The sequence below is a fragment of the Corynebacterium sp. CCM 9204 genome (genome assembly GCF_041357695.1).
GTDB lineage: Bacteria > Actinomycetota > Actinomycetes > Mycobacteriales > Mycobacteriaceae > Corynebacterium.
Genome location: NZ_JAUERX010000002.1, coordinates 346,029 through 403,699, shown reverse-complemented (window position 1 = coordinate 403,699; position 57,671 = coordinate 346,029). Strand labels below are relative to the sequence as shown.

At 61.3% G+C, this 57,671-nt stretch carries 50 protein-coding genes (2 of these 50 cut by a window edge); 13 read left to right on the top strand and 37 right to left on the bottom strand.

What is annotated here, in order from left to right; all coding sequences use genetic code 11:
* The 7 genes from QWU43_RS05930 to QWU43_RS05900 form a co-directional block, all read right to left on the bottom strand.
* Positions 1 to 1,770: the 5' portion of a DUF262 domain-containing protein gene (locus tag QWU43_RS05930; RefSeq protein ID WP_370915025.1), read on the bottom strand. It extends 126 nt beyond the left edge of the window; the window shows 1,770 of its 1,896 coding nt (coding positions 1-1,770); it begins with the start codon at positions 1,768 to 1,770; its stop codon lies beyond the left edge, outside the window.
* A 102-nt stretch (positions 1,771 to 1,872) separates the two neighbouring features.
* Positions 1,873 to 2,862, bottom strand: coding sequence for a cation diffusion facilitator family transporter (locus QWU43_RS05925; RefSeq protein WP_370915026.1), 990 nt, complete (start codon positions 2,860 to 2,862; stop codon positions 1,873 to 1,875).
* Between the two features lie 335 nt (positions 2,863 to 3,197).
* Positions 3,198 to 4,031, bottom strand: a complete 834-nt coding sequence (locus tag QWU43_RS05920) for a phosphosulfolactate synthase (RefSeq protein WP_370915027.1) — start codon at positions 4,029 to 4,031, stop codon at positions 3,198 to 3,200.
* Between the two features lie 29 nt (positions 4,032 to 4,060).
* A complete protein-coding gene (locus QWU43_RS05915) occupies positions 4,061 to 5,455 on the bottom strand; it encodes an MmgE/PrpD family protein (protein WP_370915028.1) in 1,395 nt (464 codons plus the stop codon).
* Positions 5,456 to 6,091: 636 nt separating this feature from the next.
* Positions 6,092 to 7,105, bottom strand: a complete 1,014-nt coding sequence (gene ilvC, locus QWU43_RS05910) for a ketol-acid reductoisomerase (protein WP_370915029.1) — start codon at positions 7,103 to 7,105, stop codon at positions 6,092 to 6,094.
* Positions 7,106 to 7,307: 202 nt separating this feature from the next.
* A complete protein-coding gene (gene ilvN, locus QWU43_RS05905) occupies positions 7,308 to 7,832 on the bottom strand; it encodes an acetolactate synthase small subunit (RefSeq protein WP_370915030.1) in 525 nt (174 codons plus the stop codon).
* Positions 7,832 to 9,718 carry an acetolactate synthase large subunit gene (locus QWU43_RS05900; protein ID WP_370915031.1) on the bottom strand — a complete coding sequence of 629 codons (1,887 nt, stop codon included), beginning with the start codon at positions 9,716 to 9,718 and terminating at the stop codon, positions 7,832 to 7,834. The genes ilvN and QWU43_RS05900 overlap by 1 nt, the downstream gene beginning before the upstream one ends.
* A 487-nt stretch (positions 9,719 to 10,205) precedes the next feature.
* Between QWU43_RS05900 and QWU43_RS05895 the strand changes: the two genes are divergently transcribed.
* The 3 genes from QWU43_RS05895 to ilvD all read left to right on the top strand — a co-directional run bounded on the left by QWU43_RS05895 (position 10,206) and on the right by ilvD (position 14,496).
* Positions 10,206 to 11,834 (top strand): mechanosensitive ion channel family protein, encoded by a 1,629-nt coding sequence (locus tag QWU43_RS05895; protein ID WP_370915032.1) that lies wholly within the window; start codon positions 10,206 to 10,208, stop codon positions 11,832 to 11,834.
* Positions 11,835 to 11,879: 45 nt separating this feature from the next.
* A complete protein-coding gene (locus tag QWU43_RS05890) occupies positions 11,880 to 12,584 on the top strand; it encodes a PH domain-containing protein (protein WP_370917366.1) in 705 nt (234 codons plus the stop codon).
* Between the two features lie 70 nt (positions 12,585 to 12,654).
* A complete protein-coding gene (gene ilvD, locus QWU43_RS05885; protein ID WP_370917365.1) occupies positions 12,655 to 14,496 on the top strand; it encodes a dihydroxy-acid dehydratase in 1,842 nt (613 codons plus the stop codon).
* Between the two features lie 173 nt (positions 14,497 to 14,669).
* Here ilvD and QWU43_RS05880 read toward each other — a convergent pair whose 3' ends face one another.
* The 3 genes from QWU43_RS05880 to QWU43_RS05870 all read right to left on the bottom strand — a co-directional run bounded on the left by QWU43_RS05880 (position 14,670) and on the right by QWU43_RS05870 (position 17,408).
* Complete coding sequence (locus QWU43_RS05880; protein WP_370915035.1) at positions 14,670 to 15,617, bottom strand: DoxX family protein; 948 nt, start codon at positions 15,615 to 15,617, stop codon at positions 14,670 to 14,672.
* A gap of 120 nt (positions 15,618 to 15,737) precedes the next feature.
* On the bottom strand, positions 15,738 to 16,490 hold the full coding sequence (locus QWU43_RS05875; RefSeq protein WP_370915036.1) for an HNH endonuclease family protein: 753 nt from the start codon (positions 16,488 to 16,490) through the stop codon (positions 15,738 to 15,740).
* Positions 16,491 to 16,529: 39 nt separating this feature from the next.
* On the bottom strand, positions 16,530 to 17,408 hold the full coding sequence (locus QWU43_RS05870) for a LysR family transcriptional regulator ArgP (protein WP_370915037.1): 879 nt from the start codon (positions 17,406 to 17,408) through the stop codon (positions 16,530 to 16,532).
* 70 nt (positions 17,409 to 17,478) lie between these two features.
* On the opposite strand from QWU43_RS05870, the gene QWU43_RS05865 reads away from it, so the two are divergent.
* A complete protein-coding gene (locus tag QWU43_RS05865; RefSeq protein WP_370917364.1) occupies positions 17,479 to 18,198 on the top strand; it encodes a LysE/ArgO family amino acid transporter in 720 nt (239 codons plus the stop codon).
* A gap of 114 nt (positions 18,199 to 18,312) precedes the next feature.
* On the opposite strand, the gene mgrA is transcribed toward QWU43_RS05865, so the two are convergent.
* Positions 18,313 to 19,413 (bottom strand): L-glyceraldehyde 3-phosphate reductase, encoded by a 1,101-nt coding sequence (gene mgrA, locus QWU43_RS05860; RefSeq protein WP_370917363.1) that lies wholly within the window; start codon positions 19,411 to 19,413, stop codon positions 18,313 to 18,315.
* Between the two features lie 390 nt (positions 19,414 to 19,803).
* On the opposite strand from mgrA, the gene QWU43_RS05855 reads away from it, so the two are divergent.
* A complete protein-coding gene (locus tag QWU43_RS05855) occupies positions 19,804 to 22,263 on the top strand; it encodes a polysaccharide lyase family 8 super-sandwich domain-containing protein (RefSeq protein ID WP_370917362.1) in 2,460 nt (819 codons plus the stop codon).
* Between the two features lie 88 nt (positions 22,264 to 22,351).
* On the opposite strand, the gene QWU43_RS05850 is transcribed toward QWU43_RS05855, so the two are convergent.
* The 8 genes from QWU43_RS05850 to QWU43_RS05815 form a co-directional block, all read right to left on the bottom strand.
* On the bottom strand, positions 22,352 to 23,647 hold the full coding sequence (locus QWU43_RS05850; RefSeq protein ID WP_370915041.1) for a hypothetical protein: 1,296 nt from the start codon (positions 23,645 to 23,647) through the stop codon (positions 22,352 to 22,354).
* 332 nt (positions 23,648 to 23,979) lie between these two features.
* Positions 23,980 to 25,485: an Asp-tRNA(Asn)/Glu-tRNA(Gln) amidotransferase subunit GatB gene (gene gatB / locus QWU43_RS05845; RefSeq protein ID WP_370915042.1), complete on the bottom strand. Its 1,506-nt coding sequence runs from the start codon at positions 25,483 to 25,485 to the stop codon at positions 23,980 to 23,982.
* Positions 25,486 to 25,796: 311 nt separating this feature from the next.
* Entirely contained in the window at positions 25,797 to 26,828 is a 1,032-nt protein-coding gene (locus QWU43_RS05840) for a 6-phosphofructokinase (RefSeq protein ID WP_370915043.1), read from the bottom strand.
* 10 nt (positions 26,829 to 26,838) lie between these two features.
* Positions 26,839 to 28,266: a DHA2 family efflux MFS transporter permease subunit gene (locus QWU43_RS05835; RefSeq protein ID WP_370915044.1), complete on the bottom strand. Its 1,428-nt coding sequence runs from the start codon at positions 28,264 to 28,266 to the stop codon at positions 26,839 to 26,841.
* A gap of 7 nt (positions 28,267 to 28,273) precedes the next feature.
* Positions 28,274 to 29,566, bottom strand: a complete 1,293-nt coding sequence (locus QWU43_RS05830; protein ID WP_370917361.1) for an MFS transporter — start codon at positions 29,564 to 29,566, stop codon at positions 28,274 to 28,276.
* Positions 29,563 to 30,165: a MerR family DNA-binding transcriptional regulator gene (locus QWU43_RS05825; RefSeq protein ID WP_370917360.1), complete on the bottom strand. Its 603-nt coding sequence runs from the start codon at positions 30,163 to 30,165 to the stop codon at positions 29,563 to 29,565. The genes QWU43_RS05830 and QWU43_RS05825 overlap by 4 nt, the downstream gene beginning before the upstream one ends.
* Before the next feature lie 81 nt (positions 30,166 to 30,246).
* On the bottom strand, positions 30,247 to 31,005 hold the full coding sequence (locus QWU43_RS05820; protein WP_370917359.1) for a MerR family transcriptional regulator: 759 nt from the start codon (positions 31,003 to 31,005) through the stop codon (positions 30,247 to 30,249).
* Positions 31,006 to 31,313: 308 nt separating this feature from the next.
* Positions 31,314 to 31,508, bottom strand: a complete 195-nt coding sequence (locus QWU43_RS05815; RefSeq protein ID WP_370917358.1) for an ATP-binding cassette domain-containing protein — start codon at positions 31,506 to 31,508, stop codon at positions 31,314 to 31,316.
* A 90-nt stretch (positions 31,509 to 31,598) separates the two neighbouring features.
* Here QWU43_RS05815 and QWU43_RS05810 point away from each other — a divergent pair, with 90 nt between their 5' ends.
* Entirely contained in the window at positions 31,599 to 31,919 is a 321-nt protein-coding gene (locus QWU43_RS05810; RefSeq protein WP_370915049.1) for a hypothetical protein, read from the top strand.
* An 84-nt stretch (positions 31,920 to 32,003) separates the two neighbouring features.
* Here the strand turns inward: QWU43_RS05810 and gatA are convergent, their stop codons facing one another.
* The 3 genes from gatA to QWU43_RS05795 form a co-directional block, all read right to left on the bottom strand.
* On the bottom strand, positions 32,004 to 33,497 hold the full coding sequence (gatA, locus tag QWU43_RS05805; RefSeq protein WP_370915050.1) for an Asp-tRNA(Asn)/Glu-tRNA(Gln) amidotransferase subunit GatA: 1,494 nt from the start codon (positions 33,495 to 33,497) through the stop codon (positions 32,004 to 32,006).
* Positions 33,498 to 33,797, bottom strand: a complete 300-nt coding sequence (gene gatC / locus QWU43_RS05800) for an Asp-tRNA(Asn)/Glu-tRNA(Gln) amidotransferase subunit GatC (RefSeq protein ID WP_370917357.1) — start codon at positions 33,795 to 33,797, stop codon at positions 33,498 to 33,500.
* Positions 33,798 to 33,984: 187 nt separating this feature from the next.
* Entirely contained in the window at positions 33,985 to 34,908 is a 924-nt protein-coding gene (locus tag QWU43_RS05795) for a LysR family transcriptional regulator (RefSeq protein WP_370917356.1), read from the bottom strand.
* A gap of 109 nt (positions 34,909 to 35,017) precedes the next feature.
* On the opposite strand from QWU43_RS05795, the gene QWU43_RS05790 reads away from it, so the two are divergent.
* Positions 35,018 to 35,965, top strand: a complete 948-nt coding sequence (locus QWU43_RS05790) for a threonine/serine dehydratase (protein WP_370917355.1) — start codon at positions 35,018 to 35,020, stop codon at positions 35,963 to 35,965.
* Positions 35,966 to 36,142: 177 nt separating this feature from the next.
* On the top strand, positions 36,143 to 36,802 hold the full coding sequence (locus tag QWU43_RS05785) for an amino acid-binding ACT domain protein (RefSeq protein WP_370915053.1): 660 nt from the start codon (positions 36,143 to 36,145) through the stop codon (positions 36,800 to 36,802).
* A gap of 15 nt (positions 36,803 to 36,817) precedes the next feature.
* On the opposite strand, the gene ligA is transcribed toward QWU43_RS05785, so the two are convergent.
* Complete coding sequence (gene ligA / locus QWU43_RS05780) at positions 36,818 to 38,923, bottom strand: NAD-dependent DNA ligase LigA (protein ID WP_370917354.1); 2,106 nt, start codon at positions 38,921 to 38,923, stop codon at positions 36,818 to 36,820.
* A gap of 82 nt (positions 38,924 to 39,005) precedes the next feature.
* Between ligA and QWU43_RS05775 the strand changes: the two genes are divergently transcribed.
* Complete coding sequence (locus QWU43_RS05775; protein ID WP_370915055.1) at positions 39,006 to 39,677, top strand: 3'-5' exonuclease; 672 nt, start codon at positions 39,006 to 39,008, stop codon at positions 39,675 to 39,677.
* A gap of 326 nt (positions 39,678 to 40,003) precedes the next feature.
* Positions 40,004 to 40,267: a helix-turn-helix transcriptional regulator gene (locus tag QWU43_RS05770; protein WP_370915056.1), complete on the top strand. Its 264-nt coding sequence runs from the start codon at positions 40,004 to 40,006 to the stop codon at positions 40,265 to 40,267.
* On the opposite strand, the gene QWU43_RS05765 is transcribed toward QWU43_RS05770, so the two are convergent.
* The 8 genes from QWU43_RS05765 to QWU43_RS05730 all read right to left on the bottom strand — a co-directional run bounded on the left by QWU43_RS05765 (position 40,264) and on the right by QWU43_RS05730 (position 48,990).
* Complete coding sequence (locus QWU43_RS05765) at positions 40,264 to 41,298, bottom strand: hypothetical protein (protein ID WP_370917353.1); 1,035 nt, start codon at positions 41,296 to 41,298, stop codon at positions 40,264 to 40,266. The two genes, QWU43_RS05770 and QWU43_RS05765, sit on opposite strands and share 4 nt — an antisense overlap.
* Entirely contained in the window at positions 41,295 to 42,398 is a 1,104-nt protein-coding gene (gene mnmA, locus QWU43_RS05760) for a tRNA 2-thiouridine(34) synthase MnmA (RefSeq protein ID WP_370915358.1), read from the bottom strand. Before mnmA ends, QWU43_RS05765 begins: the two co-directional genes overlap by 4 nt.
* Positions 42,399 to 42,523: 125 nt before the next feature.
* A complete protein-coding gene (locus QWU43_RS05755; protein WP_370917352.1) occupies positions 42,524 to 43,711 on the bottom strand; it encodes a hypothetical protein in 1,188 nt (395 codons plus the stop codon).
* Positions 43,712 to 43,844: 133 nt separating this feature from the next.
* The gene (locus QWU43_RS05750; RefSeq protein WP_370915059.1) at positions 43,845 to 44,981 is read right to left on the bottom strand and encodes a cysteine desulfurase family protein; all 1,137 of its coding nucleotides are present in this window, start codon (positions 44,979 to 44,981) and stop codon (positions 43,845 to 43,847) included.
* A gap of 3 nt (positions 44,982 to 44,984) precedes the next feature.
* Complete coding sequence (locus tag QWU43_RS05745; RefSeq protein WP_370915060.1) at positions 44,985 to 45,944, bottom strand: electron transfer flavoprotein subunit alpha/FixB family protein; 960 nt, start codon at positions 45,942 to 45,944, stop codon at positions 44,985 to 44,987.
* A 50-nt stretch (positions 45,945 to 45,994) separates the two neighbouring features.
* Complete coding sequence (locus QWU43_RS05740; RefSeq protein ID WP_370915061.1) at positions 45,995 to 46,810, bottom strand: electron transfer flavoprotein subunit beta; 816 nt, start codon at positions 46,808 to 46,810, stop codon at positions 45,995 to 45,997.
* A 152-nt stretch (positions 46,811 to 46,962) separates the two neighbouring features.
* Positions 46,963 to 48,150 carry an SAM-dependent methyltransferase gene (locus tag QWU43_RS05735; RefSeq protein WP_370917351.1) on the bottom strand — a complete coding sequence of 396 codons (1,188 nt, stop codon included), beginning with the start codon at positions 48,148 to 48,150 and terminating at the stop codon, positions 46,963 to 46,965.
* Positions 48,151 to 48,990, bottom strand: a complete 840-nt coding sequence (locus tag QWU43_RS05730) for an ABC transporter ATP-binding protein (protein ID WP_370915063.1) — start codon at positions 48,988 to 48,990, stop codon at positions 48,151 to 48,153.
* Between the two features lie 384 nt (positions 48,991 to 49,374).
* Here QWU43_RS05730 and QWU43_RS05725 point away from each other — a divergent pair, with 384 nt between their 5' ends.
* Together QWU43_RS05725 and glgB are read left to right on the top strand one after the other, a co-directional pair.
* Positions 49,375 to 51,408 carry a maltotransferase domain-containing protein gene (locus QWU43_RS05725; RefSeq protein WP_370917350.1) on the top strand — a complete coding sequence of 678 codons (2,034 nt, stop codon included), beginning with the start codon at positions 49,375 to 49,377 and terminating at the stop codon, positions 51,406 to 51,408.
* Positions 51,409 to 51,502: 94 nt separating this feature from the next.
* Entirely contained in the window at positions 51,503 to 53,704 is a 2,202-nt protein-coding gene (gene glgB / locus QWU43_RS05720; RefSeq protein WP_370915065.1) for a 1,4-alpha-glucan branching protein GlgB, read from the top strand.
* A gap of 92 nt (positions 53,705 to 53,796) precedes the next feature.
* Here glgB and QWU43_RS05715 read toward each other — a convergent pair whose 3' ends face one another.
* The gene (locus QWU43_RS05715; RefSeq protein ID WP_370917349.1) at positions 53,797 to 54,723 is read right to left on the bottom strand and encodes a tetratricopeptide repeat protein; all 927 of its coding nucleotides are present in this window, start codon (positions 54,721 to 54,723) and stop codon (positions 53,797 to 53,799) included.
* Between the two features lie 17 nt (positions 54,724 to 54,740).
* Complete coding sequence (locus QWU43_RS05710) at positions 54,741 to 55,046, bottom strand: MTH1187 family thiamine-binding protein (RefSeq protein WP_370915067.1); 306 nt, start codon at positions 55,044 to 55,046, stop codon at positions 54,741 to 54,743.
* A gap of 80 nt (positions 55,047 to 55,126) precedes the next feature.
* Here QWU43_RS05710 and mce point away from each other — a divergent pair, with 80 nt between their 5' ends.
* The gene (mce, locus tag QWU43_RS05705; protein ID WP_370917348.1) at positions 55,127 to 55,579 is read left to right on the top strand and encodes a methylmalonyl-CoA epimerase; all 453 of its coding nucleotides are present in this window, start codon (positions 55,127 to 55,129) and stop codon (positions 55,577 to 55,579) included.
* Here mce and QWU43_RS05700 read toward each other — a convergent pair.
* The 4 genes from QWU43_RS05700 to QWU43_RS05685 form a co-directional block, all read right to left on the bottom strand.
* On the bottom strand, positions 55,576 to 55,887 hold the full coding sequence (locus tag QWU43_RS05700) for a hypothetical protein (RefSeq protein ID WP_370915069.1): 312 nt from the start codon (positions 55,885 to 55,887) through the stop codon (positions 55,576 to 55,578). The genes mce and QWU43_RS05700 overlap by 4 nt on opposite strands.
* A complete protein-coding gene (gene nucS / locus QWU43_RS05695; RefSeq protein ID WP_370915070.1) occupies positions 55,887 to 56,582 on the bottom strand; it encodes an endonuclease NucS in 696 nt (231 codons plus the stop codon). The genes QWU43_RS05700 and nucS overlap by 1 nt, the downstream gene beginning before the upstream one ends.
* 50 nt (positions 56,583 to 56,632) lie before the next feature.
* Complete coding sequence (locus QWU43_RS05690) at positions 56,633 to 57,067, bottom strand: DUF2550 domain-containing protein (RefSeq protein WP_370915071.1); 435 nt, start codon at positions 57,065 to 57,067, stop codon at positions 56,633 to 56,635.
* Between the two features lie 315 nt (positions 57,068 to 57,382).
* A protein-coding gene (locus QWU43_RS05685) for a F0F1 ATP synthase subunit epsilon (protein WP_370915072.1) crosses the window boundary here: on the bottom strand, positions 57,383 to 57,671 show its 3' portion. It continues 83 nt past the right edge of the window; the window shows 289 of its 372 coding nt (coding positions 84-372); its start codon lies off the right edge, out of view — the gene reads right to left on this strand; its stop codon occupies positions 57,383 to 57,385.

The following is a 57,671-nucleotide window of genomic DNA, read 5'->3' as shown; positions in this document are numbered from 1 at the left end:
GAGATTCTCCTCATCGACGTCACGGATGACGGGTTTACCCATCGCTTCCTCGATCATGCCGATGAACCGGGTTCGCCGGTCGGCGAAGAAGGCAGCCGAGTCACTGTTCCGGAGGGTCTCGGGGTCAAGCAGGTGGCTGGCCAGAACCGCATCGAAAGCATCGTCTTCCATGAGCGACTTCGACTGCACCCGCGTGAGGTATCGGGCGGGTTCTGAGCCGTCGATGAACACTTCGGTCCGGAGGCTCAACGGTGTCCGGTTCAGCACACTGTCCGCGAGGGTCTGATTGACTCCGGTACGGCGGCAATACTGCGGCGGGAAGATCGGGTGGAAAACCTCCTCGCCCTCGACGAGATTCTTCGCGTCAAAGCGGTCACCGGAGCGCCAGTCCCGGGCCCCCCGCCCCATGAGCAGTGCGTGGATGCCCTTCCAGACTCCGGATTCGGCACCGACACTGAGCATCCGTGACTCCACGAAGCGGGCGCCGGAGATCGAGGTCGGCTCAGGGGAGGTGTCGCTCCCCTCTTGTGCGGCGCGAATCCAGGGGGTTACCTGTTCGACGTCCCGCCCGGTCCGGACGATAACGGAGGCCGATCCATAGAGTTCACCGAATACTCCCGACCAGAACCATCGGTTGAGGCGGTCCATCGCCTGTGCGCACTCGAATATCTCAGGCGTCTCACCCAGTAGGGAGAGGATCACCGCAAGCGGCGTGATCTGTGCGGCATACGGTATACGGGAGGAATCTGTGATGCACCGTTCCTCCAGGAACCGAGCGGCCGCGACAAAGGCATCAAGGGTGCGCTGTTCCGCAGGCCGGTATTCCGCGAGAGTGAGTCGGAGGATATCTTCGCGGTGGCCGCTGGCGCTTCCTTTTCCCGCAGTTATCAGCAGTGTGGCCGCCGTGAAGAAGGCGGTACGGTCAATGTCATCGAGAACGGGGTGTGCGCGCAACGCCTCCTCGATGGCGGTCCATTCGTCAGAGAGTCTGAAGTCCGGGTCTTCGCTCGCGAAAACAGCGGTCAGCAGATCGACGACGTCCATCTGCAGACCTGCCGAGTTCGCCTGGGAGAAGATCGACCCCACGCCGCCCTGCGCCGTCTCCCGGTCCAGTCGAATGATCGGAACGGAATAGCGGACGAGCGGTTTGGCGACGGTGTTATTGAAACGCTTCACCCGTTCCCGGGTCACCGGATCAGCGCCCTCAATGAAGTCGAAGAGCATGTCGGTGCCCTCATCCTCGAGCAGCGCGGAAACGGGGACGAGGCCGTGAGCACGAGCCGCCGCGCGATCGGGGAGGCCTCCCGGAATCTTCGGAGCGTAGTGGGATTTGATCTCACCGTTCGCGTCGGCGGACAGCACCGCTTCGTCGGGCATGATGTCCTCTGACACGGCTTTCTCCACGTCGACGTAGAAACGCCGCCTGATGCGCATCGAACGAAAGTCGACGGTGTCGACCAGCCCGTTTCCGCGCAGGCAGTGGTAGAGGGTGGTGAGGCGCTGCTGCCCGTCGAGAATGAGCATTCCCGGGTTCCGCCCGGTGTCGGGTGCCCCGGCAAGCGGACGAGGACGGAAGCGCATCGGCTCGTTGCGGGTATCCAGCGCCATGAGGCAGCCGATCGGATAACCGCGCAGCACAGTAACAATCAGGGAGCGGATACGGTCAACATTCCAACTGTAATCCCGTTGGAAATCAGGAAGTTGGACGTCGCCGCGGTCAATGCGGGCGAAGAGGTCGGTGAGGTCATAGCTCGGTGTGGTGAAACCCATGACGATGACTCTATCCCGGTTTATCAACATCTGCGCTACATCCGTAAGAAACCCCGGTGCCGACTGCCTGTCCACCACCGGGGCCGGGAACTGACACGTAGGTCAGTCGTGGACACTCGGTTCGTGTTCAGCGTGGTCGGAGGTCTCGATCTGGATCGTCGCATGGGATACCCCGGCCTTCTCCAAGCGCTGGTTCGCGACGTCGAGGATATTGCACCCGCGATCGGCCCGCGCGGGGTCAACGACGAGGTGGCAGGTGGCGATAAGTTCATTTCCGTCCATCGTCCACACATGGAGATCATGCACGGCCTCTACCCCAGGGATATCCACCAGAGTACGGCGCATCTCCTCGATATCAACATGCCCGGGAACCCGTTCCATGAGCACACGAGTGGCGTCGAGAAGCAGACGCATGGAGCGCGGAAGGATGATCGCGGCGATGACGACGGAAGCGATGGTGTCGGCGAGGATGAAGCCGGTTGCCCGGACGATGAGACCCGCAACGATGACGGCGACTGAACCGAGCATGTCCGACAGCACATGGAGATAGGCACCGCGCATATTCATACTGTCATGCTGGCGGCGGACGAGCAGAAGCGCAGAACCGCCATTGGCGATGAAACCGATGACCGCGACAATGAGCATCATCGTCGTGTCGATGTGCCCCTCCCCGCCGAGTCTCTTGATCGCCTCAACGACGATCCAGATGGAGATCAGCCCGACGGAAAGAGCGTTGACTGCGGCCGCGATCACCTCGATGCGACGGTATCCGTACGTGGCGGACGCTGTTGCCGCACGACGCCCGATGAGAATGGCGACGAGCGCAATCACAAGTCCCGCGGAATCGGAGAGCATGTGGGCCGCATCGGCGAGCAACGCCAGTGATCCGGAGAGTAGACCGAAGATGACCTCCGCGAGGAAGATCGTGGTGGTCAGGACGATGACGCCGATGAGCGCCTTGAGGGATTTAGGTGCATGGGCGTGAGCATGCCCACCGGAACCGTGGCGATGGTCATGATCAGCATGATCGTGACCATCGCCAGACGTGTGGTCATGGTCGTGGTGGTGCCCGGATTTCATGCTCTCGCTCATGAGATGAACCTTAACCCAACGAAGCCCTTATTGAAACCTTATTGAAAACGTGTTGGCCTTAAGCTGCGGAAACATGGGAAACCCCCGCCACTTCCAAAAGTGTGGAGCGCCGTAAAACCCCTCTCCACATGGGCAAAGAACTAAGTACACACTTACCTGAAACGAATGCCGGTTCCATTAGCTTCTCCTCCATATTCACCCCTTCACATCACCCCCGCGACAAACGGAGAACCGCACAGTCAGCAATACATGACAGAGATCCCCGCCATCCACCGCGATTGAACATGTCGCGGCGGATGACGGGGATCTGTGATCATCCGTCAGAAACCAGGAGATCAGTGGGGGTTGATCACACGGCCCCAGGTGGACTTGTTGCCCCAGATGTTCTGGCGAAGACCCTCGAGCTGCAGGACCTGTGAATGGTCGACGAACAGGTTGCACTCATTGCCGTAGTTCTTGACGTACCACTCGAAGACCGGGCCGTCAGCGGCCTCGAACATGACGTTCTCGAGACCGAGACCATTGATGATGGACGCCGCGGCGCCGGTGTTCCATTCCTTGACATTCTCTGTGATGCCTTCGGACTCGATCATGATGATCGAGGCGCCGGCATCGAGCGCCCGCTTGCCGCGGTCGATCAGGTCGCCGATGTCCTTGGCGGACTCAGCGGCAAGCTCAGCCTCAGAGGAGTCGCCGCCGGAGCCGATCTGGATGCCGAGTTCCGGCTTCGCCTTCAGTCCCGCCTTGACGACCTTCTCCACGAGGCGTTCAAGACCAGAAGTCGGGAGCATGATGAACCCGGTCGAGATCTCGATGACATCGAAGCCGACTTCCTTGGCTTCCTTCAGGTAGTGATCGACCGCGTCGTCACCGTAGCGCAGGACCGTCTCAATCCAGCCACCGGAGGAGACATAGGCGTCGTTCTCGTGAGCGATGTCGGAGAATTTGCGGACCTGCTCAGCGGGGCACAGCGCGAATGAACCGCCCGCCCACTTGATTCCATCGACCCACTGGCCCGCCATGTCGAACACATCCTGGAGGTGACGGGTACCGAAGGTGTCGTAGTAGGGCGCGCGAACCTCGGTCATGCCGTAGGTGCGCGGCTTAGCGGGGCGCTTGGCGCGGGGAACGAAGTTGAAGGAGACGTCGAAGTCAATAGCGTTGGACATGGTGATGCCTTTCTTTCGGTGATGCGGTGTCAGGAGCGAGTCGTGGAGACTCGGGCAAGCAGGTCGGTCAGTTCGGAAATATGGGCGACTTCCTCGAGCCGGTGGACAATGTCGCAGATCTCGGTGCGCAGTGCCTCATCGGCGAAGGGCTCAGCCAGTGCGGTGAACTTCGCCACCGCACCATCCCAGTCAAGCGGCTGGGAATGGAAGCCGTCGTAGGCGGATTCCACGGCGTGGTACTCAGTGCCATCGTTCATGACGATGACAAGGTCGGCGGGCATCTCGTTCGGGAATCGGTCGGAGAACTCGTCCGACGGGGTGATGGTGACCTTGCCCATGAGGGTCTGCACATCATCGGCGACAATGCGCTCCGCCTCGTACTGTGCGGGGTTGAGCTCCCCGTCAAGGATCGTCACGGCGAGCATCCACGGCAGGGAGTGGTCGGCCTCCTCCTTGGTACGGATCGAACGCTTGTCCCCTTCCTCGCCACCGCCGATGATGGAGTAGGCGACGTCGAAGGTGGTCAGACGTACTTCCTTGATCTCGGCGGGATCGAAGTCGTGCTTTCCCTTGAGCTCGAGAGCTGCCTCGAGTGCAGACTGTGAGTGGATCTCGGCATTGTACTTTTTGATGATGGTTCGGGTTACGGACTCCAGGTCCTCCTTGGACCAGTCGAGCTCGTAATCGCCGGCGAGTGCCTTGAACCCCTTGTTACCCTCGAAGACGGCCTCCGGGCCGGTGATGCCCTTCCCCGCGAGGAGAGCGTAGAACATGCCCTCCTTGGAGGTGTGCGGATAAGCCAGCCCCTTCCAGTGGGACAGATTGCCGGTCCGGGTGACGCGCAGCGCGACGTTCGCGGTGGCTGTCATCGCGGCGGCGTTGGCAATGGCGTCGGCATCGAGTCCGAGGGCGAGTGCGGCGGAGGCGCCGGCAGCGAAGGCGCCCTGAGTGGTGTGGTCGAAGCCGAGCGCACGCACGGGTGCAACATCAGACAATCGGGTGTGAATCTGGTAGGCGACGGCGAAGGCGGTGAGGAAATCGCGCCCGGACGCGCCGGCAACCTCGGCGGCGGCGAGGACCGCACCCATGTTGTCCGAGGGGTGGTTGGTCTCCCCCTTGGCGAGGTAGGCATCCATGAAGTCGAGGTAGCGAGATGCTGCGGAGTTGTGGAATGCCGCGAGGTCGGCAGCGGTCTTTCCACCACCAATGAGAGTGGCCTGGCCGTTGCCACCGAGATCATCATTGAGCGATCGGATGGCGACGAGAACGTCGGAGTCCAGTGCTCCGACTGCGACTCCGAGAGTGTCGAGGACGCGGATCTTCAACTGCTCCAGCGCTTCCGGCGACATCTGTTCGAGAGTGGCGTTTGCGGCGAAATCCGCCATCTGCTGAACTTCGGTGCGAGTCGTGGTCACGAGGTACATACCTTTCTGGTGGGGCAGCCTCGGGTGGCCCGGGTCTCCGGCCCACACCCCACACTGTTAGCGAAGGCTGGCCTTACAGTACGAGCGTTATGTTTTGGGTGTCAACGGGTTCCGGCCCCCACCTACAAAACCTCTTCCGGATGCCTCATTCCGAGACGTCATCTCCCGCACGGGGGCGATATAGCCACCATCAATCCCCCAGACAACCCCATTCAACACCCACGTCAGGCACCTTGACCACAGAACAGCCCCCTCACCACGCAGACAATCAGACCTGCACATGCCACCGCACCCCAGCATTCTTCGACACATCCCAATGTCGTCTGGCGCCCGAATAATTCTCGGATCGCCACAAAACGAGACCACGCGCCACACGCCATCCAAAATCCCCCACACACCCCCACAGTCACCCATATACCAGCACTAACCAGCCCTCAAAATCAGCACCCAAATTCACCCCCGAAATTAGCCCCGCAATACCCATGAGGCCACCGTGCGGCACCAACTTCCGTTCACCCGGAACCACCTACCGCGCCACGGGATCACATACGAAAATCCGCCCACGCTCCGTCAGACGGGTCGTGGGCGGATTTTCAGTCCGCGCGAAACCGGTTCCGCGGCTTCGCCGTGTGCGCTTTAGGCCGTGGCGTCGAGCGGGTTCTTGACCCAGCTCATCAGGTCACGCAGCTTGACACCGGTCTTCTCGATCGGGTGCTCGGCAATCTCAGCACGCATTCCTTCGAGCTCCTTGTTGCCCCCCTCTACGTTGGCGAGGAGACGCTTGACGAAGCTGCCATCCTGGATGTCCGAGAGGACCTCCTTCATGCGCTCCTTGGTACCTGCATCAATGATGCGGGGGCCCGCGACGTAACCACCAAACTCGGCGGTGTCGGAGATGGAGTAGTTCATGTTGGCGAGGCCACCTTCCCAGATGAGGTCAACGATGAGCTTCATCTCGTGGAGGACCTCGAAGTAGGCCATCTCGGGGGCATATCCGGCCTCGGTCAGCACCTCAAAGCCCTGCATCATCAGGGACTCGAGACCACCGCACAGCACGACCTGTTCGCCGAAGAGATCCGTCTCGGTCTCTTCGCGGAAGGTGGTCGGGATGACGCCGGCCCGGGCACCGCCGATGGCTGCAGCATAGGACAGTGCCAGGTCCCGCCCCTCCCCCTTGGGATCCTGGTCAACGGCGATCAGGCAGGGAACACCCTTGCCGTCGACGAACTGACGACGCACCAGGTGGCCGGGCCCCTTCGGGGCGACCATCGCGACGGTGATGTCGTCGGCCGGCTCGATGAGGTCGAAGTGGATGTTCAGTCCGTGGCCGAAGAAAAGGGCATTGCCGTCCACGAGGTTGGGCTGGATGTCCTCGGTGAAGATCTGTGCCTGGGAGGTGTCGGGGGCGAGCAGCATGATCACGTCAGCCCACTTGGAGGCTTCGGCGTTTGACTTGACCTCGAAACCGGCTTCACGAGCCTTCACCGCGGACTTGGAGCCGTCACGGAGGCCGATGCAGACCTCGACACCTGAGTCCCGCAGACACTGGGCGTGGGCATGCCCCTGGGAACCGTAACCGATGATCGCGACCTTGCGGTTCTGGATGATCGACAGGTCGGCGTCGTCATCGTAGAGAACTTCAATTGCCATGGTACTGTGTGTTCCTTTTCCTCGAATTGAGATGTATCGGTCGAAAAACGCATCTGGTGCGATGTGTTCTAGCTTAGATGTTCAGTCTCCGTGCGTAGCGGTGGGTGTGCCGCATGGGGAGGTCAGGCGCAGCGCCTCGTGGGCGATGGAGGTGGTGTGTGGGGGCATCCAGACGGGGTTGGTGTCGGTCACCCCAGCAGAATCAACGTCCGTTGGCCGGGGCCATGGTCTTGGGACCGCGGCAGAGGGCGATCTCACCGGACTGGATCATCTCCCGGATGCCGAACGGGGCGAGTACTTCGAGAAGCGCTTCGAGCTTGCCCGGAGTACCGGTCGCCTCGATGACCACAGCGTCGGGAGAAACGTCGATGACCCGAGCCCGGAAGATGTTCGCGGCATCGACGATCTGTGGCCGGTTACTGGCATCCGCGGAAACCTTAACCATCATCAGTGCACGGGCAACGGTGCTCTCCTCCGGGAGGCGGACGACCTTGAGCACGGGGATGAGCTTGTTGAGCTGTTTGGTGATCTGCTCGATGGTGTGCTCGTCTCCCAATTCCCCGTCAATCACGATGGTGATGCGGTTGATTCCGTCGACGTCCGTGATCGCAGAGACGATGGATGCGATCGGGTAGCCACGACGGGTGAACAGTCCCGCGATCCGCGAGACGATTCCGTCGACGTCCTCGACGAGAACGGACAGGATGTGGCGGTTCTTCGGGAACATCAGTTCTTCTCCTCGGTGTGCTTGGCGGCGTCGTGTGCGTTGCCTTCGATGGCTTTCTCAACGTCAGACAGGGCCGTCGCCGCCGAGTCCTCGTCGAACAGTGGGCGCAGATCCTTGGCATATTGGATGTCGGTATTGGAGTGACCGGCGGCAACCATCGGCCAGACCTGCGCGTCCTCTCCGACGATGAAGTCGATGACGACGGGACGGTCGTTGATCTCACGGGCACGTCGGATGGCCGGGATCACGTCCTCCTCACGGGTGACACGGATCGCCTCGCAGCCGAGGGCTTCGGCGAGCTTGACGAAGTCGGGCACGTACTCCCCCTGGTTCCGCAAACGGGTGTTGGAGTAGCGGCCCCCGTAGAATAGGGTCTGCCACTGACGGACCATGCCCAGGTTTCCGTTGTTGATCAGCGCGACCTTGATGGGGAATCCTTCGACAGCACAGGTGACGAGCTCCTGGTTGGTCATCTGGAAGCAACCGTCTCCGTCGATCGCCCAGACCTCCTTGTCCGGCATGCCGGCCTTCGCACCCATCGCTGCGGGTACGGCGTAGCCCATCGTGCCGAGGCCACCCGAATTGAGCCAGGTACGGGGGTTCTCGTAGTCGATGAACTGGGCCGACCACATCTGGTGCTGGCCGACGCCGGCGCAGTAGATGGCATCCGGTCCGACCTCCCTGGACAGTGTGTTAATAACGTACTGGGGGGAAATCGCGCCGTCGTCGTTGCCCGTCCAGCCACGCGGGAACCTGTCACGGAGACCATTCAGGTAGGAGACCCAACGGTCGATGGCGGGCGGAGCCAACTCAAGCTTGCGGTACATGGTCAGCAGAGCATCCAGCACCTCCCGGGCGTCTCCGACGATCGGGACGTCGGCGTGACGGATCTTCGAGATCTCGGCGGGGTCGATGTCAGCGTGGATCACCTTGGCATCTGGGGCGAAGCTGTTGAGGTCGCCAGTCACCCGATCATCGAAGCGGGCACCGATGGTGATGAGCAGATCGGACCGCTGCATGGTGGCAACGGCAGAAACACTGCCGTGCATACCGGGCATCCCCATATGCTGTGGGTGACTGTCCGGGAAGGATCCGAGTCCCATTAGCGTGGTCACCACGGGGATACCGGTGTACTCCGCGAAAGCCAGGAGTTCCGCATGCGCGTCGGCCTTGATGACGCCACCGCCAATGTAGAGACACGGACGCTCGGCCGCAGAGATCATCCGGACGGCTTCCTCTATGCGACGGTGATGTGGCGTAGTGACGGGTTTATAGCCCGTAAGCGTTACTTTAGGGGGCCAGACGAAATCGCACATCGCGTTCTGGACGTCCTTCGGAACGTCGATCAGGACGGGCCCGGGCCTACCGGTAGAGGCGAGATGGAAGGCGGCGGCGACCGCAGCAGGGATACGGTCCGGGTCCGTGACCATGTAGTTGTGCTTGGTCACCGGCATCGTGATGCCCCGGATGTCCGCTTCCTGGAAAGCATCGGTACCCAGTAGCGTATGGCCGACCTGCCCGGTGATGGCGACCACCGGAACGGAATCCAGGTGTGCGTCAGCCAACGGGGTGACCAGGTTGGTGGCTCCCGGCCCGGAAGTGGCGATACACACCCCGACCCGGCCAGATGCCTGGGCGTATCCTTCAGCGGCATGTCCCGCCCCCTGTTCATGGCGAACGAGGACATGACGAACTTTCTCGGAGGAGTACAGCGGGTCGTACAGCGGAAGAATCGCACCGCCGGGAATACCGAATACGACGTCGACCCCGAGTTCCTCAAGCGAGCGGACGATTGCCTGCGCTCCGGTCATGCGCTCGGGGGCGGATGGTTTCGCGTCCTTCGCCAGCATGGCGGGACTGGGGTGTTTACGAGCTGCCACGTTCACGACGTCGGGCTCCTTTGGGGATGGTCTCGGTGAATAACGATCAGTCGGGAGTTGGTATCACTCTTTCGTCATTTCCTCTCCCGGAGTACCGGAGGAGAGGCTTTCACGAAGCGGGCGAACACCAGGTCGAGAAAGAACAAAACCCCCGTCCACTCACCGTTTCTACGGTGGTGTCGAGGGCGTTTGACTTCACGACTTGTACGGCCGCTACGGCAAACGCCGGCTGCTTACGAGTACAAGTCGAATGTTGGTCATGTCACGAAATGTTACACAGACAACCGGGTATCCCGGCAACTTTCGCCACCCCATCCCATACCCCCGTCCACAGGACGGGACACCCGGGTTGCACCTGAAGGCCCCATCCACCAGTGGGCTGGGTCACTGACGGTGAGAATGCTTCGGTGGATCACCCCACCGCGCGGGGGTAATCCATCAACTTCGCCATCCGAGGTGAAGGCCCGCACAGAACCGCGTTAGTCTATTCCGCATGCTCCACACCCAGATGTCCTTCATTCCCTCGACATGGTTGAAATGGCTCCTCGATCAAGGGATCGAACTCGCCATCATCATCGTCGTCGCTTTCTTGGTACCCAGGATCGGGCGCCTCTCAGTCCGACTGATCACCCGACATCTCGACCCGACCGAGCAGGAATCCAAGCAACGCCTGGCCATCGTGGGCACTGCCGTCTATCTGGTCCAGTTAATCGCCTACTTCTTCCTCTCGATCGCGGCTCTCAAGGAACTCGGTATCCCCCTCGCGGGAGCCGCGATCCCCGCGACAGTAGTCTCCGCTGCCGTGGGCCTCGGCGCCCAATCGATCATCGCGGACTTCCTCGCCGGGTTCTTCATCATCTCGGAGAAACAATTCGGCGTCGGCGACTGGGTCCGGTTCGAAGGCTCAGGCATCGACATCGAAGGTGACGTCATCCAGATCACGATGCGGGCCACCCGGGTCCGTACCCTCGCAGGCGAAACCGTGACCATCCCGAACTCCACGGCCAGGGTCTGCATCAACCATTCCAACTATTGGGCCCGGGCGGTCGTCACCATGCCAATCCCGCTCCTCGGGTCAGATTCAATCGACCACGCCGTACAGCGCTCCACCGATGCCACGCTCCGTGCTCTCGAACAACCCGAGATCGCCGGAGATGTCACCGGAGAACTCGATGTGCACCCGTCAGTTGGAGTAGAGGGGCCACAGACCGTCGGTATGCCGTGGATGGTGGACATGCGTTTTATCGTTCAGGTCCACCCCGCTCGCCAGTGGGCCGTGGAACGTGCCATCCGAACCAGGATCATCGAGGAGTTCTGGGCGGAGTACGGTTCCGCAACAACAATCTCGGGTGCGGTCCGAGAAACACTCGAGGCTGACGCCCCACAAATCGAACGCGCCTTCACCCGAACTCCACTCATCGACGTCAATGACGATCCTTCCGTCAGCACTCGAAACGACATGCAGGAGACCCCTGAAAACCAGGACACCGAAACCACCGGAGAATCCAACTCCCCCGCCCAGGTATCCGGAGTAGCGGCGACTGCAGCAGGAGCAGGAGCCGCAACCGTAGCCATGAACACTGCCCTAGGCGATGGACCCCGCGGCACCCAACGCCCACCAACACAGGACAAGAACCGCTCACGCTCCGACATCTCCACCAACGACCCCACCGACCCCTCAAACGGGAGCTCCCCGGATCACTCGGCCGACCCACACCTGGCAGCTCTACTGCGGAGGACGGTCGACACGACGGGGTGGCGCCGCTTCTTCACTTTCGGCGGTCGGGTCAGACCCTCAACCACCGGCCTCTGCGTTGCACTGCTGGGGCTCATCATCCTCAAAGGATACGCACTGGAGCAGAGCGCGGAATGGAACCTAGAGACGCCTCCGATCGACGTACCCGCAGTCACGTCCGCCCCGGTCACTACCCAGGAATCCGTCACCTCCACCAACCCACAATCCTCCCCGGCGCAGCCACCTTCCACCAAACCGACCATAACCGATGAAAAGATCCCGGCGACCACGCCGGCAACAGGTTTTCCCTCCGCTTCTCCGACCGCTGACTCCCCGGGGACGCCAGCGGCAGGTGACAGCGGAGACACCAACACCGGGAACCCCTGACCCCGAAGTGACTCGGGTACCGGCGATTCAATAGAATCAGCAGGTATGTCCTCCACAAGCCCCGACGCTGATCCTGATTCCGGCAACGGTGCCGTCGGTGCAAGCCCCGTCACCGAAACCGTGTTCCGGCCAGAACGTACCCACCTTCTGGGGGCTGGTCTGATGCTGCTGACCAGTCTGCTCACGGTAGGAGCAGCACCCAAGTATCTGTTCTGGCTCCTGGCGCTTCCCTTCTTCTACGCCTATTGGACACTAAAATCGCGTACCACCGTCCACTCCGACGGCATCACCGCAAGCTACGCGCTATCCCGGAGCCGCAGCGTTACATGGGAGGACTTCGCCGGAATCCGCTTCGGAGCGGGAAGCTCACACGCCCGGTCGCATGATGGGCGTGAGTTCACGCTCCCAGGTATCTCCTTCAACAGCGTGCCTGATCTCGCAGCGGCATCCGGTGGCCGGATTCCTGACGTGATCGCGGCCGGTCGCGCAGCCGCTGATGACAAGGTCGTCGTGATGCGCAGGGACGGTCACCAGGTGGTCAAGACACGCGAGGAGGCAGCCCGCGAGATCCTGGCCGCCCAGGAAGAGATCGAGCGGGTGAAGAAGGAACGTGCCGCCGCGAAACGTCACGGAGGCATGGAGCCCGGCGGCTGGTACAGAACAGATGCCGAAGGACATCCCATCATTGAGGAACAGGGCGATCCCCGTTCCGGTGATGGAAGCAGGAACACCAGACCCGACGTGTCCTGAACAACATCCCACATATCCCCTTTATCCGGGGATCCCTTGACCCGCCCTTACAAGCAGAAGACAGCCCTCCATGATCCCCTTACGCTCGAGAGTCACCACTGTCGGACGCAACGCGTCCGGCGCCCGCGCCTTGTGGCGCGCCACCGGAATGAAGGATAACGACTTCGGTAAGCCGATCGTCGCCATCGCGAATTCCTACACCCAATTCGTGCCCGGTCACGTTCACCTGAAAAATGTCGGTGACATCGTCGCCGAAGCCATCACTGCGGCAGGTGGGGTTCCCAAGGAGTTCAACACCATCGCCGTCGATGACGGCATCGCGATGGGGCACGGTGGCATGCTCTATTCATTGCCCAGCCGCGAGATCATCGCGGACGCCGTCGAATACATGGTCAATGCCCATACCGCTGATGCCCTGGTGTGTATCTCTAACTGTGACAAGATCACGCCGGGTATGCTCAACACCGCCCTACGCCTGAACATCCCAACAGTCTTCGTCTCCGGAGGACCGATGGAAGCCGGCAAGGCTGTCGTCGTCGACGGCATCGCCCATGCCCCGACGGACCTCGTCACCGCCATCTCCGCATCCGCCAACGAAGGCGTCGATGCTCCGGGACTTTCCCGGATCGAGGCTTCAGCATGTCCCACCTGCGGCTCGTGTTCGGGCATGTTCACTGCCAACTCGATGAACTGCCTCACCGAGGCACTCGGGCTGTCTCTTCCCGGCAACGGATCAACTCTGGCCACGCACAAGGCTCGCCGGAATCTGTTCACCCGAGCCGGAGAAACGATCGTCGAACTGTGCCGCCGTTACTACGGTGAAGAGGACACCTCCGTGTTACCCCGGTCCATCGCGACGAAGCACGCCTTCGACAACGCCATGGCACTCGACATGGCGATGGGTGGGTCCACGAACACGGTTCTCCACATCCTTGCCGCGGCACAGGAAGGTGAGGTCGATTTCGACCTCGATGACATCGACAACCTCTCCCGGCAGGTCGGTTGCCTGTCCAAGGTCTCCCCGAACTCCAATTACCATATGGAGGATGTGCATCGCGCCGGCGGTATCCCCGCCATCCTCGGTGAACTGCACCGTGGCGGTCTCCTCCACGACGACGTACACTCCGTGCACTCCCCCGATCTGCAGTCCTGGCTCGATGCCTGGGACATCCGCGGCGGGAAAGCAACGGATGAAGCAATCGAGCTGTTCCACGCTGCGCCAGGTGGTGTGCGAACAACGGAACCATTCTCAACAGAAAACCGCTGGGACACTCTCGACACGGATGCCGTCAACGGATGCATCCACGACGTCGAGCACGCCTACACAGTCGACGGTGGGCTAGCTGTTCTGCGAGGCAACATCGCACCGGACGGTGCGATCATCAAAGCCGCGGGTATCGATGAAGAATTGTGGCACTTCTCGGGTCCCGCCCGGGTTGTGGAATCACAGGAGGAAGCGGTCTCCGTCATCCTGAAGCGGGTCATCCAACCAGGTGAAGTCCTCATCGTCCGCTATGAGGGGCCCTCCGGCGGCCCCGGAATGCAGGAAATGCTGCACCCCACAGCGTTCCTCAAGGGCGCGGGACTGGGCAAGAAGTGTGCGCTGATCACAGACGGCCGCTTCTCCGGAGGATCATCCGGACTGTCGGTGGGACATGTCTCCCCTGAAGCCGCACATGGCGGCGTCATCGGTCTCATCCGGGACGGTGACACCGTCACCGTCGACATCCACGAACGCCTCCTCCAGTTGGAGATCGACGACGCTGAGATCGAACGTCGTCGCAATGAGATGAACGCCTCCGACAGGCCCTGGCAGCCCGTCAACCGTCAGCGTACGGTGAGTAAGGCGCTGCGTGCATACGCAAAGATGGCGACTTCCGCGGACAAGGGAGCGGTTCGCCAGGTCGACTGACCTTTCCCAACACAGGGAGGGCCAGCCCGTAGGGCTGGCCCTCCCTGTGTTTCCGGGAACGCGTATCAGTATCCGATCGTCACTATCCCGGACAGATGTCCCATGCGCTGATCCCGAGCCGGCCACACACCAGTGGCCGGCTTCTCGGATCTGCCGTGTACAGACTGCTCAGATCACCTACTGAACGGATATGCGCCACCGGTGACCAGCCACCAGAGCCCGACCGCACAGCCGATGCCGATCAGAATGAAGATGATGGAGCTCCACAGCGGGCGGCGGGCCCAACTGCGGCTGAAGTCCAGGGAAATACGTCCCGGACCGGTGAGCTGGAGTCCTACAGCAACGACGGTCATCAGAACTGCAAAGCGAACTCCGTCACCCCATTGGAACGGATTGACCGGGGTGTCTGCGATGTTGATCTGGTGGAGCGCAAGGAAAGCTGTGGACACGGTCGCGAGGGCCGCAGCGAGCGGGGTAACCAACCCGAGCACTAGGAGGATACCTGCAGCAAGCTCAACACCGGGGACCGCGATCGAGAGCACACCCGCCATCTCGTATCCCGCGAACTGCTCCTCAAGAGCAGTGATTCCGCCACCGTTACCGAGCCGGAAGAACACTGACACCGAGTGCAGGATCAGCAGCGCTCCAAAGAACAAGCGGATCAAGAAGAGACCCAGGTCAATCGTACCGCGCTTTGCCTCCGGTTCATCTTCCTCGAAAGACTCATCCGTGTGGTCTGATTCGGTGGGCTGAGCCTGCTGTTGAACAGGTTGCTCCTGTACCTGTGCCGGAGCACCTGTCATGATAGGCATCGTCGTCGTGGGTTGATCGGTGGCGAAATCTGCGTCGGTATACCCGGACGCCACAGAGTCGGTTTCCCTGAACTGTTGAGCCCGGTACTGATCCTGGGTCGGGAACGCCGCAGTGGCTGGCTCTCCGGCGCCGACCCCCACGGACTGCGGGGCAGCACGGCCTGCACGGTCATACACGGACTCATGGGAAGTTTCGGTAGCGGGAGTTTCGTCCGCATCTCTCAGGGGCGCGTAGCTGGTGGGGATGTCGAAATCGTCAAAATCCTCGGGTTCGGCACGATCAGGGCGGGAACTATTGTTGTCGTTCATACAATGCAGGGTAGGTGAACTGCAGAGGTTTTGCCCGCACCGGTGCCGGGCGAGTCGACATATTGACTCGAAATCGTTACGCATCGGTCATACTGTCCGAGCAGAGTCAACGGCAACGGGTCAGGAGCAGGAAGCCAGTTGCGAGGCCAGTGCATCATGTTCCGCGGGAGTCACCCACAGGTGATAACGGTGTTTGACTGTGATCTGACGTTTGACGTACTCGCATCTAAAGTTGCTGTTCGGGGGAAGCCAGGTCGCAGCATCGGAAGCCCCTTTCTCCTGGTTCATCGGCCCCGAAACCGCCAGGAGGTTGTCGGGGTCATTCGCGAATGCCCTACGTACCTCCGGGTCCAGATCCTGGGCACCTTTCATCCAGGCATCAGCAAGAGCAACGACATGGTCTATCTGCACGGCGCTGCTCGTACCGGCTCCACGGAGAAAGTCGATCTGGGTACCCGTGTAGTAGTCGTTGAGCACGCCTGACTCGACAACGCAATCATGGGTACCGGGCCGAAAGCGGACCCTGATCAGATCTCGGGCGAGAATGTCATTACGGGTGTCACAGCCGTTGTGCCCGAAGGGGACTTCCACGTCATCACTCCACCGTTGACCGAAAGCCTCACGGGCGTAACCCGTCAGCGGGGCTCTCTCCCGGATTGTCAACTCGTCAAGCATGTCCCTATAGAGCCGTGGACCGCGCCGGTCCCCCGTCTCCGGCATGGGGGTGCTGTCTGCCGTGGTTTCACCACTACCCTGCGCATCCTGTACCGCGCCGAGAAGCACAGACACCAGAGTCACGGCTCCCGTTATCAGGAGAACAATGGCGATGGAGGCGAAGGCATAACCACGTCGTCGTGACCCGGAGTTGCTCACAAACCGATACCGTAGCACCGTGGCGGTGACTACGTGAGGTTAGGACACCGGTTCGAGACTCTCCGCCGCCGCAGCCACCACGGAATCTGTGAGTTTCTGCAGCAGCGGAGATTCCAGCCGCCAGTGCTGCCAGAACAACGGGACGATGGAGACACGTTCGTCGAGAAGCACGAGTTCCCCGGAATCGAGGAATGACGCAGCCTGAATCTCAGGAACTAGCCCCCATCCGAGTCCCGCTCGGGCGGCCTCGACAAAACCCTCCGACGAGGGAATCTGGGAGATGCGGCGATGCCGAGGCAATCGATCGACCCGCCCAGTCAAGTCTGAATCCTGGATCTTGTCATTCGGCCCGTAACGCAGTGCTGGCATAGCAGCCCAGTCGAGCCTCCCGTTAACCGTATACACATCCCGGAGTTCCGGGGCTGCCACCGCGCGATAACGCATGATGCCGAGAGGACTGACCGTGCATCCTGAAACCGGCGAGTGTTCCCTGGTGACAGCCCCAAGACAATCACCACGGCGGAGCAGCTTCAGGGAATGCGACTCGTCTTCAACCCGGAGTTGAAGGGTCGCGGAGTCCCAGGAGGCGACATCCGAGAACACAGGGGTGAACCAGGTGGCGAGAGAGTCCGCATTGATCGCCACACTGAGGGGAACACGCGCGAGGCGACCCCGGAGCTGGGCATCTGTCTCAGCCTGCAGAAGAGCCATCCTGCGGGCGGCCTGGGCAAGCACCTCCCCCGCAGCAGTGGCAGTGGTCGGACTGGTACGACGGATCAAAACCCTTCCCGCCTGGGATTCAAGCGCTTTGATCCGTTGACTCACTGCGGATGGCGTGAGCGAGAGAGCGTCAGCGGCACCTTCGAAAGAACCTTCATCGAGGACAGCGAGCAGTGTGGCCAGGTGAATCGGATTCATGAAGCAATTCTAACGCACATTCAAAAACTTTAACTTTTCTTAACCGCCACCCGGTGACACCATCAGAACCATGAACGTCGCACTCCACGGTTTCCTCATGGGCCTATCGCTCATCATTGCCATCGGACCCCAGAACACCCTTTTACTTCGGCAGGGAATCCGCCGCACCGCCGTCGGAGCAGTTGTCACTGTCTGTCTCGTTTCCGAATACATTCTCATCATCGGATCCACCGCTGGTGTCGGTGTCATCATCGACAGAGCACCCGTCATCCTCGACCTGATGAAGTACCTCGGATTCGCCTATCTCATCTGGTTTGCATTCACCTCATTTCGGGAAGCCTTTCATCCCGACCAAAACACGTTCACCCGAGACGAACAGAATCCCAGCGTCTCCCCCCTCCCTGATGACAACAGGTACACCATCAACACGTCTCCTGGCGGAACGGGTTCAGTAGCAGTCGCAGAACGCACCCTTCACACGGCAAAACAAGTACCACAACGGGTCTGGGTGAAACCCATCCTCGCAGCCCTCGCGATGACCTGGCTCAATCCCGCAGCCTACGTGGACATTGTGGTCATGCTGGGCGGCATCGCGAATCAATACGGGGAGATCGGTCGGTGGTACTTCGCTGCGGGGGCATTATTGGCATCGAGCATCTGGATGCCGACAATCGGATACGGCGCACGGAAACTGTCTGGCCCGTTGTCCCGACCCAATGTCGCACGAATGGTTAACATCGCCATTGGTGTCGTGATGATCATCATCGCGGTTCGGCTGCTCTTCCACTGACTCGGACCCCATGATTGCCGCCAAAACATCAGGTACAACCCCGAAGCCCCAGTGCACGGGAACACCCCGCACCGGAAGTCAACCGGATGCGGGGTGTTCCCGTGCACTGGGGCGTCACTTTTCCCGGGTCTTTGACCGTGTCGCTTGCGCCCAGATATTAATCCCCGCATCGCTGGCGATTTCGTCGATGGCCGACAACTCCACATCGGTGAACGTCAGGTTCTGCACGGCATCGATGTTCTGGTCGAGCTGTTCGACGGAGGAGGCCCCGACCAGTGCTGACGCCACCGACTGCTCCCCGTACCTCCCCTGGCTCCGGAGGACCCAAGAGATGGCCATCTGCGCGAGTGTTTGCCCACGCTCCTGCGCAATATCGTTGAGTCTGCGCATCATCCCGATGTTCTCGTCACTCAACATGTCCCCAGACAATGACTTGTGCGCGGCCGCGCGCGAGTCCTCCGGTACCCCGTAGAGGTAGCGGTCGGTGAGTAACCCCTGTGCAAGTGGTGAGAATGCGATCGTACCGACCCCGTTATCGGCTGCGGCCTCCAGAAGACTGTCCCCGTCCTCACCGGGTTCCTCGACCCATCGGTTGACGATGGAATAGCTGGGCTGGTTAATGAGTAGTGGATAGCCCTCCTCCGCCATCATCTCGGCGGCTTCGGTAAGCAGTTCTGGACCATAGCTGGACACCCCGACGTAAAGTGCTTTGCCACTGGAGACGATGTCTCTCAAGGCATACATCGTCTCCTCCAACGGAGTCTCGGGATCGGGCCGATGATGGTAGAAGATGTCGACATAGTCAAGGCCCATGCGACGCAGCGACTGGTCGAGAGATGACATCAGGTACTTCCGTGAACCGCCGAAACCGTAGGGCCCGGGCCACATGTCCCATCCAGCTTTGGATGAGATGATCATCTCGTCCCGCAAGCCCCGGAAGTCTTCGTCGAGAATGCGCCCGAAGTTGATTTCGGCGGAACCGTTGGGAGGGCCGTAGTTGTTGGCCAGGTCAAAATGGGTGACACCGCGGTCGAAGGCACGACGAATGATAGCCCGTTGGGTCTCCACAGGTTTATCGTCACCGAAGTTGTGCCACATTCCGAGGGAGACGACCGGGAGCTTCAGCCCGGAGTGCCCGACAGTACGGTACGGAACATCGCGGTAACGATCTGCAGCCGGTTGATAAGCGGGTTGGTTGTCCGGATTGAAAGGCATGCATCCAGTGTGCCCCGAGCGTCACCGCTTGTCGATGCCCCTCCATCCTCCACCCCGTTCGACACCCCGCAGCGTAGATGTCGGATACACCACACAGCTTTCACCTCACATACATGTCCGGGGGTGGTTCACTCCCCTTTCCCCACTCCTTCGGGGCTAGATCCACACCGCAGCGCAGGCAACTTCAGACGTTAAACCACATGATCTCCATTATTGTGACGGTCGCAATATCGCAGACCCTTTACTCCCGCGATTCAGTGGTTATCCTGCGGTTGAAGGTTTTTTTACTAAAAAGGATACGAGAGCCGGGGCAAGTGCAGCTCCGGCTGTTCCGGCGCGACGTATACCTACCAGGTGATAAGTCACCACCCGACCGATCAAGGAGAATCAATGCCGCTAACCAGACGAACATTCCTCAAAGCCTCCGCAATGGCGGGCGTAGTCACCGCGATGGGGGGCGTTTTCCAGAAGGCGGCAGCAGCCGAAATCCCGGATTCACTCTTCACTGAGCTCCGTCAACGCTGGGTCGACATCATCACTGCAAACAATCTCTACGATCCAAAAGATCCAGTTTTTATTCCCCTGCTCGCCTCGCTCGATCGCTCGATCGACAAGAATCTGGCCGACCTCGCCACAGGTTCCGAAGCCATGACTACGGTTTTCAAGAGCAAGAACCTCGCGGCCGAGAAATCCCCCGACATCACCTCCACCGCCCGCGGAATCCTCACCATGGCCACAGGCTGGGCGATTCCCGGTTCGAGGCACTTCCGCAACGAGTCGGTGCTAGCCACTACGATCGAGAGCTTCGACAGGTTCCTGCGGCTGCGGTACAACCCCAACCAGTTCGAATACGGAAATTGGTGGGACTGGGAATCCGGCGCAGCCCGGGCCATCGGAGACATCATGTGTCTCCTCGGCGAGGAGTTACCGGAAGACATTCGGACTCGGGCAGCCACAGGAATCAACCACTTCATCCCGGACCCCAAAGAGCAGGAGGTAAACAAAGGCGCCTCCCGTAAAACCTCGACCGGAGCAAACCGACTAGATCTGTGCCGCGCAGTCGCGTGCAGCGCAATTGCCGTTAAAGACGAGGAACGGCTACGCAGCGCACTCAACGGATTGTCAGACACATGGCAGTTCGTCGATACCGGCGATGGTTTTTACCACGACGGCTCATTCATCCAGCACACCAACATCCCCTACACAGGCGCGTACGGCAATGTCCTCATCTCGGGTCTCTCCCTCATGTTCGATCTGGTGGCGAACACCGGCTTCGACATCAGCGAGGAAGGAAAAAACCGTGTCTACTATCTCGTCGATCAGGCTTACATCCCGATCATCGTCGACGGTCAAGCACTTGACATCGTTCGTGGACGCTCCATCTCCCGGAAAGTGGAGCCAGGTTCCTCCCACGGTATTTCCATACTCACCTCGATCATTCGCCTAGCGGAACGGGCTCCAGCCGAATATGCGGAACGATGGCGGCGCACTTGCTCGGGATGGCTCCACCGCAACACCTACAATGACTTCACCGCAACAACCAGTATTTCGCAACTCGCGCTGGTTCTGCGAGCATTGAACAGTCCCGCCGCGCCAGCGCTCGCCGAACCCAAGATGTTTCCGTCGATGGATCGCCTTATTCACCGCAGCAAAGACTGGACCATGGCGGTTTCCATGTGTTCCCGACGGATCTCGTGGTACGAGTACGGAAACCAGGAGAATGAACTCGGGTCACGGACCGGAAGCGGCATGCGCTATCTCCTACTGCCGGAGAGCATGGGCCAGTACGAGGATGAATTCTGGTGCACCATCGACTACGCCGCTCCCCCGGGAACCACCGTGGATCACCATGAGCTGAGGCGTGGAGTCGGGCAGCCCTGGGGTGTAGAAACCCCACAAAATGAATGGACGGGAGGGCTGACAAGCGGGCCACTAAGTCTCGCCGCCATGCACCTGATCGGGCCCGATCTCAACGGACTGGAAGCTCGACGGCTCTGGTTGGGTACCACAGACTCCGTCGTCGAACTCGTCGGAGGGGTCAAAGCACCGAACAGTCCGGCGCTGACGGTCGTCGAACACCGCAACATGGGTGCCAACGGAGATCCTGCACTCACAGTGGATGGTAAGCGCGTGAGCGGGGAATCCACGGTCGCAAATCCGAAGTGGGCACATCTTGAGGGAGTTGCGGGATATGTCTTCCTCACCCCGGGATCCGTCAGAGCGAGCATCACCGAACGGACGAACACCTGGCTCGAGGTCAACCCCTTCCGACGCACCTACCCCGGCGCTGCCGAGCCGGTCACCCGAACTTGGGCGACCATCCAGTTCGATCACGTCGGTGAATCCGCCGAGGGTGGCGCCTGGATCCTTCTCCCCAAAGCCAGCGTAGAAGACACCCGCAGAATCGCGGAGGCACTGGCCGGTCCAGCACCTGCGGCGAAGATTGAACAGAATGATGCCAGTGCACAGGTCATCCAGAGCGGTGAAGCCACTGGTTTCGCGGTCTGGAAACCCGGTGTCTACGCCACCTGGGGCTTCGACAAGCCAGCCGTCGTCCTGGCTGAACACGCGGCGGACGAACTGACTGTGACCGCCGCGGACCCCACCCAGGAGGAATCGAGCCTGACAATCACCGTCCCGGGTGAATGGCCCGTGTCCTCCGGAGAAGGAGTTACTGTGAACGCGACACCAACGGCGACAACCCTCGTAGTCGATACCGCAGGTCTCGCAGGTTCATCGCGTAAGGTCATCCTCCGGAGGAAGGGGACAACTGTTCCGGAAGAGCCCCCGGCGGGAGGAGTCTCCAGTTCCTGGATGAGCACCTTCGGCAGCAGTTTCCTCTCATCGTAGGTAACGAGTCCTTCCCCGGATTCGGTGGCGCCCCCGGTTCCTCATCTCGCGGGAATCAGGGGCGTCACCTATGTCAGGACAGACTGGATTACCTCACGCGGGGTGTACCATTTTCGGTTGTCCCTCCATCGATGGAGAAGTCGACAGAGTCATCCTCGTGGAGCTCACGTTCGACCTTCTCCTGAACGGTCGCCGCCATCTCATCCTCGTCGATGTTCGATGCCTTCAGACGACGGTCCAGTTCCCGCTGGTGCCCGGCGGTGAACTTCTTCGCGGGATCAAGTTTTCGAGCCATGAGAACGCGTATGCGTTTACGCCGTTTAACTTCTGTCACGATCATTCCGCGGTCACGGATCCAGGCATAGATGAGAACAACCATGAGAGCGACACCAACGTACCCGAGCAGAGGGTAGAGATAGGTGACGAGGGTACGGAACCCTAGGAAACTCAGAACGAAGCCCACCAAGACCGCGATCACGAAAGTGGAATTAAACTTCTGAGGATTATTCACCGTCAGTCGGCGGGTGAGCGCATAGAACATCCCCAGCGCGGAGTTGAAGATCATGCCGTAGATGGCCACCGACATGAGGGTACCCATGATCGGGTGCATGAGGCCCACAAGAGTCAGCATCGGCATCGCATCATCCTTGAGCATGTCCACCTTGAGAAACAGCGAGGACGCGACAAGACACAGCATCAGCCCGAAGGTTCCGCCACCAATGAGTCCACCGAGGCCGGCGACTCGGGCATTGAGGTAGTAACCACCGATGACGATGGACATCGAAACGACGACAATCAGCGAGAATCCCAGGTAGTTCAGGGAAGCGACCCAGACGTTGGGCAACGTCGTATGGATCGTCGCAGCGGAGGCCTCGAGATGTGACCAGTCATCCGGGGCTGTGGCGAAAGCGTAAACAGCGGCGATGAAGATGAACAGGATAATTCCCGGGGTAATCGCCCCGATAATGTTGCTGACCTTGTCCACGTCGAGTCGTCCGAGAATCAGGACGAGAACGAGGAGTATAACCGCCCCAATCCACACCGGGAGTCCAAACTGCTGGTTGAGGTTGGCTCCGGCCCCGGCGAACATGACCATCCCCAGTGAGAAGATGGTCAACATCACTGAACCGTCGAGGAATTTCACGGCGACAGGGTGCGCCACCTTATCCAGCACCGCAGTATGCTCGCTGGCTTGATGGTAGCTTCCGAGCTGCAAGATGACGAGACCGACCACACACATCATCACCGCGACCGATACCGCTCCCCAGAGCCCGGCGTGACCGAACACGACGAAGAACTGGAGCACCTCCTGACCGGATGCAAATCCGGCACCGACGCTCAGGCCAACGAAGGCCATCGCGATTGCCATTACTCGTTTGAACATGTGGGGTTCTCCCTCTCCGGAGGATCGTCGAAGACTTGTCGTGGAGGCGAAGTCCCTTGACCTGGGTATCGCCAAAGGGAGATTGTAACGATACCGGACATGATAACCCATATCCATCGGATCGATATTCCTGAACAGCCTGTTTTCCCAGCGTCCTGACCGCTGTGACCTCTACGGGAAACCTGGCTGTCACGACTGGAACATCCATTTCATCGATGCCAAGACCTACTTCAGTCGGTGGACAAAGTGGTGCCCGCCACGGAGTCCTTTTGAATTCGTGGCGGGCACCCCAAAACAGTGGAACCAAAGGCTCGCGCCAGTCCCACTCAGGATCAGCGGCACTTCTCCGCAATGAGCTTGTTCACCAGTGCGGGGTCAGCTTTACCCCGGGTGGCCTTCATCACCGCGCCGACAATCGCCCCACCTGCCTTGGCGTTCCCGCCACGGATTTTCTCCACGATGTCGGGATTCGCGGCGAGCGCCTCGTCAACTGCCTTCTCGATGGCTCCGTCATCGCGAACCACCTCGAGGCCACGTGCGGCGACGACCTCGTCGATGTCCCCCTCGCCGGCGAGGACCCCGTCGACGGCCTGACGCGCAAGCTTGTTGGTCAGCTTCCCTTCCTTGACCAGTGCGGCGACACGGGCGACCTGAGCCGGGGTGACGTCGAGCTGTTCCAAGTCACAACCTGCCTCGTTGGCCTTCTGTGTGAGGTAGGAAACCCACCACGAGCGGGCTTCGGCCGGGGTGGCTCCCTCATCAACGGTAGCGATGATGAGATCAAGGGCACCGGCGTTGACCAGATCACGCATCTCCGCGTCGGAGAGCTTCCATTCTTCACGGATCCGAGCCTTGCGCACCCAGGGCAATTCGGGCAGGGTGGCACGGATCTCCTCGACCCATTCTCGTGGGGCGACCACGGGAGGGAGATCGGGGTCATTGAAGTAGCGGTACTCCTCCGCGGTCTCCTTGATTCGCCCAGCCGTCGTCGAACCGTCCGTCTCGTGGTAGTGACGAGTCTCCTGGCGGATCGAACCGCCCTCAGTGATGACCTGGGCCTGGCGCTGCATCTCGTAACGCACGGCCTGCTCGACGGACTTCAGCGAGTTGATGTTCTTGGTCTCGGTGCGGGTACCGAACTCGCTCTGCCCGATGGGGCGCAGCGAAAGATTGGAATCGACTCGCATCGAACCCTGATCCATGCGAGCATCGGAAACACCGAGTGCCTTGACCAGATCACGGAGAGCGGTGACATAGGCTCGCGCGACCTCCGGGGCTCGGCCCCCGGCGCCTTCAATAGGTTTGGTCACGATCTCGATGAGCGGTACCCCGGCGCGGTTGCAGTCCACCAGTGAAGATGTCGCACCCTGGATCCGCCCCTCCGAACCGCCGAGGTGCGTCAGCTTACCGGTGTCCTCCTCCATGTGCGCACGTTCGATCTCCACTCGCCAGGTGCTGCCGTCATCGAGAATGACGTCCAGGTATCCGTCATAGGCGATGGGTTCATCGTACTGGGAGATCTGGTAGTTCTTCGGCTGATCCGGGTAGAAGTAGTTCTTTCGGGCGAAGCGGGACGATTCAGCGATGGAGCAGTTCAACGCGAGTCCGATCTTGATCGCCCATTCCACGCCTTTTGCATTGACGACAGGCAGTGCCCCCGGCAGCCCGAGGCTGACAGGGTCGACATTGGAGTTCGGGGCCGAACCGAAGTTCGCGGAGGACGCGGAGAACATCTTCGTCTCCGTCTGCAGCTCGACGTGAACCTCCAGCCCCATCACCGGGTCAAAGTGTGCGAGTACCTCATCGAAATCCATAAGATCATTTACCGGAGCAGTCATGCCCGACAGTCTAACGGCTCACCGGTAGATGCCGCGCGTCCACTCCCGAGTTCCCGTCCTCGAGGACCGGATAGGGCGCCGCTTCGGATCCTTACGGTTCCCGGGTGAACGCCCGCAGGAAGAGAACGGTGAACCTGTCACGACGAAGACCCCGACGATCAGACCACTCAGATTCAGTACCATCCCTGCCCTCGAACCACACAGAACCACACAACGGAAATGAAGGTGCCACAGGCCTGAAGACACCGGTCAACGCGCACCACCCCGGAAGAACAGTTGTTCTTCCGGGGTGGTGCGCGCATGGAACAGCGTCAGCCGAACAGTGCTTGGGCGGTGCGGTAGCGACCTTCAGGAACCCGCTTCAGAGTACCCACAGCCTCTTCGAGATCAATGAGGTTGATGTGCTCACCTTTCAGAGCGACAACCTTGCCGAAGTCACCTGTGTGGCAGGCGCGGGCTGCGTGCACACCGTAGCGGGTGGCCAGAACCCGGTCGTAGGCGGTGGGGGTGCCACCACGCTGGATATGCCCGAGAACCGTGGTGCGGACATCATGTCCAGCCCGAGCCTGGATCTCGTCGGCAATCTGTTGCCCCATCCCGGTGAAGATCTCATGCCCGAACTGGTCCACTCCCCCGGACTTGAGTTCCATGGTGCCTTCCTTGGGCATAGCACCTTCCGCGACGACGACGATGCCGTACTTCTCCCCCATCTGGAAGCGTCGCTCCATGGCTTTGCAGATTTCCGCGACGTCGAAAGGCTGCTCCGGAATCACGATGTAGTGCGCGCCACCTGCCATACCTGCGTGCAGGGCAATCCAACCGACGTGACGGCCCATCACCTCGACGATCATGACCCGGTTATGGGACTCCGCTGTAGTATGCAGCCGATCAATGGCATCCGTGGCGACGGACACGGCGGTATCGAAACCGAAGGTGTAGTCGGTTCCATTGACGTCGTTATCAATCGTCTTCGGAACACCGACCACGGGGATACCGTTATCAGAAAGCCATTTAGCCCCCTTGAGTGTTCCTTCACCTCCGATGGGGATCAGGGCATCGACACCGGCATCTGCCAGATTCGCCTTGATCTGTTCGAGGCCGTTCTTGAACCTATCGGGGTGAAGCCGACCGGTTCCGAGAATCGTGCCGCCCCGGAGAAGAATCCGGTCAATGGACTCGTCGTCGTAGAGCTGGACACGGCGGTCCTCCATGAGACCGACCCAACCGTCCTGATATCCGACGACAGTTGAGCCGTAGTCCGAGCTAGCAGTGCGGACGATACCGCGGATGACAGCGTTGAGGCCGGGGCAATCGCCGCCGGAGGTCAGTGTCGCAATTCGCATAGTTTCTATCTTAGTCTGCCTTACCACCAGATGCCCGTTCGGAAGATGATCTGAAGAAAGAAACAGAAACAAAACCAAGAAAAAGTACGCAGGCCGTGATGATTACTGCGTTCCCCATCGCATTCCCGAGAGACGTTTTCGCTGCTCCTATCTGCATTGCTGCCCCGACGGCCGCCGCACCGACGACAGATCCGACCTGTCGTGTGGTGTTGTACACACCCGAAGCCGCACCAAGTCGATGGAGTGACAGATCTCTCATCGCGGTCGCCGAATTGGGCGACCAGATGAACCCGTGTCCCACTCCCATGAGCAGAATCGGTAAGAGAAGCCACCAAACGGAAATACCGTCACGCATCACAGCGGCAAGCACCCCGACCGCGACGGTCATCGCCCCGAAGCCGATCATCGAGAGTGTCCTCGGGTGAACCCGGTCAGCGAGCCGACCGACAAACGGCGAAAGAACTCCGGAAATGACAGCGGTGGGGACAAGCATGAGCCCGGCTTTCTCCGCACTCATCCCGAGACCATTCTGCAGGTAGATCATCATCGGTAGCGCGATGGACGCAACGGCGAATCCCATCGTCGCGATCGAGAATGCACCGATGGAGAAATTTCGGTTTCTGAAAATACCGAGGGGAATCAACGGGTCGGTGCCCTGCTCTCCCGCCGTGTGCTGACGCCAGAGAAACAGGAGCATCGAGATGATCCCGCCGAAGAACACGATCCAGATCCACCCGGGCCAGTTCAGCTTCGGCCCCTGCTGCATGGCGTAGACGACACCAAACACAGCGAACAGAGAGAGCACAACGCTCAGGACATCAACCTGGCGCGTCGTCTTCTCCATGGTAGGTACCCATTTCGCCACCATCACCAGACTTAGTACCCCGAAGGGGATGTTGATGAAAAAAATCCACTGCCAGCCGAGGGTGCCGGTGATTAGGCCACCAAGAAGTGGGCCAGCAAGGGACGCAAACCCGGCGACAGCTCCCCAGATACCCATGGCTGCACCTCGGCGTTCCCTAGCGAAGATCCGGTTGATCACACTCATGGTCTGAGGGGTGAGAATCGATGCCCCGAGCCCCTGAACGGCTCGTGCTGCAATGAGCCACTCAATGCTGGGGGCGAGCCCACAGGCCAGTGAGGAGAGGGTGAAGATGATCATGCCGACGAGGTACACGTTGCGCTGACCGTACCGGTCACCGAGACGCCCGGTAACTAGGAGCGGCACCGCAAATGTGATGAGGTAGATCGACGTGACCCAGACGACTGCGTTGAGCGACGCCCCCAGCTCCGTCTGGAACTGCGGCGTCGCCACCGCCACCACCGTTTGGTCGAGAAGGATCATGAAGAACCCGATACACAGCGCGGCAAGTGCGCGCCATGCCTGTTTCTCGGGCAGGACGGGGGACGCGGATCGGATATCGGTCACCCCGCCCATCCTACGACTACCGCTGTTCTGCGCCCTCCACTGTCACTGCATCCCGGTTGTCCCCGGTCGTCGGCTCCAGGTTGGGTTCCGACTGCGCCGGCGGCACTGTCCGGACTCCGCGGACCCCGGACCACATGCCGAAGGGAAGGAAGCTGAGCCCGATACCGAGGGCCGTGCGGTAGACACCAAAGGTGGCGATCAGCGGTGCGGTCACGGTGAGCCCGACCGGCTGGCTGAGACTTCCGGCCGCGGTGAACAGGGACAGGGTCCGCCCGCGCACCCGGTCGGGCACGGTCTCGGTGATCAGGACGAGATGCAGTGGCCCGAAGAGACCGGCACCGATCCCGGCGAGCGCCATTCCGGTGAACACCAGCGGATCACGGCCGAGTCCGCCCAGGAAGAGAAACGCCAGGACGAACAGGACGACGGTGGTCGCCCAGAGCGTCCGCCTGCGTCGGGTGCCCAGAATCGTGGCCAAGCCACCGCCAATGACGAATCCGACGGCGTAGGCGGCGAGCACCGCCCCCATCACGGCCGGGGCGTCGACGGACTGGTAATGGGCGGGCAGGAGGATCACCAGATACGGGACGACGAGCATGGTGGACACCAGTTCCATGATGAGCAGGAGGCGCACGATGGGGTGGGTGAGGATCTCGCGCCACTGACGTACGACGCCCATGTCAGGAACCTCCGGGTCCATGTCCCTGGCGTAGCCACCTGTATGCGTGACCCGCACGACAGTGGTCAACGCTGCAGCGGCGAAGGAACAGCCTGCGGTTATCCAGAGCACCGTGATCACCGGCTGCACCGCCATCAGCACGCCTCCGAGTGCAGGCCCGATCAGTGCAGCGACACCCACGAGTGTCTGCATGATCCCGGCGAGTCTGTCCCGGGATACCCCGGACGTGGCCGAGACGTCGCCGAGCAGTGACTGTCTGGCGGCCATTCCGGGTACGTCACCGACCGCGCCGAACACGGCGAGCCCGATGAACCAGGCGAGTGTCAGCTCCAGGGAGGCGTCGACGGCGATGAGGGCGACGACGGAGAGTCCGCTGATCATGTCGGAGATCACGCTCATAGGTTTGCGCCCCAGTGTGTCGATCATCTGACCCCCGATGAACGACACGACCAGTGCGGCGAGCGCGGTGACCGCAACGACGGTGCCCGCGGCTGCGGGGTCCCCGGTCCGTTCGAGGATCAGCCATGGCCAGGTGATCAGCGCGATGGAGTTGCCGAACTGCGAGAGCCCGGCGGAGGAGAGGTAGAGCCACGCGGAGGCGCGGTGCCGCGCCGGGGTACCGGTCGTCATCGTGCGACCTCCGTGCCCGTGAGCTGTCCGACTAGTTCGTTGAACCGAATGATGGCCGGAGGGATGTCCCCGATCACGGAGTCGAGCACCACCGATGTGGGGAACTCTCCCCTCCGGAGTTCCTCCTCGTCGAGCTGCCGGATGTAGTCGGCCGCCCGGCGGGCGATTTCCGCCACGAGAGGATCGTCCGGTTCCACCGTCCACAGGTGGCTGACGTACCGGAGCAGCACCCGGTACTCCGCGGACTCGAGGGCCTCGGTCGCCCACCGGACGCCGTCGTCGAACGTGTCCGGGAACACCGACCGGCAAACGACCCACACCCGGCCGATCGCACGGATGAATTCCTCGGCGACCCCGATCTCCCGCCATCGGCGGAACAGCGCCGCGTTCCCGTCGGACAACCCGACGAGTTCCGGCGAGTCCAGCCCGGCGAGGGACCTGACCCGGGCGAGCCGTACGGCGTCGGCCGGGACGTAGATCCGTCGCCCCGCGCTGTCCAGACCGGCGGGCGGCATGAGCCCGATGTCGTGGTAGTGCCGGATCGTTCGTGCCGAGACCCCCGCGAAGGCGGCCAGTTCTCTGATGGTGAGCATCGTCATGGCTGGGACGCTAGTTGCTTCCGTTGGGGCAACCGCAAGAGATCCGGGGGGACGGTTCCGTCAGTGGATCGCCCGACTTGTTCACTGTTCCGCATCATTGACGTACAACCGGTAAACGAGTTCATTGAACCGCACGAGTGCCGGCGGATAGAACTCGATCACGGAATCGACGACAGCGGAGTCCGGGGTCACGAACTGTTCCTTGTCCGGGCCGTACGTGGCACTGAGATAGGCCGCCAGCCGCCGGGCGGTGTGCTCGACGGCGGGATCATCCGGGTCCGTGTCCCAGAGCTCCGAGATATCGGTGAGCAGGTGCCGGTACTCCGGGTAATCCAGGTCACCGGCACCATGGCGGAGGCGTTCCCGGAAACGGCCGGGGAAGACCACCGCACAGACCGTCCATGTCGCCCTGGTCGCCGCGATCAGCTCCTCGCGAATCCCGATCCGGCGCCACTCCCCGAGTATCTCTATGGCCTCGGTGGGAAGTCCTATGCGGTCGGGGTCAGCGAGTTCCCGAAGCCTGGCCCGCCGAGCGCGCACGGTCTTCTCCTCGGCGTCGAGACGCCTGTCAACCCGCTGCCGCAGTGACCGGTAGACGTCGCCGTCGATGTCCCAGGCACCGGGAGGAAGGACGTCGAGGATGTCGTTCAAGCTGAACCCCGCCTCGATGAGGTTCCGGATACGGACCAGGCGCACCGCGTCCTCCGGAACATAGATACGCTGTCCGGATCCGTCCCGACCGGCGGGTGGCATGAGGCCAATGTCGTGGTAGTGCCGGATCGTGCGGGTGGTGACCTCCGCGAACACGGCCAGGTCACGGATCGTGAGCGTCATGGTCATGACGCTCAGGTTAGGCGTTGACCCTGCGGTAACCGCAAATGTTCGCCACTTCCTTTACCACGTGACTCCCGCAGCCTATTCCCGGTATACAGCCAGTGGACGACCCGTCGGAACGCGCGGGCGTGGCCCGATGCGACGGTGGCAAGCACATCTGCCAGCAGGTGGTGGAGGGTGTATGACGAGGATCAGTCCCGTGGATGCGGCGCCCATTCCCGGCGACGTATCGGGTCTGGACAGGTGGCCGTCCGTCCAGACGGTGACGACAGGTGGTGGGTAGCATTCTCCCGGTAGGATCGCCGCGAGGATGATCAGCCCACCGACCACAAGGACGCGGTTCTGATTCCCTCATCTGGGTCGAGTTCCCCGGTGAGCAGTTCGAGGAAGGTTGTCTTTCCGGCACCGTTACGACCGGTGACACCATGTGTACCGGGGTACAGTTGCAGATTCAGGTCGGTGAGTGTGTGCTCCCTTTTTCCTCCGGCCCAGGAGACAACGGAACGCACGATCTTTTCTGGTGGCAGGAGAAAACGTGTGTGCGGTCGTCTTCTTTTCGGTCTCACTGGACCGATCTCAAAGGCTCTAAGGTGGACAACATGGATATGACATTGAAGAAAGCAGAAGACGTCAACACGGCAGCGGTGGTCACCACGGGTCTGATCGGTGGGTGGCTAACCGCCCGCGAAACCGGTATCCGCCCCCTCGGTGGAGTTCTACTCGGGGCCGCCGGAATCTGGGCTGCCCGTACCTGGGCGGCCCAGAAGGGGCCACTCACCGCAACCGCACTCACAGGTCTCTATATCGGGGCATTCGGAGCCTCGCATCCGCTGGCCAAGAAGATCGGTTCCTGGCCTGCTGTTCTCGCCGTCACCAGCATCACCGCAGGTACCGCATATCTAGTCAGTGACCGCGCCTGATTCCCCGTAGACCGGGAGACAAGAACCGGCCCCACAGTTGAACTGTGGGGCCGGTTCTTGTCGTGATAATCCGTTTGACGGAGTTTAGCCACGCCCCACTTCGAAGGCGGCGCCGACCCGGTAAAGCCGATCATCAGCGAATGCGGGGGCCATGATCTGTAGACCGACGGGCAGTTCCGTATCGGTTGCCAGACCTGACGGCAGGGACATACCGCAGACACCGGCGAGGTTGAGCGGTAGCGTGCACAGATCAAAGTTGTACATCGCCATCGGATCGGAAACCTTTTCACCCAGCTTGAACGCCGTCGTCGGCGTCGTCGGGGAAATCAGGACATCACATTTCTCATACGCACTGGCGAAATCCCGCGCGATAAGTGAGCGGACACGCTGCGCCTGCAGGTAGTAGGCATCGTAGTAGCCGACTGATAGAGCGTAGGTACCGAGGAGGATGCGGCGCTTGACCTCGGGGCCGAATCCGGCGGCACGGGATAGCGACATAACTTCTTCAGCGGACCGCTCCCCATCATCACCAACCCGTAGCCCGTAGCGCATGCCGTCGAAGCGGGCGAGGTTAGAGGACACCTCGCACGGGAGGATCAGGTAGTAAGCGCCGAGAGCCTCGTCGAAGTACGGGCAGTCGACCTCGACAATCTCCGCCCCTTGGTTCCTGAGCTGCTCGACGGCTGCATGGAAGGAGTTGAGGACACCGGGTTGAAAACCCTCTCTGTCGAACTGCTTGACTAGCCCGATCTTCACACCGCTGAGATCACCGGTGGCACCGGAGCGGGCGGCACCGACAACATCGGCGACCGGCCGGTTAACACTGGTTGCATCAAAGGGATCATGGCCCGCGATGACCTCATGCAGCAATGCGGTATCGAGCACGGTACGCGCGGTGGGGCCACCCTGGTCCAGGGATGAGGCGCAGGCGACGAGTCCGTAGCGGGACACGGTGCCATAGGTCGGCTTCACGCCGACTGTATCGGTGAGCGCGGCTGGCTGGCGGATGGAACCACCGGTGTCGGTGCCGATGGCGAGCGGCGCCTCACCGGAGGCGAGGGCAGCGGCGCTGCCGCCACCTGAACCACCGGCGGTACGCTCCGGATCCCACGGGTTCCGGGTCGGGCCGTATGCCGAGTTCTCAGTGGACGATCCCATGGCGAACTCGTCCATGTTGGTCTTACCCAGGATCGGGATGCCCGCGGCACGGATCCGACCGGTCACCGTGGCGTCATAGGGGCTCATGTAACCCTCGAGCATCTTCGAGCCACAGGTGGTGGGGGCGTCGGTCGTGGTGAACACGTCCTTCAGCGCGAGCGGAACACCGGCGAGTGCCGATGCTGGCTTCTCTCCTGCATCCAGGGTGCGGTCAACCTCGGCCGCTGCCGCCAGGGCGGCCTCCTCACCGACATGCAGGAATGCGTGGATCTCCCCGTCGACGGCGTTGATGCGGTCGAGATGGGCGCGGGTGACTTCGACGGAGGTGACCTCACGGGAGTGAATTTTCTCGGCCAGTTCCGCAGCGGTCAGCCGGGTCAATTCATTGCCGGAGGCGGTGTAGCGCAGATCGGTGGTCATCTAGTCTTCCTCCCCGAGGATGTGCGGAACCTGGAAACGCTGCTCTTCTACGGCGGGCGCCTGATCGAGCGCCTGCTCGGCGGAGAGGGTCGGCAGAACGACGTCCTCGCGCATCGGGGTCTGGATGACATGCGGGTGGCTCATCGGCTCGACGTCCGAGGCATCGACGCTCCGGACCGCACTGACGTTGGAGATGATGTCGTCGATCTGGTCGACAAAGGCGTCAAGCTCTTCATCTGTGAGGGCCAACCGGGACAGTTTGCCGAGGTGCGCCACCTCTTCACGGGAAATCTGGGACACGTCTGTGCTTCCTCTTTTCGCGTCATTATTGTCACGTCGGAGCGCACCTCCCCTTACTTCCGGCGGACGCCTGAAACGTAGCGGGACGACAGGGCGGTGCGTCACGGTGTTTGTGCGCCCACCACTCTAACGCACCGCTTCCAGTATCCACCGGTGAGCCACCGCAGCCCCATCTCTAGCCCACTACTCAGAGCTGCTCTGAATCACCGACGCGCTCCGACGCCAGCTCCCGGACAGCCCCGACAACCGCCGCGACCGATGGAGCGTGCGGCTCCCGCCCTCTGCTGACAAGCCGAACATCCCGCCCCCGCCCCAAGAGTCGGAGCACGTTGACACCGGGGTGACGGTGGGCAGCCAGGGCGAGATCAGGCAGGAGCGCCACGCCGTGTCCCGCTGCGACGAGCGCCTGCACGGCCACGTAGTCGTCACTGGAATAGCCTGTCTCCGGGGTGAAGCCCGCGTCTTCGCAGAGCGTGATCAGATGGGTCCGGCAACTCGGGCAGCCAGCATGCCATCTCCGTTCGGAGAATGCACGCAGTGCCCCAGGATAGACGGCATTTCCTTCCACAGACAGATCCACGGGGAGCGGGGTATCCGTGGGGACAACGAGGTTGAGGTCTTCCCGGAATAGGACGGACCCGGCTTCAGCAGCATCGGTTCCATAAGTGAAGGTGAGAGCAAGATCTGCGGTCCCCTCAGCCAACGCGGTGGTGGCAGCGGGCGGTTCCGCAGCAATCACGTCGAGGGTGAGGTCCGGGAAGCGCTCCGCGATCCGCGTGAGTACACCGGGAATGAGAGTTGCCGTGGCGGAAGGAAACGATGCAATACGTACAGTGCCCCGTTCGAGTCGGCTCATCGCCGCGAGATCCCGGTCGATCCGTTCGAGTTCCGCGAGTATTCCCCTGCCGCGACGGGCGAGTTCCTCGCCCTCCGCAGTGAGCACGAGGGTGCGTCCGCACCTCACAACCAAGGTTGCTCCGGTTTCGGCTGCGAGCCGATGGAGGTGGTGTGTGGCAGTCGGCTGGGTCATCCACAGTGCTTTCGCAGCCCGGGTCAGCGTACCGTGTTCCGCGAAAGCCACGAGTACCCGGAGTCTCTCGACATCAATCACGGTCTGCTCCTCGTGTATTTTCGGGATTCATAAAAAGATCGATACCACCGATAGATATCAGATAAACAATCGCTTGGACGAATGGTTCTGGTGTGCAGAGACTGGTGTCATGGTTGATTTTGAGGACATCCGGACAGCGCACCGCCATTACACTGCAATTCTTCCACCCACACCAGCATTCAGTTACCCCACCCTTAATGCCGTCTGTGGTGGGGCGTCCGTCGTGGTGAAACACGAAAACACCCAACCAACCGGTGCGTTCAAGATCCGGGGCGGCATCTCCTACTTCGCTGAACGAATGGCCCAGGGAACCCGCCTCGAATCGGTGGTCACCGCATCGACAGGTAATCACGCCCAGTCGATCGCTTGGAGCGCCGCCCGGAACGGGGTCGACGCACTCATCGTCGTCCCCGAAACCACCCCAGAAGCAAAGGTTCACGCAATCAGCGGTTGGGGTGCCCGGGTTGTCCGGTATGGAGCCACGATGTCCGAGGCGCTCACCCATGCCCGCGACGAGTATCCGAACCGAGTCTTCGTGAGCCCCTCAGACCCCGATATAATCGCGGGACACGGTGGTGTCTACCTCGAACTCTTACAGCAGCACCCCGACCTGGAGGTGGTCTACGTCCCGGTCGGTAGCGGAACAGGAGCCTGCGGGTCGATACTCGTTCGGGACGCGTTGGCCCCGGAATGTCGGATAATCGGAGTGCAGTCCGCTCAGGCCCCCGCCGCGCACCGCGCATGGACGACAGGCGAACCGACGGAGATCACCCCCATGACCCGAGCTGCGGGCCTGGCCACCGGTTCGAGTTACCCGGAGCCGCAGAGGATCATGCGTGGGCTGGACGATTTCATACTCGTCGACGATACGGAAATAGACCTCGCCCGGAGGATTCTCGCGACCCGGGCGCACACTCTCGCCGAAGGTGCGGGCGCCGCCGGACTCGCGGGACTGCTCGCTGACTTCCGCAGGGAAACAGCCTCCGCTAACCACTGTGCAATCGTGGTGACAGGTGGAAACGCCGACGACAATGAACTCGCGACCCTCGGCCGCTGATCTCTCCGGGAACTTCGGGACACGTTCAGGCGTTATCATCATGAACCGGTGTCCACGATGCCGCGGCTGGGTGTCATCCCATCCGGGAACTGGACACCATTTCCGCATGACGGGAACCCACTGAGTTAACCGCATGCGGGACAACGATGACACTCCCCGAAAGGTCACCTGCTAACGATGTCCTACCTCCTCCGCGTGCTCCTGCCCGACGTCCCGGGAAGCCTCGGCCAACTAGCGGAGGCGCTCGGCCTGGTGGAGGGCAACATCCAGTCCGTCGACGTCGTATCGACGTTCCCGGACGGTACCGCGATGGATGACATCGTCGTTTCTCTTCCCTCGACGCTCCTTCCGGATTCCCTGATCAGCGCCGCTGAACAAGTGGAGGGCGTGCAGGTCGACTCAATCCGCCCATTCTCCGGGACCGTCGACAGACGGGGCCAGATCGAAATGCTCGCCCTCGTCGCCAGACACCGCCGGAACGTGAATCGCGCGATGACCGAACTTGTCACCGTCCTCCCCAGGACAATGACGTCCGGCTGGGGCATCGTCCTAAACACGGAACCACGACTCACCCGAATAGCTGCATCGCAGGCCGCTCCAGAAGATGACGGCTCGAATCCAGAGACCGGGATAGATTGCTCCCGGATCCTCGACCGGGAACGGGACACCTGGATTCCAGAGTCCTGGACGCTCCTCGACTCGGCACTCGCAGCTACCCCGATCCGGGGAACTACTCTCGCGCTAGTGGTGGGGAGGCCCGGTGGACCCGATTTCCTCGCCAGCGAAGTCGAACACCTCGGGCACTTGGGCGACATCATCGGGTCAATACTGAAGTAACCGGGAAATAAGGGATCAGTCGACGGTGTCCAACGCCGCGACCCCCCTTTCCAGTAAACGGGTGAAGCTGTCTTCATCGAGAATCCGCAGTCCCAGTTCCCGGGCCTTCGTCTCTTTCGAACCCGCATTGTCCCCGACCACCACGAAGTCGGTTTTCTTTGACACCGATCCGGAGGCTTTTCCTCCTCTGAAGATGATGGCCTCTTTTGCACTGTCCCGCGTGTAGTTTTGCAGTGATCCGGTGATGACCACGGTAAGGCCTTTGAGCGTCTGTGCCGCACTGTTGTCAGCGGAATCCTCCATCGTGACTCCAGCAGCGGCCCAGGCGTCGACGATTGTCCGATGCCAATCCACTTCAAACCAGTCCAGGAAACTACGGGCGATCACTTCACCGACGCCCTCGGTGTCCGCGAGTTCCGCGATATCCGCTGCCCGCATGGCCGCCAGCGACCGGAATCGGCCAGCTAGGGAACGGGCCGCAGTGGGGCCGACGTGCCTTATGGACAGTGCGACGAGTACCCGCCACAGTTCCACCCGTTCCGTGGCCTCCCGCAGGTTCTTCAACAGTTTCTGGCCTTGGGCATTCACTTTCCCAGTCTTCGTCGTGTAGACCGATGAGCGTGAGAGAGAATCCTCGGTGAGAGAGAACAGCCCGGATTCATCCACGAGAATACCGCTACGAATCAGATCGATGGCCCCCTTCTCCCCCAGCGCCTCAATGTCGAATGCACCACGCCCCGCCAGGTAGGTCAGCCGGGCGGAAAGTTGACCAGGGCAGCTTCGGGTATTCGGGCAGCGCCAGTCGGCATCTTCCGCCCGGGTCGGCGCGATCCGGGTACCACACTCTGGACACAGAGTGGGGAATACGAAGGCACGTTCGGTTCCATCCCGCTTCTCAACGACCGGACCCAGAACCTCGGGGATCACTTCCCCGGCTTTCCGGATAACGACGATGTCTCCGATCAGGACGCCTTTACGTCGGACTTCGGTCTGGTTGTGCAACGTGGCCATCGACACGGTGGATCCAGCGACGAACACGGGCTCCATAACCGCGAAGGGGGTGACCCGGCCGGTACGCCCGACACCGACCTGGATGTCGATGAGCCGGGTCGTGACCTCCTCCGGGGGATACTTGTAGGCTATGGCCCACCGAGGTGCACGGGAGGTTGATCCCAGAGCTCGCTGGGTGGCGAGGTCATCGACCTTGATCACGACACCATCCATCTCGTGAGTCGCGTCGTGACGATGTTCCGCCCAATAGCGCACGCGGTCGTGTACCTCCGCCGCCGTGCTCACGGCACGGGTATACGGGGATACGGGAAGCCCCCAGGCTTCCAACGCGAGATACGCATCATACTGGGAGACGGGGGTGAAGCCCTCGGCTGCACCTATACCGTGGCAGATCATCCGCAATCGACGCTTGCGGACATCCGCGGTGTTCTTCTGCCGAAGTGACCCGGCTGCGGCATTCCGGGGATTCGCGAAGGGCTTGCCGCCGTCTTTGATCCGCTGTGCATTCACCTCGGCGAAATCCTCCACGGGAATGAATACCTCACCCCGGACCTCCAGCAAGTCGGGAACCGGATACTCCGCACTACCGGTGAGCTCGTGCGGGATATCATCGATCACCCGTGCATTGGCGGTGATATCCTCACCGATCCTGCCATCACCACGCGTGGCCGCTCGATCGAGCAGTCCGTTCCGGTAGATGAGATCGATCGACAGTCCATCAATCTTGAGCTCGGTCAGATATCTGGGGGCTGGGGTTCTGGCGAGCCAATCTGCGAGTTCCGTGGCATCGAAGACGTTATCGAGGCTCAGCATCCGTTCCGGGTGCTCGACATTGGCGAAACTGGAGCTACCGGAAACCGGTGCTCCGACTGACATCGTGGGACTGTCCGGCACCGCGAGTTCAGGATGCCCCGCCTCCAGTGCCTGCAGTTCACGAAAGAGTGCGTCGAAGTCTGCGTCGGGGATCGAGGGCCGACCATTGTAGTAAAGATCCCGATGGTAGCGGATCTCATCCGCGAGTTCGTTCCACCGTCTGCGAAGATCGGTATCGCTCGCTGTGGATGCCGCGGCACCGGCCCGGCCTTCAGGGTTGTTGTAGCGCTGAGTCACGCGTGCCAGTTTAACGGTCGCCCGGGCGCAGGTTGGCGCCCCGTCTGACGCGGATCACGGATGCCTTGTCTAGGGTTGTGTCATGACGAACTTCGATCCTTCCGCGATGCTCTCCTTCGACCTGGAGACCACATCGGCGAACCCCACCGAGGCCCGCATCGTCACATCGGCGATGGTTCGCATCGAGGGAAGAAAGGTAGATTCCGTCGAGCTCCTCGCCGATCCGGGTGTGGAAATCCCCGCGGAAGCCTCTGAGGTGCACGGCATCACCACAGAATATGCACAGGAACACGGTCGCCCCCACGGGGAGGTCCTGGCGGAAACAGTCGAACGCATCAGGAGGGGTTGGTCCGAGGGACTAACCCTAATCGTCTTCAACGCAGCCTACGATCTGACCGTTCTACGCAGTCTCACCGGTGATTTCACCGTCACCGGACCCGTGTACGACCCATATGTGATCGACCGTGCGAAGGATCCGTACCGAAAGGGGCGCCGTACACTCGGATCCATGTGTGAGCACTACAAGGTCCGACTCGACAATGCCCACGAGGCGACGTCCGATGCACTGGCCGCCGCACGCATCGCCTGGATGCAGGTACGGAAGTGGCCGGAACTGGGCACAATGGACACTGATGAGCTCATGGAGAACCAGGCAGTGTGGCACCACAATTCACAGACCAGCCTGAAACGCTACTTCGAAGGGCGTGGGCGCGACGCCTCCGACATCACCACTTCATGGCCCATGCGCGGCTGAGCCAGAACCCCGGTATACCGCGATAGATCGGGTCCTCCGAAGCGTGTACGGCGTTGAAGTGCCCACACCACGATCACCCCGAGTCGAGCAGACCGGCCCGTACGGGCCACTATCTATCGGATCCCACACCGCTTTTGCCCCCATGTCCTGCCCTTTCCCGGGACCACCCATCATAAAATATGCTTCATGTTTGAAGCATATTTTATGATGGCCAACACATTTGACGGGTTGGAAGCACCCTTCCTGAATGTCAGGATCCTTTCTGAGCGCGATTCACATCTCACTGACCATCCGCTGACAGGATCCGAACGACAGGACTATTCACCATGACCCAGATCATCAGTGAAACCCGCGGTACCAATCCATCCATCCCTCACTTGACCCAGAGGGAAGTCGAGGTCATGCGCGCCTGGTTCATATCACCCTCGAAAGGAGCCGCCGCCGACAGCCTGCGCATCTGCGAGGACACGGTTCGCAGTCACACCACGAATGTCAGGAACAAGTACCACGCCGTCGGCCGGGATGCCTCCAAAAAAGCCGCGATGATGGCACGGATGATCGAAGACGGATACCTGAGTAACCCGATCTAGAGGTCTCCAGCATCCCTCAATAGCATCCCCGCCACGATCCGGGCCGCAGCAAGTGCACGCGCTGCAACTGGGGCGGATACCCCGGACAGCCCGCTCTGAGGATGAACATCCACCATCGACGTGAGCAGATGCCGTTCCAAACCGAGCTCGTCCCAGAGCCGCGCCACCCGTACCGCCGTATTCCTGGACCATTCCTCCAGATTCGCTTTTCCGGGAATCGCGGAGGATTCTGCGGGGATGACACCGAATCCGACCCGGACCCCGTCAGACACCGCAGCACCCAGGCCATCCATATGCACAGCACCCACCACATGGGTCGGATCAATGAGAATTGTTCCCGCACCGGAGGACACCGCAACCTCCCAGAGGGGCACCTGCGCGGTGAGATTGAGCAGAACCGCGGATCTCGGTACCCCGGAATCACTCAAACTATCGACGATCGTCGACAGGCGTTCCGCAGCCTCGACCCGGGGAACCGCCCGAATCATGTCATAGTCCGATGTGCCCCGTAGTCGTCCCCCGCACACCACACCGAGAAGAGGCTCGTCGATCTGCACCGCAACCTCGACGCCGAACCTTCGACGTACCTCCGCCACATGAGCCAGCGTTCCGTGGATCAACGCACCACTCAGATCCCGCAACGCCCCCGGATCAGTCAGCGCCCTGTGTCCATTAGGTAATTCCACCGCGGAGGCAAGGGTCCAGGGGCCCGTGACCTGGATCTTCAGTACGTTGAGCGATGATCCCCACACCTCTCCGCAGGCGTCAAGATCGGCTTCGAACCCGTCAACAGCACGCCGGGTAAGCAACTGGGGACGCGGGCACAACCGCCAACCACGGGGACCCGGTTCTACATTCAGCCCCTCGAGGAGAGCAGCATTCCGACCGATCTGATCGAACCCGACTCCCCGTGCCGGTAACTCGGGAAACGCGGGGAACTCCCCGGTCTCCCCCACCACGATCTCGGCCGCCACGGCGACATTCTCGCCCGGCATCGGCCCGAGACCGAACCCCCTTGTCTCGCCCGTCATCCGATCGACTCCGTCCGACAGATAGTGCCGGAACCTATGACAATGTCCCCGTCAGTATCCGGAAGATAGAGAACAGCAGCCTGACCTCGGGCAACACCAGATAGCGGTGCGCGGAGCGTAAGTTCCATGCGGTCCTGTTCAACGTCGACACGCGCCCGGCACGCAACAACACCACCATGCGCCCGTACCTGAACATCACAGTCGAACTCCCCAGACATCCCGGGATGCAGAACCTTCAACCTGTCAGCATGAATCACCGAAACAGCAAGCTTCTCCCGAGGTCCCACGGTGACAGTGCCGGTGGCGGCATCAATATCGGTCACATACCTCGGGCGACCATCCGCCGCTGGCACCCCTAACCGCAGCCCCTTGCGCTGACCGATAGTGAACGCGTGAACCCCCTCGTGATCCCGGAGCTCCCGCCCGGATTCATCCACGACCAACCCCGGCCGCAACCCTATGTGCCGACCGAGAAAAGCCTGGGTATCCCCATCGGGAATGAAACAAATGTCATAAGAATCAGGTTTCTTCGCCACCGCGAAGCCCATCTCGGCGGCCTCCATCCGGATCTCCGGCTTCACGGTATCCCCGACCGGGAACATGCAGCGACTGATCTCCTCAGCTCCGAGCACACCGAGTACATAGGACTGATCCTTCTGCGGATCAACCGCCCTGCGCAGATATCCGTCGCCGCCATCACACGGTTGCGTCAAGCGGGCGTAATGACCCGTGGCCACTGCATCAAATCCGAGGGCGACACCGCGCTCGAGCAACGCCGTAAACTTGATCTTCTCATTGCACCGCAGGCACGGATTCGGGGTCTCACCGTGAGCATAGGAATCAATGAAGTCATCGATCACCTCAGCACGGAAACGCTCGGAAAAGTCCCAGACATAGAAGGGTATCCCGAGGGCGTCACAGACCCGGCGCGCATCTGCGGAATCCTCTAAGGAACAACACCCGCGTGCCGATTCCCTGACCGTCTGCGGATCCCGCGACAACGCGAGATGAACTCCTGTGACCTCATGCCCGGCAGCCTTCGCCCGTGCTGCGGCGACAGCGGAATCGACACCGCCACTCATCGCCGCGAGTACCCGCATGTGACCATCCCTCCAGTCCATTCATCAATCTTCCTGAACCCGCCAACAGCCATCGCTTACGCGACTGACGGGAATCCTGCCCCAGGGTAGCGGGCAGCGACCGCGTCAGGCCAACCCACCGGAGATCACCGTGTACAGGGCCGTCCTACCTCGCCCCGGGGTACCACAGCCAACAGGCTCTTCCCCACCGGGAGAACCACGTTCCCCAGATTCTCTGCGCATCCTCCCCCGGTCAGATCAAGAGCGATGACCGATGCTGTCCCACCCGATGCGTCCTGCACCCAGACGATCCCCGTCGGGCCCACCGTTCCGCTGCCCCCGACGGTGGCACCCGAAATCCCGGAAATCCCGGATCGGATGCTGTGGAACTCAGGTTCCGGGGTGAAGACGTAACTCTCGATACGTCCATCCCCACCGATGCGGTGGAACGAGCCATCCGGGGCCGTCCCCTCTCCGACCACGGTATCGGCCCCCTTCTCCATCGACCGGAACGTATCGACCCGATCCCTGGAGATCTGCCCGTTTCTGACTGTCACTCCAACGCCATCCCCGGAAATCCAGCTCACGGTATCCCCGCACCCCGCGTACCCCCATACAGGAGCAGGACCGGAAGGAAGGAGATCAACCCTTGGAGCGGAATCGGCCGTGACCGTGATGCGGAAAACCGCGACTTCTTTACCCAGTTCTCCCCCATCGAAACTATCTGCCGGCGACCTCGCCTCCAGCCACGAAACGCGTCCATCAGAGCACCGGGTCAGCCCCACCGGCACCGAAGTGGAAGTCGCCGAGAAGGTCTGCCCGTCCACGTCGATGTCGATAATGAGATGACGGTCCGGATACTCGGCGTCACCGACCGCATAGGCGAACACTGCCCCACGATCATCCGGCGACGTGACGGATTCCGTGATGTATCCGGTGATGTCACCAGCAACGTGCATGATCTCCCGAAGGTCTCCACCGTAAACCGTCACGCCCGAGGATTCGGCAACCGCCACGGCACCGTCGGTGAGCTGGAGGATGGCCGGTTGGATCGACTGTGGTGCCGACGCGAAGGTAGCGACACTCCCGTCACCTCCGACCGTCCCGACTTCCGTCGAAAGGTCGTTGCCGATTACCACGATCAACCGTTCATCCGACAAGTCACCGGAAACTACCGGCGCTTCATCTGCGGAAAACGTGTTGGTCGGGACCCCGGAATCCGACAAGTGATCGACGCCGAGGCCCATGTGGCCGCCGGAACACGACACCGAGAAGATCAACGCTGCTGCCACAAGTAGCCGAGACAACATCGATGACATTTCCTGGAAAGACATCTATCGCCCCTCCGTTCATCGGGTACACCAGCCGAGACCATGCTAGTGGGAAATCCACTCCTTCACAGGCGATGCGGTTTTCTCCCGACCCACACAACACCCCCGCTGGCGCCGGACTCCTGGTTCAACTGAACTACGCCATACCCGCGAGCCGGGCCCGGGCCACGACATCGGAGACGACGTCGAGAACTCGTTCGACATCGCGCTCCGTACTCGTGTACCCCAGAGTGAAGCGAACCGCTCCCCGGGCGTCATGCTCACTGACACCCATGGCGAGGAGCACATCGCTGGCTCTGTTTACACCGGCTGAACACGCGGACCCCGTCGAGCATGCGACACCCACGCTGTCGAACAGCATGATAAGGCTGTCCCCCTCAGCTCCAGGGAACGAGAGGTGGAGATGCCCCGGTAATCTAGATGCCTCGGCACCATGCACAAGCACATCATCGACCTTCTCCAGGATTCCCGTCTGCAGCATGTCCCGGAGATCGGTGATCCGGGCGTTGGTATCTGCCGTCTCTGAAACAGCTTCGGTGAGCGCTGCTGCTGTGGCGACGGCACCGGCGACGTTCGCGGTACCCGGCCGGATACCGCGTTCCTGGCCTCCACCGAAAAGAACGGGCGTCGGAGCCGGCGAACGCCGTGCGATGAGAATCCCGACGCCCCTGGGACCACCGAACTTGTGCGCCCCGGCTGCGAGTGTCGTCGCCCCGAGGGCAGCGAAGTCAACCGGGAGGTGTCCCACAACCTGAGTGGCGTCGACGTGCACGGGTGTACCTACACCGGTGGCCCGTGCACAGATTTCCGCCACCGGTTGAATCACACCCGTTTCATTGTTCGCCCACATGCACGTAACCAACGACGCCGACTCCTCGATCCGGGCGTCGACGGTGACCACTCCGTCCCACCCGACGGGGAGATAGTCGATGTCCGCGCCGTGTGCACCGAGCGCTCGAACAGTCTCCGTGACGGCCGGATGCTCAATCGGACTGGAGATGATCCGTCCCTGTCCACCTGTCCGCCACAACCCTTGCACGGCAATGTTGCAGCTCTCGGTGCCGGAACCCGTGAAGATGACCTCGATCGGTTCGCAGCCGAGGACCCGGGCAATCTGTTCGCGGGCTTCCTCCAGTGCAGCGCGGGCTAGCCTTCCCGAAGCATATTGGCCACCGGGATTGAGCAGACGCACGGTGTCCACCCACGCATCGACGGCGCAGTCCCGGATCGGAGCTGTCGCCGCGTGGTCAAGGTAGTGCAACGATTCCGGCACGGCCTAGACCTGCTTACGTCGGGCGATCTCCTCGGTGAGCGCCGGGACGACGGAGAAGAGATCACCGACGACACCGAGATCGGCGATCTCGAACAGAGGTGCATCCTCGTCATTGTTGACCACGATGATGGTCTTCGATGTCTGCATACCCGCCTTGTGCTGGAGTGCACCCGAGACACCCAGGCCAATGTAGAGATCGGGAGCGACAGAGACTCCGGTCTGGCCGATCTGGTACTGACCTCCGTACCAGTCGTGGTCGATGGCATCGCGGGTGGCACCGACGGCACCACCCAGCGCATCCGCCAACGGCTCAACTATGTCGGAGAAGCCCTCGGCGGAACCCACGCCTCTACCACCAGCAACAACGACCTTGGCCTGTGCGAGGGTCGGACGGTCTCCGCGCTCGGCCGGCGTGAAACCGGTGACACGAACATCCTTCTCCGTTGCACCGGGTAGCTCGAGAGCCACCAACTCACCTCCACCGGGACGTGGTTCTGCCTCAATGGCACCGGCCCGCACCGCGTAGACGGGCGATTCCCCGCCCACAGCAGAGGTAACGGAAACCGTATCCCCAAAAATGGACTGGTGGGCGGTGCGGTCAGCATTCACTCCCACCACATCACACAGCACACCCGCGCCAAGTCGAACCGCAAGTCTGGCGGCCACCTCGTCCCCAGCCGGTGACGAAGCGACGAGAACCGGGGCGGGGTTCGATGACGCGAGAATGGACAATGCGTCGACGGCTGGAAGGACGAGACGGGTACTGACCCCCTCAGCCTCAGCAGCGACAATCTGGTCAGCACCTGCCGCGGTAAGGGCACCAGCCAGCGGAGCCGCTGTTCCGGGATTGCCGACGACGACGGCGCTGACGGCACCGAAGACACGGGCCGCGGTGATGAGTTCTACGGTGACTTCGTCAAGTTCACCAGAGGTGTGCTCGACCAATACGTATGCGTGGGACATGACGGGTTCTACTCCTGATGTTGCGGGTCTCTGCGGGGCGGGGTACGCGACTAGATGAGGTTGCGGGACTCGAGGAAGTCAGCGATGGCGACTGCAGCCTGACCGTTATCCCGGATGATCTCGCCCTGGGCGCGCTCGGGACGTTCGGTAGCGGTGATGACTGCCGTGGCGGCGTGGCTACCGCCCACCTGTTCAACGGTCGCTGCGGTTTCCGCGAGGGAGATCCGGGTGATCTGTGCCTTCTTGGCAGCCATGATGCCCTTGAAATTGGGGAATCGGGGACGGTCCGCCTGGTCAGTGACGGAGATGATCGCGGGTAACGTCGCCGCAAGCTCGAACTCTCCACGCGGAGTCTCCCGGATTCCGGTGATCGTTCCGTCCGAGGCGTTGACGGTCACGGAACGAAGGTGCGTTAGCGCAGGGATGGATCGGTACTCGGAGAGGATGCCCGCCATACCACCCATGAGTCCGTCAGAGGAACGGTTACCAGTGACGATGAGCGTCAGGTCATCCAACCCCAACGCACTCAGTGCGGCGTCAATGCCGCAGGTGAGGGACCATGCGGTTCCGGGGAGATCTGATCCGGCGATACCTTCATCGGTGAATAGAACCGCGTCATCCACCCCCATGGCGAGCGCCTTACGCAGCGCTTCCTCCGCACGCACCGTACCTGCGGTGAGGGCAACGACTCGCCAACCTGCGGCCGCATCTGATTCCCGAATCTTCAGTGCCTGTTCGACGGCGTATTCGTTAATCTCGTCGATGACCTCATCGACGTTGTCACGGTCGAGGGTGAAGTCCTCCGAGAGCTTCTTCTGCGACCAGGTGTCGGGGACGTGTTTGACCAGTACCACAATCGTGGGCATGCGCTGTGGGCCTTCCTTGGTTGTCAATTGTGACGGACTTCGTGGTCAGCCTCGCGTCCACGCTCCGCGTGTGGAGGGGGCGTCATGGCTTCCAGACTGGCCGCCAGTCTAGCCGTCTCTCTCTGTGCCGTCGCCACCGACCGAATGCTGTGTCAGTTCCGGTCAATCCCGGTGGTCCGCTGCCCGCAAACGAGGGCAACACCCGAAGAGCCGATCCGGGTTATCACGACCGTCATGGGCCGATCACCCGTCAGTTTGAGACTGCGACGGAGTTTGTCTGGGTCGATGTCCACACCCCGAACGAGAATTTCCAGAGTTCCACCCCCATGGTTCCGGAGCGCCGTCCTGAGCCGCTTCAGTGGTACCTGCTCGATGAATGGAAATCCGGTTTTCCCCACCGGGACACGGTCCCCGGTGAGATGGGCGATCCGGTCATCGAGCATCCAGAGGTTCTCACGGACCGCATAGTGCCGGACGAGTCCGGCACGGACAATCGCACCATCGGGATCAATGATGTACTGACCCGGCGGCCCGGCAATACTCGCGTCACCGCCGTCCGGATAAAGGTCCGTGATGCGGTCGACAACGGTGTCTCCCGCATCCGAGGTGGAGAGCACCACGGCCTCGCGCATTTCCCCGTTACCCAGCGACGGCGAGTAGAGGCACGCCTCCTTGACCCCGCCGTCGACGCTGACGAGGCTCACCAGCCCATTCCAGTCACTGAAGTCGAGTCCGGGCGCACACTTCACCGCAACGGGTATTCCCGCACACGCGTCAAGGAGATTCGGCAACGGTGGAAGCAACTGCCTCGGATTCGTGATTCTTCTACCTCCGGCCCGGCGCGCGGGGTCGGCAATGATCGCATCGACACCCCCGGATCGCAGAGGCGGAGCGAGAGCGTCCGCGACAGCGACCGCGGAGGCCGTGTTCACCGCCGCCATCCGGACCCGGACAGGGTCGATATCGGATCCGGTCGCCGCGAGACCAGCGGCGGTGAGCGCGGGGAGTTCCGTGCCGATCGAACAGGTTACATCGTGAATCCGCGCCCCCTGACCGAGTCTCTCAGCGAGTCGCTTTGAACGAACCGCGGCGACCTGTGGTGCGGTGGCCTGTTGTGCGGAATCATGACAGACGAGCCAGTTGGACGGGAGCTTACCGACGGCTGTACGTCGCGCGGTGGCCAGTTCAGTGACGGCCCGTGCGTGTTCCCCGAATCTCCTGCGAAGCATCTGCGTATCAGAGATGAGACTCTTTCGGGTGAGTTGTAGGTCGACGGTGGCCTCGGTGATCTCCGTGTCGTGCGCCCGAAGGAAATCCACCTCATCCCGCGTGTAGGACATCTATTTCCGGTGGCTTCCGCGACCTGCACGGGGTGCCCGACGTGCGAAGAAACGGCCGTCGATCCGGTCGAGCTGAATCGGCTGATGAAACGCGCGGGTGAGGTTCTCTCCCGTGAGTACGTCATCGATGAGACCTTGCGCGACCACCGTGCCCTCATCAAGGAGCATGGCATGCGTGAATCCGGCGGGAATTTCCTCCACATGGTGGGTGATCATCACAATCGCCGGCGCATCGGGATCGAGCGCCAGTCTCCCCAGGTATCCCACGAGATCCTCCCGGCCACCGAGATCCAGTCCCGCGCCAGGCTCGTCAAGGAGCAGAAGCTCAGGATTCGTCATCAGTGCACGGGCGATGAGGACACGTTTGCGTTCTCCCTCCGAGAGGGTTCCCCAGGTACGCCCCTGCAGATGATAGGCCCCCACCTGTTCGAGGATCTCGCGGGCTTGGTCGATATCGCGCTCATCATATTCCTCACGCCACCGACCGAGGATGGCGTAGCCTGCAGAGACGACGAGATCCGCGACTTCCTCGGTCACCGGAATACGGTTACCCAGCGAGGCAGAGGATACTCCGATCATCGCGCGAAGGTCCCTCATGTCGGTACGCCCGATGCGTTCCCCCATGATGAACGCGGTACCGGAGGAAGGGTACTCCTCCGCAGCAGCCATCCGGATGAGCGTCGTCTTGCCTGCACCATTCGGCCCGATGATCACCCACCGTTCATCAAGTTCCACCTGCCAATCGATGTGCCCGACGAGGTCCGCCCCGTCACGGACAAAGGACACGTCACGAAAATCGATGAGCAGGTCAGGATCAGTTTCGGTTTCATACCCAGTCACATCTCCATCATGTCCCAACAACGCGCCCGATAGTAACTGCCACGGCGGTGGGGAATGAGAATTCGTCAGGGTTCTCCGGGCGAGACGGTCCCTTCCTGCTCCTCCGGGAAGTGACATATTGCACAACCAGCTCCGACACACCGGACGGCAGCGGCTGATACACCCCAGCAACCGACAGAGGATGCCATCTGGTCTCGCGTGTTTCCTGCACATTCGGTACCCGGATGCCCGGTGGCATTCTGGAGTGTGTCCGATCCGTGAAGCAAGACCCCCGTACGTAGCCAACTCCTCAACTAGACTCTGTGATGTACGGGCGCTCCCCGTCCCGGGGAACCGCCACCTACTATCCCGAACCGAATCAACCGGAATGCGAATGAGGAAACTGTGACGAATCGCCTTGGCCTTGATGATGTCCGCCCCGTGATCTCCGGAGGTCGCCACCCCACGAAGGCGGTGGTTGGAGAGGTGGTGCCGATTTCCGCCCTCGCGTGGCGCGAGGGGCACGATGCTCTTTCCGCCACACTCAACGTACGCGGCCCCGAAGCCTCCCCCAGTTTCCGGCGCACCGTCCGTGTCCCAATGCACACCAGTCCCCACGACGAGGACCAGGTCAATGCGCTGTTCATCCCGGATGCTCCGGGCATGTGGACCTTCCGCGTCGATGTCTGGTCAGATCCCATCGCGACCTGGAGGCATGCTGTCACCTCGAAGATCAATGCCGGGCAGACTCGAGCAGAACTGGCCAATGATCTGGAAAACGGGGCACGTCTCTTTCTCCGTGCTGCGGAGGGCGCCCCGAAGAAGCGCCGCCCTGAATTAACCGCCGTCGCGGAGAATCTTCGAAGGGATGAGCTCACTCCCGCTGAAGCCGTGGCACCTGCGTTCGAAAAAGAGGTCGTCTCTCTGCTTGACCAGCACCCGTTGCGGGAACTCCTCACCCGTGGGATCACCCGCAAGGTCAAGGTGGAACGCCGTAAGGCCCTGTTCAGCTCATGGTACGAGTTCTTCCCTCGTTCCACCGGTGGTCTCGACACCGACGGGCATCCCGTCCACGGAACTTTCGCTACCGCAACTGCCGAGCTTGATCGCGTGGCTGCGATGGGATTCGACACCGTTTACTTCCCACCGATTCACCCAATCGGCGAGATCAACCGCAAGGGTCGCAACAACACCCTCACTCCCACTCCGGAGGACGTCGGATCCCCGTGGGCAATCGGATCCACTGCCGGTGGCCACGATGCCGTACACCCCGCGTTGGGCACTATCGACGACTTCGACACACTGGTTTCACGCGCGGGAGAACTCGGCCTCGAGGTCGCACTCGATCTCGCGCTACAGTGCGCACCCGACCACCCGTGGGCGGCAGAACACCCCGAGTGGTTCACCGTGCTCCCTGACGGAACGATCGCCTACGCAGAAAACCCACCCAAGAAGTATCAGGACATCTATCCACTCAACTTCGACAATGATCCTGAGGGTCTCTACCGGGAGATCCTCCGGGTGGTGCTCTACTGGATCGACCACGGCATCACCACTTTCCGGGTGGATAACCCCCACACCAAACCCGCCAACTTCTGGGAGTGGCTGATATCCACCGTCCACGAGAAGCACCCCGAGGTGATCTTCCTCGCAGAAGCGTTCACCCGACGGCCTCGACTCTATGGTCTCGCCAAAGCGGGATTCAGCCAGTCCTACACCTACTTCACCTGGCAGACCACCAAGCACGAACTCACTGAGTTCGGACAGGAGATCTCCCGGATGGCGGACGTCTGCCGCCCGAATCTCTTCGTCAACACACCGGACATCCTGCACGCTTCACTCCAGTACGGTGGACGCGGCATGTTCGCCATCCGGGCGGTCCTAGCAGCGACGATGTCACCGTTGTGGGGTGTCTACTCCGGGTACGAACTCTACGAGCACCGTGCACTGAAACCGGGCAGCGAAGAGTACCTGGACAGCGAGAAATTCGAACTCCGGCCCCGGGACTACGTGGCAGCGGAACAGAGCGGGGATTCCCTGTCAGTGTTCATCAGTACCCTCAACCGGATACGCCGGGAACACCCAGCTCTTCAGCAGCTACGTGTCCTCGACTTCCACGCCACGGACTCTGACCAGGTTCTCGCCTACTCGAAGGTCGATCCGGTCTCGGGTGACACCGTCATCATCGTGGTCAACCTCGATCCCTACAACGCGGTGGAGACGACTGTCCATCTCGACCTCGAGCGTCTCGGTATGGACTCAGGTGCAATGTTCGACGTTCATGATGAGGTCAGCGGTGCCGATTATCTCTGGGGCGAACATAACTACGTGCGACTCGAACCCTGGAACAACGTCGCGCACATCCTCATCCTGCCTACGGTGGCCCCGGAGCGCCGCGAGCAACTCGCCTGGCGCCGAATCGACCGATACCGGGCTTAGCGCACGGCCCGGGATTACAAGTCCACCACTGCGTCGGCTGTCCCGGGCATCGACACGCAGCTCCGCGACACTGTCAAAACACTAAGGACCCACCATGAACTCCCCGAACGTACCCGAACGACTCCTCATCGCCGACGGCGACTGGCATCTTATCTCGGCCTGCCGTCATCACGACCCCCACGCCGTCTACGGCTGGCATCACACCGATTCGGGCTCCGTGGTACGGACCCGACAGATCGGGGCCGAACGGGTTCAACTCCACGTCCAAGACCGTGACCCCGTCGACATGCAGCCCATCGGTGATGACATCTATGTCGCGGCGCTGCCCGACACCAACTCCGTAGCATACGAGCTGATCATCACCTGGCCAGGCGGAAACACCGTGACCCGTGCCGACGGCTACTGCTTCCTCCCGACACTCGGAGAAACCGATATCCACCTCATCAACGAGGGCAGGCACGAACGCCTCTGGGAGGTCCTCGGTGCACGCGTCCGCCGCTACGACACCGTCCTCGGCACGGTCATCGGTACGTCCTTCGCCGTGTGGGCACCCAACGCTGCGGGTGTCGCGGTCATCGGTGACTTCAACGGCTGGAACCCCTCCCAGACCCCCATGCGGGCACTCGGTTCCTCCGGTGTCTGGGAGGTATTCGTCCCCGGGGTGAGCGCTGGCGAAGTGTACAAGTTTGCGATCCACACCCATGACGGGACCCGTCTCGATAAAGCCGACCCCATGGCCCGCCTGACAGAGGCACCCCCCGCCACCGGATCCATCGTCGCCGAATCCGACTACCGGTGGCACGATGCCGAATGGCTGGACCACCGGGACACTGTCGACTGGAACGCCGCCCCCGTCAGCATCTACGAGGTACACCTCGGCTCCTGGAAGTACGGGCTCGGATACACGGAGCTCGCTGATGAACTGGTCAACTACGTCGCCGACATGGGCTACACCCACGTCGAGTTCATGCCGGTCGCCGAACATCCCTTCGGTGGATCCTGGGGCTACCAAGTCACCGGGTACTACGCTCCCTCCTCCAGATGGGGTACAGCGGATGAATTCCGCGCCCTGGTCGACGCCTTCCACGCCCGCGGCATCGGGGTGCTCGTCGACTGGGTCCCCGCCCACTTCCCCAAAGATGAATGGGCACTCGCCCGCTTCGACGGCCAGCCGCTCTACGAGCACCCCGACTGGCGTCGGGGCGAACAGCTCGACTGGGGCACCTACGTCTTTGACTTCGGTCGCCCCGAGGTCCGCAACTTCCTCGTCGCCAACGCCCTCTACTGGCTGGAGGAGTTCCACATTGACGGCCTACGGGTCGATGCCGTCGCATCCATGCTCTATCTCGACTACTCCCGTAAAGAAGGCGAGTGGCTCCCCAACGTCCACGGCGGCCGCGAGCATCTCGAAGCAGTGCAGTTCCTCCAGGAGATGAACGCCACCGTGCACCAGCACCACCCGGGTGTGCTGACAATCGCCGAGGAATCCACCTCATGGCCCGGGGTCACCGCCCCCACCACCGAGGGCGGACTCGGATTCTCCATGAAGTGGAACATGGGGTGGATGAACGACACGCTGCGGTACTTCGGTGAGGATCCGGTCAACCGAAGCTGGCACCACAACGAGATCACCTTCTCCCTCGTCTACGCCTTCTCGGAGAAGTTCATCCTTCCGATCAGTCACGACGAGGTCGTCCACGGCAAGGGGTCCCTGTGGCAGCGCATGCCCGGTGATTCCTGGAACAAGGCCGCAGGCGCCCGCACCCTCCTCGCCTACATGTGGGCGCACCCGGGCAAGCAACTGCTCTTCCAGGGACTCGAATGGGCGCAGACCAGCGAATGGTCGGAGAGCCGCTCCCTCGACTGGGGAGATCTCTTCGGCTGGGAGGGCGAGTATCACACCGGCGTACGCGACCTCGTCCGGGACATGAACAACCGGTACTGTGAAGAACCCGCGCTCTACACACGCGATTTCACCGGAGACGGATTCGACTGGGTCAAGGCCGATGACGCTCAGAACAACATCCTTGCGTTCCTCCGCCACGGATCCAACGGGGAAAAGCTGCTCTGCGTAAGCAACCTCGGTGGAACCAGCCAGCTATCCTATACGTTCGGACTTCCAGTCGGAGGTGACTGGGAATTGGTGATCAACACAGACTCCGACAACTACGCCGGCGCCGGAAACGATCTCCCGACAGTAATCCACGCCGACGACTACGGGTGGGACGGCCAACCACACTCGGTACGTCTTCACGTACCCGCGATGTCAACCCAGTGGTACCGCCACCTCGGCTGACATACAGAAAATAGAGGTATGAACGGTGCCCCGGGCACATCCCCAGTGGAGGGGGCCCGGGGCACCGTGTCATCGTAAAATGAATACTCCGCTCAGAACAGAGCACTAGCCATTCGACCTCGAGCGGAGAGCACCCTGGGGTCATCCGCAGCGAAGAGCGCGAAAAGCTCCAACAACCTATCTTTCACCATGATTCGCCGGTCACCGTTACTACTGGAGAGAATGGCGATAAGTCGATCGAAAGCCGACTCCGGGTCACCTGCAGCCACCGCCGCATCCGCGGCCGCGAACGCTTTATCTAGGTCACCGGGATCCGCATCGGCCTCCGCGATTGCATCGACTCCGGGAACCGCCTCGGATAGACGCTTCAACAGTCGGGCATTGTCGCGGGCGAGCTTCGCATCAGTGTTCGCCGGTTCCTTCGCCAGGATGGCGTCATAAACGGCGATGGCAGCGGCGAAATCTCCCTCTGCGAGGGCGTCTTCCGCGGAAGTGAAACGGGGATCGGTGGACCGTGCTTCCGCAGTGTTCTCCGGCCCCGCCTGCTCAGGGAGGCCCTGCAGTTTGCCGACGCAAGCCCCCACGACGGCCGCAGTCCACTCCTGTAGAGCAGACTGTCGCTGGCCTCCCTGAAAATCCGCCAACGGACGCCCACCGGCGAGGGCGACAACGGTCGGGAGCGCGCTGACTCCGAATATTTGCACGAGTTCGGGGACCGATCGAGCATCCACATAGCCAAACAACCAGTCATACGCAGCAGCAGCGGCAAGGTCCGTGAGGTCAATGCGCAACTGGCGGGATGATTCTACCTCGTCGGAGCCGAAGAGAAGAACGACCGGGACCTGCATCGACCGTTCCACAACCTCGGCCTCGATGTTCTCCCGGGTCACCACGAAAGAGGTAGGTAATGCCGTGGAACCAGTGCCACCCCGTGACTGCGCCTGAACACGGGCCTCCGCCCGTGCTTTGATCTCTCCCAGATCCACGGCCCCAGCGATAAAACGTTCTGGAGTGGTCATAGTCCGTTCTCCTTTTCCTAGGCTTCAGCCAACCGCCGATTGACGGCATCGACTTTGGCGGTCAACTGCCCAGTGTAGCCTGGCCGGATGTCTGCCTTGAGCACCAGACCAACCCTCGGGGATACCGCGACGACAGCGTCAGTTGCGCGCTTGACGACGTCCATCACCTCGTCCCATTCACCCTCGATGAGGGTGAACATGGCATTGGTCTCATTGGGCAGACCCGATGCACGGACGACACGTACCGCTTCCGCGACAGCATCAGCCATCTCTGCTTTGCTTCCGGGTGTTTCCGTGGGAGCAACTGAAAATGCGACGATCATGTACTCAGGCTACCGAAGACCCCGCAGTTCCCCGCCGATCCCGAGAAAATAAGGGACTCACCGGGGTAAAATCACTGGATATGCGCCCTCCCATCGATATTCCCCACAGCTACGTCATCTGCCTCGACCACGTTGGCGTCGCCGTTCCCGACCTGGATGCGGCTGTCGAATTCTACCGAAATGCCTTCGGCTGGGTCCCCCTCCATCAAGAAACCAACGAGGAACAGGGGGTGATTGAGGCCATGGTAGGACCAGCCGACAATGCCGAAACTGCGGGCGTCATCCAACTCCTGGCTCCGTTGAATGAGAATTCGACCATCGCTTCATTCCTGGATCGGAGGGGACCTGGTCTCCAGCAGATGTGCCTGCGCACGAACAACATGGATGCATTGTGTGACCACCTCCGGGCGATCGGAGTGCGACTCCTCTACCCCGATCCTAAACATGGGACAGGTGGATCGAGAATCAATTTCGTGCATCCGAAAGACGCCGGTGGCGTCCTCCTCGAGCTGACTGAACCTCCCACCGACTAACGTCGCTCCCAGCAATGCCGATGCCAGTGGCGACGGTCATCGGCACCTCTCCCGAAATCTCTCGGCCAGGCCACAACATGGGCCACCCCCGGCGGAATATTCTGGTTGCATCCCGGGCACACGTAAAATTTCACTGCCCCGGCAGAACCTATGCGCCGGACAAGATGTGGCGCACCATCGGCGTAAGAGGGGCCAGGCATCTCCTGTGTCCCATAGTAGACAGCACCGTCGCGGGGCAGAGGACGTTGCACACGCTGGGTGGAATGGATAGCACGCCGCCCTGCCTTGGGGTGGTTTCTTCTCGGCATCAGAACAGTCGGAGTTCAGCGGACTCGGTTCCGCGGAGGGCCTGGTAGTCCAGGACCACACAGCGAATTCCCCGATCTTCAGCGAGGGTACGCGCCTGCGGTTTGATCTGTTGCGCCGCGAATATCCCACGCACCGGAGCCAGAAGTTCATCCCGATTGAGCAGCTCCAGATAACGGGTGAGCTGCTCGACACCATCGATCTCCCCACGCCGTTTGATCTCGACTGCGACAGCCCCACCAGAGGAATCCCTACAGAGGATATCGACAGGCCCGATGGCTGTCGGATATTCACGGCGAACGAGTGTGTATCCGTCACCCAACGTGGTGATTTGATCCGCGAGCAGTTCCTGAAGGTGCGCTTCGACGCCATCCTTGATCAGGCCCGGGTCTTGTCCTAATTCCCGGGTCACATCTGAGTGTATCTCCTCGATGGTGATCCGGAGCTGCTCCCCCTTCGAGTTCTCCACGATCCAGAGCATATCCGCGTGCCCCTCAGCATCTGAATCTCGCTCAACGGCTTCTTCTCTGAGGGTGCACGGCGGAGTCATCCAGTTCAACGGCTTGTACGCGCGGTCATCCGCGTGAACGGAGACAGATCCATCAGCTTTGACGAGAAGCAGCCTGTCCGCAGCCGGCAGATGGGCCTCCAAGCGGCCGATGTAGTCGACGGAACAACGGGCAATAACGAGTCGCATTCCTCGAATTCTAGCGTGCGAAACAGTATTCACGGACCCCGCCCATGGGGTCAGCGGTCGAGGGGCCTGTAACTCCGTTCCTGCCGAACGCTCGGTGCGGATTCGATCCACGAGGTCAGGGCAGTTTCGCCACGGCCGTCAAGAGCGAGTTCGTAATTTCGACCCGCCACCGACAGCTCGATTACCCGAACACCCTCCGGCATGAACGACAGCTCGGCTTCCGTGAGTTCACGCCGACCGGAAACCTCCACACCGGAGCGGGGAAAGAGAATATCCGAGCGCGGCGATACGGACCTGAGCTTGTAGTATTCAAGGGCATTTCCCGTGTAGCGAAGCGCACCGTGACGCCAACCATGGATACCGTTCGCGGGCATCTTACGGAGCAGGACACCCGACCCAGTCGCCCTGACTCGGAGGAACCGCCATCCTGCGAGCACGGCGACCACACACAGTGACGTGGACAACCCAAACCAGAAATACTCCACCAATCACTCCCTCGTCATCAAGGAACGGCGTCCTATTCCCAGGAATCCACGCCGCTGCGCTGATATCTGTAGTACCGCTTTTCAGTGATCCTACTCCTGACACGTCCGAACAACGAACCTGACGTTACGGGGGCCTTCACATAAGCAAAAGTACAGTTCGCCGGGGGTGATTTCATTGGCTCCAGAAGCCACGGCAACGAAGCAACTGGCATACCGCGCTGTATCGGGAGACGCGAACAGCGGGTGTACCCCACCAAGGTCTCTCAACCTGCTGTGGGATACACCCGCCGTTCAATTGCGAGGCGAGAACGTCGGCTACGGCTCCCGACTGCGACGAACAGCGCGCAGTCCGGCTTCAGCACGTGCCCGTGAGTCCTCGTCATCTTCGGTGAGGGCGATCTCCGCAGCAGCGGTATCAACCTCAGACGCCCATTCCGCGTAGTCCGCAAGGATGGTGACCTTTTCCTTGGACACGGAGATGAAACCACCCTGGACGGCGGCAACAAGTCGCTCACCGTCGACTGGACGGATGGTCACGACACCGTTCTCGATCAGCTGACCGAGCATCGGCTCATGACCGGCGAGCACGCCGATCTCACCCTCG

Coding starts and splice junctions, on each gene's coding strand:
- QWU43_RS05740 (WP_370915061.1), bottom strand. CDS start 46,810: ATGCCCACGATTGTGGTACTGGTCAAACACGTCCCCGACACCTGGTCG.
- QWU43_RS05920 (WP_370915027.1), bottom strand. CDS start 4,031: ATGTCCAACGCTATTGACTTCGACGTCTCCTTCAACTTCGTTCCCCGC.
- QWU43_RS05715 (WP_370917349.1), bottom strand. CDS start 54,723: ATGACCACTCCAGAACGTTTTATCGCTGGGGCCGTGGATCTGGGAGAG.
- QWU43_RS05745 (WP_370915060.1), bottom strand. CDS start 45,944: ATGTCCCACGCATACGTATTGGTCGAGCACACCTCTGGTGAACTTGAC.
- QWU43_RS05785 (WP_370915053.1), top strand. CDS start 36,143: ATGTCCTACCTCCTCCGCGTGCTCCTGCCCGACGTCCCGGGAAGCCTC.
- QWU43_RS05890 (WP_370917366.1), top strand. CDS start 11,880: ATGTCCTCCACAAGCCCCGACGCTGATCCTGATTCCGGCAACGGTGCC.
- ilvC (WP_370915029.1), bottom strand. CDS start 7,105: ATGGCAATTGAAGTTCTCTACGATGACGACGCCGACCTGTCGATCATC.
- mce (WP_370917348.1), top strand. CDS start 55,127: ATGCGCCCTCCCATCGATATTCCCCACAGCTACGTCATCTGCCTCGAC.
- mnmA (WP_370915358.1), bottom strand. CDS start 42,398: ATGCGGGTACTCGCGGCGATGAGTGGCGGTGTCGATTCCGCTGTCGCC.
- QWU43_RS05755 (WP_370917352.1), bottom strand. CDS start 43,711: ATGTCTTTCCAGGAAATGTCATCGATGTTGTCTCGGCTACTTGTGGCA.
- QWU43_RS05865 (WP_370917364.1), top strand. CDS start 17,479: ATGAACGTCGCACTCCACGGTTTCCTCATGGGCCTATCGCTCATCATT.
- QWU43_RS05915 (WP_370915028.1), bottom strand. CDS start 5,455: ATGTACCTCGTGACCACGACTCGCACCGAAGTTCAGCAGATGGCGGAT.
- QWU43_RS05810 (WP_370915049.1), top strand. CDS start 31,599: ATGGATATGACATTGAAGAAAGCAGAAGACGTCAACACGGCAGCGGTG.
- mgrA (WP_370917363.1), bottom strand. CDS start 19,413: ATGCCTTTCAATCCGGACAACCAACCCGCTTATCAACCGGCTGCAGAT.
- QWU43_RS05830 (WP_370917361.1), bottom strand. CDS start 29,566: ATGACGACCGGTACCCCGGCGCGGCACCGCGCCTCCGCGTGGCTCTAC.
- QWU43_RS05870 (WP_370915037.1), bottom strand. CDS start 17,408: ATGAATCCGATTCACCTGGCCACACTGCTCGCTGTCCTCGATGAAGGT.
- QWU43_RS05700 (WP_370915069.1), bottom strand. CDS start 55,887: ATGCCGAGAAGAAACCACCCCAAGGCAGGGCGGCGTGCTATCCATTCC.
- QWU43_RS05775 (WP_370915055.1), top strand. CDS start 39,006: ATGACGAACTTCGATCCTTCCGCGATGCTCTCCTTCGACCTGGAGACC.
- QWU43_RS05855 (WP_370917362.1), top strand. CDS start 19,804: ATGCCGCTAACCAGACGAACATTCCTCAAAGCCTCCGCAATGGCGGGC.
- QWU43_RS05820 (WP_370917359.1), bottom strand. CDS start 31,005: ATGACCATGACGCTCACGATCCGTGACCTGGCCGTGTTCGCGGAGGTC.
- QWU43_RS05825 (WP_370917360.1), bottom strand. CDS start 30,165: ATGACGATGCTCACCATCAGAGAACTGGCCGCCTTCGCGGGGGTCTCG.
- gatA (WP_370915050.1), bottom strand. CDS start 33,497: ATGACCACCGATCTGCGCTACACCGCCTCCGGCAATGAATTGACCCGG.
- nucS (WP_370915070.1), bottom strand. CDS start 56,582: ATGCGACTCGTTATTGCCCGTTGTTCCGTCGACTACATCGGCCGCTTG.
- QWU43_RS05835 (WP_370915044.1), bottom strand. CDS start 28,266: ATGGGCGGGGTGACCGATATCCGATCCGCGTCCCCCGTCCTGCCCGAG.
- ilvN (WP_370915030.1), bottom strand. CDS start 7,832: ATGTTCCCGAAGAACCGCCACATCCTGTCCGTTCTCGTCGAGGACGTC.
- QWU43_RS05880 (WP_370915035.1), bottom strand. CDS start 15,617: ATGAACGACAACAATAGTTCCCGCCCTGATCGTGCCGAACCCGAGGAT.
- QWU43_RS05735 (WP_370917351.1), bottom strand. CDS start 48,150: ATGTCCTACACGCGGGATGAGGTGGATTTCCTTCGGGCGCACGACACG.
- QWU43_RS05925 (WP_370915026.1), bottom strand. CDS start 2,862: ATGAGCGAGAGCATGAAATCCGGGCACCACCACGACCATGACCACACG.
- gatB (WP_370915042.1), bottom strand. CDS start 25,485: ATGACTGCTCCGGTAAATGATCTTATGGATTTCGATGAGGTACTCGCA.
- glgB (WP_370915065.1), top strand. CDS start 51,503: ATGAACTCCCCGAACGTACCCGAACGACTCCTCATCGCCGACGGCGAC.
- QWU43_RS05710 (WP_370915067.1), bottom strand. CDS start 55,046: ATGATCGTCGCATTTTCAGTTGCTCCCACGGAAACACCCGGAAGCAAA.
- QWU43_RS05770 (WP_370915056.1), top strand. CDS start 40,004: ATGACCCAGATCATCAGTGAAACCCGCGGTACCAATCCATCCATCCCT.
- ilvD (WP_370917365.1), top strand. CDS start 12,655: ATGATCCCCTTACGCTCGAGAGTCACCACTGTCGGACGCAACGCGTCC.
- QWU43_RS05895 (WP_370915032.1), top strand. CDS start 10,206: ATGCTCCACACCCAGATGTCCTTCATTCCCTCGACATGGTTGAAATGG.
- QWU43_RS05840 (WP_370915043.1), bottom strand. CDS start 26,828: ATGCGAATTGCGACACTGACCTCCGGCGGCGATTGCCCCGGCCTCAAC.
- QWU43_RS05850 (WP_370915041.1), bottom strand. CDS start 23,647: ATGTTCAAACGAGTAATGGCAATCGCGATGGCCTTCGTTGGCCTGAGC.
- QWU43_RS05765 (WP_370917353.1), bottom strand. CDS start 41,298: ATGACGGGCGAGACAAGGGGGTTCGGTCTCGGGCCGATGCCGGGCGAG.
- QWU43_RS05790 (WP_370917355.1), top strand. CDS start 35,018: ATGGTTGATTTTGAGGACATCCGGACAGCGCACCGCCATTACACTGCA.